Annotated in this window: 38 protein-coding genes, 4 tRNA genes and 2 pseudogenes; 20 read left to right on the top strand and 24 right to left on the bottom strand. The window is 70.4% G+C overall.

Annotated features, from left to right (window positions below):
* Positions 1-886: pseudogene (locus ON26_RS34115) on the top strand (hypothetical protein); the annotation flags it as partial.
* A gap of 133 nt (positions 887-1019) precedes the next feature.
* On the opposite strand, the gene ON26_RS03025 reads toward ON26_RS34115, so the two are convergent.
* Both ON26_RS03025 and ON26_RS03020 read right to left on the bottom strand, forming a co-directional pair.
* Positions 1020-1337, bottom strand: coding sequence for a DUF2537 domain-containing protein (locus ON26_RS03025; protein WP_245545698.1), 318 nt, complete (start codon positions 1335-1337; stop codon positions 1020-1022).
* Positions 1338-1348: 11 nt separating this feature from the next.
* Entirely contained in the window at positions 1349-2152 is an 804-nt protein-coding gene (locus ON26_RS03020) for a TrmH family RNA methyltransferase (RefSeq protein WP_040794405.1), read from the bottom strand.
* A gap of 92 nt (positions 2153-2244) precedes the next feature.
* On the opposite strand from ON26_RS03020, the gene ON26_RS03015 reads away from it, so the two are divergent.
* Positions 2245-2658: a YccF domain-containing protein gene (locus ON26_RS03015; protein ID WP_373280922.1), complete on the top strand. Its 414-nt coding sequence runs from the start codon at positions 2245-2247 to the stop codon at positions 2656-2658.
* 28 nt (positions 2659-2686) lie between these two features.
* Here the strand turns inward: ON26_RS03015 and ON26_RS03010 are convergent, their stop codons facing one another.
* Positions 2687-3124: a MarR family winged helix-turn-helix transcriptional regulator gene (locus ON26_RS03010; protein ID WP_040794404.1), complete on the bottom strand. Its 438-nt coding sequence runs from the start codon at positions 3122-3124 to the stop codon at positions 2687-2689.
* 62 nt (positions 3125-3186) lie between these two features.
* On the opposite strand from ON26_RS03010, the gene ON26_RS03005 reads away from it, so the two are divergent.
* Complete coding sequence (locus tag ON26_RS03005) at positions 3187-3426, top strand: DUF2530 domain-containing protein (protein WP_040794413.1); 240 nt, start codon at positions 3187-3189, stop codon at positions 3424-3426.
* Positions 3427-3439: 13 nt separating this feature from the next.
* Here ON26_RS03005 and ON26_RS03000 read toward each other — a convergent pair whose 3' ends face one another.
* On the bottom strand, positions 3440-5476 hold the full coding sequence (locus ON26_RS03000) for a neutral/alkaline ceramidase (protein WP_040794403.1): 2037 nt from the start codon (positions 5474-5476) through the stop codon (positions 3440-3442).
* Between the two features lie 148 nt (positions 5477-5624).
* On the opposite strand from ON26_RS03000, the gene ON26_RS02995 reads away from it, so the two are divergent.
* A complete protein-coding gene (locus tag ON26_RS02995; protein WP_040794402.1) occupies positions 5625-6275 on the top strand; it encodes a TetR/AcrR family transcriptional regulator in 651 nt (216 codons plus the stop codon).
* A gap of 119 nt (positions 6276-6394) precedes the next feature.
* On the opposite strand, the gene ON26_RS02990 is transcribed toward ON26_RS02995, so the two are convergent.
* A complete protein-coding gene (locus ON26_RS02990) occupies positions 6395-9097 on the bottom strand; it encodes a sacsin N-terminal ATP-binding-like domain-containing protein (protein ID WP_306307234.1) in 2703 nt (900 codons plus the stop codon).
* 650 nt (positions 9098-9747) lie between these two features.
* Positions 9748-10584 (bottom strand): annotated as a pseudogene (locus tag ON26_RS32845) (DUF3027 domain-containing protein); the annotation flags it as partial.
* Between the two features lie 47 nt (positions 10585-10631).
* On the opposite strand from ON26_RS32845, the gene ON26_RS02980 reads away from it, so the two are divergent.
* The 3 genes from ON26_RS02980 (at position 10632) to ON26_RS02970 (ending at position 13941) form a co-directional block, all read left to right on the top strand.
* The gene (locus ON26_RS02980; protein ID WP_040794400.1) at positions 10632-11405 is read left to right on the top strand and encodes a glutaminyl-peptide cyclotransferase; all 774 of its coding nucleotides are present in this window, start codon (positions 10632-10634) and stop codon (positions 11403-11405) included.
* Positions 11406-11473: 68 nt separating this feature from the next.
* A complete protein-coding gene (locus ON26_RS02975) occupies positions 11474-13300 on the top strand; it encodes an MFS transporter (protein WP_083883682.1) in 1827 nt (608 codons plus the stop codon).
* Positions 13301-13380: 80 nt separating this feature from the next.
* Positions 13381-13941 carry a DUF2771 domain-containing protein gene (locus ON26_RS02970; protein ID WP_040794398.1) on the top strand — a complete coding sequence of 187 codons (561 nt, stop codon included), beginning with the start codon at positions 13381-13383 and terminating at the stop codon, positions 13939-13941.
* 111 nt (positions 13942-14052) lie between these two features.
* Here the strand turns inward: ON26_RS02970 and ON26_RS02965 are convergent, their stop codons facing one another.
* On the bottom strand, positions 14053-14475 hold the full coding sequence (locus ON26_RS02965; protein ID WP_174375358.1) for a cold-shock protein: 423 nt from the start codon (positions 14473-14475) through the stop codon (positions 14053-14055).
* A 143-nt stretch (positions 14476-14618) separates the two neighbouring features.
* Here ON26_RS02965 and ON26_RS02960 point away from each other — a divergent pair, with 143 nt between their 5' ends.
* A complete protein-coding gene (locus ON26_RS02960) occupies positions 14619-14846 on the top strand; it encodes a hypothetical protein (protein WP_040794396.1) in 228 nt (75 codons plus the stop codon).
* Positions 14847-15227: 381 nt separating this feature from the next.
* Entirely contained in the window at positions 15228-15854 is a 627-nt protein-coding gene (locus tag ON26_RS02955) for a resuscitation-promoting factor Rpf1 domain-containing protein (protein WP_040794395.1), read from the top strand.
* 81 nt (positions 15855-15935) lie between these two features.
* On the opposite strand, the gene ON26_RS02950 is transcribed toward ON26_RS02955, so the two are convergent.
* A complete protein-coding gene (locus ON26_RS02950) occupies positions 15936-16124 on the bottom strand; it encodes a hypothetical protein (protein ID WP_040794394.1) in 189 nt (62 codons plus the stop codon).
* Positions 16125-16196: 72 nt separating this feature from the next.
* Here ON26_RS02950 and ON26_RS02945 point away from each other — a divergent pair, with 72 nt between their 5' ends.
* Positions 16197-18482 carry a helicase-associated domain-containing protein gene (locus ON26_RS02945; protein WP_040794393.1) on the top strand — a complete coding sequence of 762 codons (2286 nt, stop codon included), beginning with the start codon at positions 16197-16199 and terminating at the stop codon, positions 18480-18482.
* An 83-nt stretch (positions 18483-18565) separates the two neighbouring features.
* Here the strand turns inward: ON26_RS02945 and ON26_RS02940 are convergent, their stop codons facing one another.
* On the bottom strand, positions 18566-19087 hold the full coding sequence (locus ON26_RS02940) for an LppU/SCO3897 family protein (RefSeq protein ID WP_040794392.1): 522 nt from the start codon (positions 19085-19087) through the stop codon (positions 18566-18568).
* Positions 19088-19371: 284 nt separating this feature from the next.
* Here ON26_RS02940 and ON26_RS02935 point away from each other — a divergent pair, with 284 nt between their 5' ends.
* Positions 19372-20358 carry a hypothetical protein gene (locus tag ON26_RS02935; RefSeq protein ID WP_040794391.1) on the top strand — a complete coding sequence of 329 codons (987 nt, stop codon included), beginning with the start codon at positions 19372-19374 and terminating at the stop codon, positions 20356-20358.
* Positions 20359-20368: 10 nt separating this feature from the next.
* Here ON26_RS02935 and ON26_RS02930 read toward each other — a convergent pair whose 3' ends face one another.
* The 3 genes from ON26_RS02930 to ON26_RS02920 form a co-directional block, all read right to left on the bottom strand.
* Positions 20369-21769, bottom strand: coding sequence for a M1 family metallopeptidase (locus ON26_RS02930; protein WP_040794411.1), 1401 nt, complete (start codon positions 21767-21769; stop codon positions 20369-20371).
* Between the two features lie 188 nt (positions 21770-21957).
* A complete protein-coding gene (locus tag ON26_RS02925; RefSeq protein WP_051026584.1) occupies positions 21958-22623 on the bottom strand; it encodes a DUF3239 domain-containing protein in 666 nt (221 codons plus the stop codon).
* A 74-nt stretch (positions 22624-22697) separates the two neighbouring features.
* On the bottom strand, positions 22698-24356 hold the full coding sequence (locus ON26_RS02920) for a DNA repair helicase XPB (protein ID WP_040794389.1): 1659 nt from the start codon (positions 24354-24356) through the stop codon (positions 22698-22700).
* A gap of 239 nt (positions 24357-24595) precedes the next feature.
* Between ON26_RS02920 and ON26_RS02915 the strand changes: the two genes are divergently transcribed.
* Positions 24596-25243 carry a LysE family translocator gene (locus ON26_RS02915; protein WP_040794410.1) on the top strand — a complete coding sequence of 216 codons (648 nt, stop codon included), beginning with the start codon at positions 24596-24598 and terminating at the stop codon, positions 25241-25243.
* A 78-nt stretch (positions 25244-25321) separates the two neighbouring features.
* Here ON26_RS02915 and ON26_RS02910 read toward each other — a convergent pair whose 3' ends face one another.
* Together ON26_RS02910 and ON26_RS02905 are read right to left on the bottom strand one after the other, a co-directional pair.
* The gene (locus ON26_RS02910; RefSeq protein ID WP_040794388.1) at positions 25322-25873 is read right to left on the bottom strand and encodes a dihydrofolate reductase family protein; all 552 of its coding nucleotides are present in this window, start codon (positions 25871-25873) and stop codon (positions 25322-25324) included.
* Positions 25874-25930: 57 nt separating this feature from the next.
* Positions 25931-27109, bottom strand: coding sequence for a pyridoxal phosphate-dependent aminotransferase (locus tag ON26_RS02905; RefSeq protein WP_040794387.1), 1179 nt, complete (start codon positions 27107-27109; stop codon positions 25931-25933).
* A gap of 182 nt (positions 27110-27291) precedes the next feature.
* Between ON26_RS02905 and ON26_RS02900 the strand changes: the two genes are divergently transcribed.
* Complete coding sequence (locus tag ON26_RS02900; protein ID WP_040794386.1) at positions 27292-27510, top strand: hypothetical protein; 219 nt, start codon at positions 27292-27294, stop codon at positions 27508-27510.
* Positions 27511-27661: 151 nt separating this feature from the next.
* On the opposite strand, the gene ON26_RS02895 is transcribed toward ON26_RS02900, so the two are convergent.
* The 3 genes from ON26_RS02895 to ON26_RS02885 form a co-directional block, all read right to left on the bottom strand.
* Positions 27662-28759, bottom strand: coding sequence for a 3-deoxy-7-phosphoheptulonate synthase (locus tag ON26_RS02895; protein ID WP_040794385.1), 1098 nt, complete (start codon positions 28757-28759; stop codon positions 27662-27664).
* Positions 28760-28995: 236 nt separating this feature from the next.
* Positions 28996-29469: a carboxymuconolactone decarboxylase family protein gene (locus tag ON26_RS02890; protein WP_040794384.1), complete on the bottom strand. Its 474-nt coding sequence runs from the start codon at positions 29467-29469 to the stop codon at positions 28996-28998.
* A gap of 111 nt (positions 29470-29580) precedes the next feature.
* Positions 29581-30453 (bottom strand): oxidoreductase, encoded by an 873-nt coding sequence (locus ON26_RS02885; RefSeq protein ID WP_040794383.1) that lies wholly within the window; start codon positions 30451-30453, stop codon positions 29581-29583.
* Positions 30454-30546: 93 nt separating this feature from the next.
* On the opposite strand from ON26_RS02885, the gene ON26_RS02880 reads away from it, so the two are divergent.
* Positions 30547-32157, top strand: a complete 1611-nt coding sequence (locus tag ON26_RS02880) for a (2,3-dihydroxybenzoyl)adenylate synthase (protein WP_040794382.1) — start codon at positions 30547-30549, stop codon at positions 32155-32157.
* A gap of 79 nt (positions 32158-32236) precedes the next feature.
* On the opposite strand, the gene nbtS is transcribed toward ON26_RS02880, so the two are convergent.
* Positions 32237-33550: a nocobactin biosynthesis salicylate synthase NbtS gene (nbtS, locus tag ON26_RS02875; RefSeq protein ID WP_040794381.1), complete on the bottom strand. Its 1314-nt coding sequence runs from the start codon at positions 33548-33550 to the stop codon at positions 32237-32239.
* A 212-nt stretch (positions 33551-33762) separates the two neighbouring features.
* Here nbtS and ON26_RS02870 point away from each other — a divergent pair, with 212 nt between their 5' ends.
* On the top strand, positions 33763-36207 hold the full coding sequence (locus ON26_RS02870; RefSeq protein WP_040794380.1) for a glycerol-3-phosphate 1-O-acyltransferase: 2445 nt from the start codon (positions 33763-33765) through the stop codon (positions 36205-36207).
* Positions 36204-37676: an HAD-IB family hydrolase gene (locus ON26_RS02865; protein WP_051026582.1), complete on the top strand. Its 1473-nt coding sequence runs from the start codon at positions 36204-36206 to the stop codon at positions 37674-37676. Before ON26_RS02870 ends, ON26_RS02865 begins: the two co-directional genes overlap by 4 nt.
* Here ON26_RS02865 and ON26_RS02860 read toward each other — a convergent pair.
* The 6 genes from ON26_RS02860 to ON26_RS02835 form a co-directional block, all read right to left on the bottom strand.
* Positions 37673-38392, bottom strand: a complete 720-nt coding sequence (locus ON26_RS02860; protein WP_281032344.1) for a polyprenol monophosphomannose synthase — start codon at positions 38390-38392, stop codon at positions 37673-37675. The genes ON26_RS02865 and ON26_RS02860 overlap by 4 nt on opposite strands.
* 130 nt (positions 38393-38522) lie before the next feature.
* Complete coding sequence (locus tag ON26_RS02855) at positions 38523-38705, bottom strand: hypothetical protein (protein WP_040794378.1); 183 nt, start codon at positions 38703-38705, stop codon at positions 38523-38525.
* Between the two features lie 200 nt (positions 38706-38905).
* A tRNA-Phe gene (locus ON26_RS02850) sits at positions 38906-38979 on the bottom strand.
* A gap of 58 nt (positions 38980-39037) precedes the next feature.
* A tRNA-Asp gene (locus ON26_RS02845) sits at positions 39038-39111 on the bottom strand.
* Positions 39112-39140: 29 nt separating this feature from the next.
* Positions 39141-39213 (bottom strand) — tRNA-Glu (locus ON26_RS02840).
* Positions 39214-39307: 94 nt separating this feature from the next.
* Positions 39308-39973 (bottom strand): TetR family transcriptional regulator, encoded by a 666-nt coding sequence (locus ON26_RS02835; protein WP_040794377.1) that lies wholly within the window; start codon positions 39971-39973, stop codon positions 39308-39310.
* 848 nt (positions 39974-40821) lie between these two features.
* Here ON26_RS02835 and ON26_RS02830 point away from each other — a divergent pair.
* The 4 genes from ON26_RS02830 to dusB all read left to right on the top strand — a co-directional run bounded on the left by ON26_RS02830 (position 40822) and on the right by dusB (position 44387).
* Positions 40822-40894, top strand: a tRNA-Lys gene (locus ON26_RS02830).
* Positions 40895-41093: 199 nt separating this feature from the next.
* Complete coding sequence (locus ON26_RS02825; RefSeq protein WP_040794376.1) at positions 41094-41699, top strand: DUF937 domain-containing protein; 606 nt, start codon at positions 41094-41096, stop codon at positions 41697-41699.
* Between the two features lie 416 nt (positions 41700-42115).
* A complete protein-coding gene (locus tag ON26_RS02820) occupies positions 42116-43081 on the top strand; it encodes an acyl-ACP desaturase (protein WP_040794375.1) in 966 nt (321 codons plus the stop codon).
* Positions 43082-43244: 163 nt separating this feature from the next.
* Positions 43245-44387 (top strand): tRNA dihydrouridine synthase DusB, encoded by a 1143-nt coding sequence (gene dusB / locus ON26_RS02815; protein ID WP_040794408.1) that lies wholly within the window; start codon positions 43245-43247, stop codon positions 44385-44387.
* The last annotated feature ends 277 nt before the right edge of the window (positions 44388-44664 follow it).

Here is a 44664-nt window from a genome sequence, read left to right as displayed (position 1 = left end):
GGGTCCGCGGAGCCGGCCGGCCGTGCCCCAGAAGGCCGATGTCCGGCCCGGCGGCGAGCCCGCGGCGACTGCCCCGGCCGTCTCCGGCGCCGCGCGGAACCCCGATGCCCGGCCGTGCGATCCGCAGACGGTCGTCTCGGAGACTCAGCCGCTGGAACCGCAGGACCCGGCGCTCGCTTCACACGCTCAGCAGCTCGAAGCGCAAGACCGGGCTCTCGCCGCACAGGAACAACCGGTCCAGCCCCAGCCGTCGGAACCCGACCCGCCAGCTCGGTCGCTCGAACCGCAGGACCAAGCGCTCGCCCGAGCAACTCGACCGCTCGAACCGCAGGAGCAGGCGCTCGCCCGGCAAGGTCAGCCGCTCGAACCACAGGACCGGGGGTCCTCACGAGATCAGGCGCTCGAAGCCGGGGCTCGGGAACTGGACTCGCGAACTCGGGAACTGGGGCCGCGGGAGCACACAGTCGCCCCGCGAGAGCAGCGACCGGATTCGCGCGAGCGGGCGGTCGATGCGGAGGATCGGGAGCTCGGCCCGCGCGGCCGTGTCCTCGATCCGCGCGTCCGGGCGAGCGGACCGCGTGAGCAGACGATCGGCCCGCGCGGCCAGATACCCGCCGCTCAACGCCAGGCTCGCGGCCCGCGCGGTCCGGTATCCGGGCCGCAGGCCCCGCTGGCGGGCGAGCAGGGGACGAGTGAAGCGGAACCGGTGATCGGGCCGCAGCAGCGCGTCTTCGGCCAGCGCGGGCCGACGACGGCCGCCGGGCAGACTCCCGCAGCGGACGCACACGGGCAGGAACCGGCGGACGACGCGGGCGCGACGGCGCCGCAGGAGAAGGAGCGGCGCGGCCTGCTCGGCTGGTTCCGCGACGCGACCCGGACCACCTGAGCCGATTCCGGTCCGGTTCGCCCGGGAACACCCGGCCGTGGGATCAGTACCGACACGCCCGGTCGGGCGGATTCCGACACGCAGACCGAATCGGCGTGGCCTGTTCAGCCCACTGGACGCCCGGCCGAAGGCTTCACAATGCGGCGAGTCCGGCGAGGACGAGCCCGATCCAGCCCAGCGCCACGCCCGACGTACAGCCGAGCAGCACCCAGCGGGTGACCGGAGTATGCCGCCAGCGCCAGGCCGTCGGCGCCGCGCCGCCCACCGCCACCACATTGATGAGCACCGCGAGCAACGGGTGCACCTCGGCCAGTGCGGAGCCGAACGCGTAGACGGCCACGGCCGTCAGGACGGCGACCAGCACGGCGACGGTGATCCCCGCCGACCACGGCGTGGGGTCGCGCACCGGTGGCACGGCGCGATACGGGTCGGTGCTCGGATGATCGGCCACGTTCTCACCCCTCACGAGTTGCGGACCCGTTCATAGAAGGCCATCGCGGCGGCGGTGGCGACATTGAGCGAATCGACGCCGGGCGTCATCGGGATGCGGGCTCGGACGTCGCAGGCGCGCATGGTCTCCTCGGTGAGGCCGGGGCCTTCCGCGCCGAGCAGCAGGGCCACCCGCTCGCCGGTCATGGCGGTCGCCAGGTTCGCCGCGGCCGGGTCCGGGGTCAGGGCGACGAGTTGGAACCCCTCGGCGCGCAGGGTGTCCAGATCCTGCGGCCAGACGGGCATGCGCGCGAACGGCACCCGCAACACATGCCCCATCGATACCCGCACCGAGCGCCGGTAGAGCGGGTCCGAGCAGCGCTCGCCGAACAGGACGGCGTCGACGCCGAGCCCGGCGGCATTGCGGAACATGGAGCCCAGATTCTCGTGATCGTTGACGCCCTCGAGCACCGCGACGGTGCGCGCCCCGGCGAGTACCTCGGCCACGCCGAGTTCCGCCGGGCGCGGCGCGACGGCGAGCACGCCCCGGTTCAGGTGGAAGCCGACGATCTCGGCCATGACGTGCGCGTCGGCCCGGTAGCAGGGCACGTCGACATCGGCGAGGTCGTCGGCGAGGTCGTCGAGCCGGCGTCCGACGCCGAGCAGGGCGCTCGGGACGAACCGCGAATCCAGCATGCGGCGCACGACGACCACGCCCTCGGCGATCACCAGGCCCTTGCGACCGGGCAGGTCGGGGCGGCGATCGGCGTTCGACAGGTCGCGGAAATCGTCCACTCGGGGGTCGGCAGGGTCGTCCACGTCGATCACTTCGGCCACGCAGCCATCCTGCCGGACCGCCGCCGGCGTCTCGGCGGCGGCCGCACGGCCCCCGCGACCTGCGCCGGGAGCGCACCCCGCCGGAAGCTGGCATGCTGGTGTGCGTGAAGCCGATTCAGCTGGTGCTCAACATCCTGTGGTTGATCTTCGCGGGATTCTGGATGGCGCTGGGCTACATCCTGGCCGGCATCATCTGCTGCATCCTGATCATCACCATCCCGTTCGGGATCGCCTCGTTCCGCATCGCCGTGTACGTGCTGTGGCCGTTCGGTCGCACGACGGTGGAGAAGCCCGGCGCAGGCGCGGGGTCGCTGATCGGCAACATCATCTGGTTCGTCGTCGCCGGCTGGTGGCTGGCGATCGGACACCTGATCACCAGTATCCCGCTGTTCGTCTCGATCATCGGCATCCCGTTCGGGTGGGCCAATCTGAAGTTCATCCCGCTGTCGCTGTTCCCGCTCGGGCGCGAAATCGTCGACAGCGACCGGGCTTTCGGCGCGCGCTGAATCCCGCGGCTCGACGGCCCCGGCTCAGCTACTCCGATTCCGCGACGATCTGCTTCATGATCGCGACGGCCTCGGTGAGCACTTCGAGTTGCGACTCCGAGAGCGTGGACAGCCGCTCGGTCATCCAGGCCTCCCTGGCGCTGGCCTCGTCGGCCAGCACGGCCAGGCCCGCCTCGGAGAGCGAGACGATGATCTGACGCCCGTCGGTCGGATGCGGCTGCCGCTCCACCAGCTTCATATCCGACAGCGAGGCGATCACCCTGGTCATCGAGGGCGGCTGGACACGTTCCCGGGCGGCGAGCATGCCCGGCGTCATCGCCCCGTCGCGGCGCAGGGCCGCGAGCGCGGACAGCTGGGTCAGCGAAACCGGTGAATCGGCGCGGCGGCCGCGCAGATGTCGCGTGAGCCGGACCACGGCCAGCGACAACTCGCCGGCCAGGGCTCTCACATCCGATGGCGTCGTCACCCGCCAAACGATACGGGAAGCGCCCTGGACGCTGCGCGCCTTCGCCCCGCTACCCTGGGGTGGTGACCCCCGAAGTACCAGAGATCCCGGCGCGACTGACCGATCCCCGGCCCGTGCTCGCCGTCGGCATCGCGTTGTGGGTGCTCGCCACGATCGTCGTGTGGGCGAGCGGGGAACGCTGGGAGTCGGTCCGCCCCGTCTGCCTCATGGGGATACTCGTCGGCGGGCTGGCCCTGCTGATCTTCCTGGTCCAGCGGCGCGGGGCCCGGCGCGGCGACAAGGGCGCGCAGACCGGGCTCTGAATGCCCTTGCGGCTCAGCCGATCGTGAACTCCGCGCTGGTACCGGTGAACGGACGCAGCGAGCCGTCGGCGGTGAGCTGGTCGGCGAAGTGCACGAAGCGGTACGAGCCCGAGCCGGCCTCGGCGGGGATGTCCCAGGTGAAGCGGGCCACCGATTCGGCCGTGCCGCGCTTGCTCCAGTGGAATCGCACCGCCCACTCCCCCTCGTTGGCCACCCGGACCCAGCGGTCGCCGGCGCGGCGCTGGATCTCCAGGAAGGTGCCGTTGCGGCGCGGATTGTGTTTGGGGTGGGCCGAGACGAATTCGACCGCGGCCTGCTCGCCCCGTGCGTAGGCCGCGGCGGGCTGGGTGAGCACGTCGCCGAACGCGCGGCCCGCGGGTGCGGCGTCCGGGCCGGGGGCGGGCACGAAGTTCGGTTGCGGCCCGGAGAGCTCACGCGGGGCGGGGCCGCGCCCGATCGGCGCGCCCGCCGCGAATGCCGTTGCCAGCCGGGTGAATTCCTGCAGGTAGGCGGGCAGCGTGTAGCGGCCGTAGAGGGTCGAGCCGCCTTCGTACTGCTGGGCGTCGTATTCCTCCGGCGTGGTCACGTACTGGTGGTAGGCGTTGGCGTAGCCCTGCATGAGCACCTGTTCGGGGGCCACGCCGAGGGCGGCGGCGACGGCCCGGCGCACGCGCAGCCCGGCGACGATGGTGAACTCCCCGCCCGCCGCCGCCAGATACAGCTCCCCGATCCGCACGAGCTGGATCGGCACCACGCTGGGCACCCACGGCACCGGCGGCAGCAATCCCAGCGGCGCGGCGATCACCTTGGGCGCCTGCGCGTCGGCCAGCCAGGACGGCGCGGGCCGCGCCGGATCGCCGAGGGCGTCGATCATCGGATTGCGCACACCCTCCGGCACGGGACTGCCGGGCAGGCCGGGGCCGTCCTCGACGCTGCCCGCGATCAGCGAGACGCCCGCGGCCGCGGTCGCGGTGCGGCGGGGCTGCCCGTCGGGGGTGAAGCACCCGTCCACGGCGATGTCGGAGAGGTCGATGTAGCACAGCAGCGCGCCGACCGGCCCGTCGATCGGCCGCGCGGCCGCCAGCGCGGATTTCGAAGCGGCGTACTGGCGTTCGCCGATGACGCGGGTGTTGTCGAACTCGTCGTCGGTCGGTCCCGAGCCCGGGGCCAGATTCAGGTTGGGCGACATGTCGCCCGCGTTGGTCTGGGCGAAGGCGGCGATGAAGTCCGGCTGTCCGTCGAGGTAGCGGACGCCGTGGTCGAGGTACTCGTGCGCGAACGAGGCGTAGCCCTTGTTGTCCGAGCTGATCAGCCGGTTCTCGTTGGTCATCGAGGTGTTGTGGGTGGCGAACCAGGTGATCGCGCCGACCCGCCTGCCGCCCCTGTCGATCGCCAGCGCGGTGACGGCCGGATCGATGGCGCCGGGGAACTGCGCCTTGTCGGCGTCGGGATTGCGCTCGAAGGCGACGCGGGACCGGTTCACACTCGCGTCGTGCAACTCCGCGCGCCCGAGCGCCAGCGTGGCCGGGGCCAGATCGTCGTGCGCGGCGGCGATGGCCTCGACGATGCCGTTCACCTCGGCGTCGTAGACCTGCTGCTGGAAGCCCAGGATCGACAGGTTGTAGGCGTAGTCGTGGCTGGACCCGCCGCAGCAGGCGTGCGAGTGGGTGGAAGTGAGCAGCACATTGCGCTCGCTGTAGAGATCGCCGTAGCGACGCCCGAGTTCGAGCAACACGCCGCGGTGCACGGATTGGAAGATCATCCCGTTCTCGGCGACGGCGAACACCACCCGCTCGCCGCCCGCCTCGAACACATAGGCGCGAGCGCGGGGGCGCAGATGGATGCCCGCGGTGTCCTGGCCGAGCTGGGAGTAGCCCATCATGCCGCACTCGGCAGCCGGGCCGGTGATGTCGGAGATACCGGCGCCGACCCGATATCCGGCCGTGGGGGCGGCCGATGCGGGCGCCAGGCCGCCGGGGGAAACCGTCGCGGCGGCCGCGATCGCGGCCGTCGCGGCCCCGGTGCGGGCGAACAGAGTACGGCGATCCATTCGTGCCGGGCGAGTTCCACCGACAGCTCTGCGCATCGATCCTCCCTTTCTCCAGGTCGCAGCGAACCACACAACTGGACAAACGTCCAGTGACGCCCCCGGTAACCGTGAATTGACTGGGCGAGTTCGGACGGCTTAACTCGCTGGAGTGTCCTCCCGATTGAGCGTCGAAGAACGACGGGCCCACCTTATCGAGGCGGCTATCGGCTTGGCCGAGAAGAAGGGCGTCGCGGGCGTGACCACGCGCGATGTCGCTCAGGCAGCCGGTGTTTCGCTCGGAGTGGTGCACTACTGTTTCGAAAACAAAGACGCGCTGATGACCGAACTGGCCAAAGCGCTGTCCATGGAATTACGCGATTCCGTGGACGCCGACGAAACGGTATGGCAAGACGCCGGAAGCGGAATAGAAGCGCTTCAAAAATTGGTGCGCGCCGGCCTGGAACTGATGTGGCTCAACGTCGAGGCGACCCCCGAACGTCAGCTGCTCACTTACGAGACCACGACCTACGCTCTACGCGAAGGCGAGTCGACGCCGGCGAAACTCGCGATCGCCCGCGAGCAGTACACCTTCAACGATTCCACCGTCGCCGACATCCTCGATCACGCCCGCGAGGCGACCGGCACCGAATGGTCGGTCCCGGTACAGACACTGAGCCGGTTCACGCTCAACATGATCGACGGGCTGGTGCTGCGCTGGCTGGTGGACAACGACAGCGCGGCGGTGCGTACCCAGCTCGACCTGACCACCGAGATGGTCACCCGGTACGCCGTCCATCATCCCGGCGACGCGTCCGCCTGAGTCCCCGAGCCGGTCGCCTCCTCGCCACGGGCGCGTACGCCCCGGCGCGACACAGGTTCCCGAGGCGGGACGATCGGCCGGCACACCGGCCCGATCTGGTGGCGCGCACGCTGGCCGGATCAGCCGAGCGGTTCGGGGGCGAGCACGTGGGTGGCCGTGCCCTCGCGCCACCACGGCACCGCGACGGTCCCGCGCACCGCGCCGTCGAGCCGGACCCGGAGATCGCTGTGCAGCACCAGTTCCCCGTCGGCTTGCGGCGCGGCGAACAGTTCGGCCAGCACCACGGCCAGCGGTTCCGCCGACCAGGTGGTGTGCCTGCCGTCGCCGAGGACTTCGGCCGTCACCGCCTCGGAGACCAGCGGCAGGTCGAGCAGGCTCGCCAGCGCCTCGGCGTGCTCGGCGGATCCGGCGACCAGCCGCTGCGGCGAGACGACCAGACCGAACCAGGGCAGATCGAGCACCATCGCCTCGCGCGCGTCCACCGCCGCGCCCGACAGCACGCGCACCCGTTCGGGCAGGTCCAGATCGGCCACATCGAGCTTGCCCGCGGCGACGGCGGCCGCCAGGCGGTGATGCGTGCCCGCGATCGCGGCGGGCCCGGGGCTGCGCCGCGGGTCGGCCAGGGCGTCGAGCAGGGCGTGCGCGAGGTCCGCGTCGATGACGGCGGGATCGGCCAGCACGGTGCGCAGCAGGGACAGCCGGGCGGGGTCGAGGTCACCGGCCGGGAATTCCGGTAGCAGACCGGCGAACTCCGGGTCACCGGGAAAGCGATGGTGGCCGAGCGGGATCCCGTCGTAACGCGCATGCTCACGCAGCCACCACGGGGTGTAGCCGTGCGGGTCGGCGAACAGCCCGGCGGTACGCGGATCGGTGAGCAGCAGACGCAGCGCCCGTGGCCAGGCGGCGTCGTCGACGAGGTCGAGATCGCGCACCGCGACGAACTGCTCGGGATCGGATTCCAGGCCGGACCACCAGCGGTCCTCGTCGTCGAGATGGTGATCGGGCCCGGTCGGATCGGTTTCGCCGACGATCCCGAAATTCCAGCCGACGCCGATGGCGCGCAATGCCTCCGCGCCGTACTCGTCCACCGTCTCGCCGGCGACCACACCGAACGGCGAATCGGCCACCAGCAGTTCGCCCAGCGGGGCACCCGGCAGCAGTAGTTCGTCGGCGGGCCGCAGTTCGCCTGTGTCGTCGGGCAATTCGAGCAACCCCAGCCAGTCGGGCAGGGATTGCGGCGCGGCATGCGGGACCAGCCGCAGGACCGCGTCGACGATGTCCTGATCACCGGGGTCGTCGTCGAGGTGGGCTCGCAACGCCGGGTCCGCGAGCAGATCACCGGCCGTCGCCGTGCGCGCACCCAGCCGCGCCAGCAACGGGTGCGCGGCCTCCGGATGGACCAGCCGGGCCCACGGCAGCGCGACCGCCACCCCCAGCCCGTCGTCGAGCACCACCGTGCGCGGGCCCGTCACCACCCGGTCGTCGGACAGCGGAACGGCCAGCGCGCCCAGCGCCTCCGCCGCGACCGGATCCACCACGAACGGTTCCAGTGCCGTGTACAGGGCGCGCCACCACGTCGGCGGCCGGTGCAGGCCCGAGGTCGATTCCGCGATGCGCGCCAGTCCCAGCCGGTGCACGTCGAGCACGGCCAGCGCCTCCGTGTGCGCGGGTCCCGAGAGTTCCGGGAGCACGAGCGGGCCGATCAGCTCGTCGAGCAGGACCGCCAGTTCCGGGGTGAGGCCGGGGAAGACGCTCGCCCGCGTCGGGAGGGCCACGGCTGCGCGGCGGTCGTCGGGCAGGCCACCTCCGGCGCCGGGGCCGTCCTGTTCCGCCGGGCCGAGGACCGGCAGCCAGGGGTGGGTACGTAGTTCCCGCAGCACGGCTTCGCGCAACAGGCCGTCGATCTCGCCGCGGGCGAATCCGGGGGCGGGGACCAGGGCCAGGCGGGCGTGTTCGGGCAGGGCGCGGGCGAAATCGGCGTAGCCGTCGGCGAGTTCGGAGACCCGCGCGCCGGGCAGGGCGCGGCGGCGGTCGGGCTGCATCGGGAGATCGGCGACGAGGAGGGCCGGTAGCGAGAGCTCTTCGTCGGAGCGGGTGGGTGCGCGCAGCACGTCCTCGACGACCGGAACCGGCCGGCCGTCGCGCACCGGCAGCAGCCAGCGCGACCTGGCGGTGCGGTACTGCCACCAGGTGTGTGAGCCGTCCGGGGTGTCCACCCGGACCACCTCGAGACCCGAGCCGCCCGCGTCGGCGGGGCACGGCTTCACCTCCGCGGTGAACACCTCTTCGCCGATGCGGATCTCGTGCAGGGCGGGCAGTTCCAGCAGCAGGTCCACGGCCTCGGCGCGCATCGCCGCGCAGAGGGCGGTCGCGTCCACCTCCGGGCGCAGCCGCAGCACGATCTCGGTGTCCCAGTCGTCGGCGGGGGCGTGCGCGGCGGGCCAGGCCAGGCGAAGGACCGGCGGGGCCGTGACGGTTTCGGGCACGGCCGCCTCGGTGAGCGCGATGCGCGTGTCCGCCAGGGAGAAGCGCAATCCGCCCGAGCGGGAGCGGAGTTCGATCTCGTCGCCGACCGAACGCACGGCGGTGAAGCCGACGCCGAACCGGCCGACGCTCGCCCCGGTATCCGCCTTGCCGGACGCACGCAGCGCGGTCAGCGCGTGCACGCCGGGAAGGTCCAGCGGCGCACCGGTATTGGCGATGTGCAGGGCGTTCCCGGCGAGGTGGACGGCGAGCCTGCCGGATACACCGGCCTTGCTCGCGGCGTCGGCGGCGTTCTGCGCCAGCTCGGTCAGCAGCCGGTCCCGGTACCCGGCGCGCACCAGGTCGGCTTCGGTGGCGGCGTCCTCACGCAGGCGCGTCGGCGAATCCCGCCACGCCGCGAGAATCCCCGCGCGGAGCGCCGCCGTCCCGAATGGATCGGCCGGATCGCTCAGTTCAGCGCCGATGACGACTCCGGCGACTCCGCGCCGGGCTCACCGGCCTGCGCACCCTCGGCCACCACGGACCCGGCCCGCTCGGCGCCTGCCTCGTCGGTCACGGGCGCATCCGAATCCGCGGCATCGACCGGTGGCTCGACGACCGCCTGCGCAGCGGACGCTCCGCCCGTCTCGGCCTCGGCGGCATCGGCTTCAGCGGCATGCGTCGCGGCGGTCTCGACCTCGGCCGTCTCGACCTGGGTGGTCTCAGCCCCGGTGGCATCGGCACCGGTGGCATCGGCACCGGCGGTGCCAGCCTCAGCGGTATCGACCTCGGCGGTCCCAGCCTCAGCGGTATCGACCTCGGGGGTTTCCGCCGCCGGCGCACCGCTCTCGTCGTCGCGGTCCGCCGACTGCCCGACGCTCACGCCCGCCGCATCGGCGACCTCGACAGCCTCGGACCGAACCGACTCCGTGCTCGCCGCCGGATCGGACAGCTCGTCCGACTCCTGCGTGGCCGACTCGGCGCTCAGCTCCGTACCGGACGCCTCCGCCGACGCACCGTCGTCGACCTCGGTGGACTCGACGGCACTCCCGGACTCGCCGTCGGACGGCGCACGGTCCGGCGCGGACTCGACGGACGACGAGGAGTCCACGGCCTCGGGCTTGCGCAGTTCCTCGGCGGGAACGAGATCCACCGCGGCGTCGTCGTAGGCCTCGTAGCGGGGCGAACCGCTGCCGGTGGGCAGTTCGACATCGGAGTGCGCGCCGCAGCCGTAATCGACATGCACGACCCTGCCGTCGGCGCCCATCGCATTGCCGCAGACGCCGAAGGCGACGCGCAGGGCGCCGGCCAGTGGAACGTAGAAGCCGCAGGTGCCGCAGGTGCCGGGGGCGGCCCTGGCCATGTCGGTGTCGGGGCCGTACTCGGCGTACCAGCGTTCGGCGGCCTCGGCGCGGCCTTCCGGGCTCAGCACCTTGGTGCGGCCGAGGCCGACCTCCCTGGCCAGCTCGTCGATCTCCGGGTCGCCGTTGGCGACGTAGCCGGGGACCAGGCGCGGATCGTCGGCGGGCGGGGCCAGCAGGTCGCCGGGAGCGAGGTCGCCCGGGCGGATGCGCTGCTCCCACGGGACGAAGTCGGGGGCGACCAGGGCCTCGGGGCCGGGCAGCAGCGCGGACTCACTGACCGTGGCGTGCTCGGCGCCCGGCGGCGCGGCCACCACCACAGCCCACTGCCAGCCGCGATAGCCGGGAAGAGTGGACTCGAAGCGGTGCGTGGCGGCGGAGTCCCCCTCGGCCGTGACGCCGAGATGGGTGCCGACACCGTTCGGTTCCAACTCCACGAGCGCACGCCGAGCCAGGTCGGCGGCATCGACCAGGACGGGACGCACGTCGGGCTCCGAAACAGAAACAGCGCTCACGGCCTACATTTTGCCGTATGGAACGCACTCTGCGTGCGTCGGCCGCCGGTGTGCTGGTCGGCGCGCTGGTCGCGGCCGGATGCGGTCAGCCGGAGGACCCCGCGCCGCGGCTGCGTGTCGAGGTCGTCGGCACCCGCCCGCACGACCGCGACGCCTTCACCCAGGGCCTGGAAGTCGTCGGCGACGTGCTGTACGAGAGCACCGGTCTCACCGGTCGCTCGGGGGTGCGCGCCACCGATCTGTCCACCGGCGCCGAACTCGCCCGGGCCGAGCTGCCCGACAGCTATTTCGGGGAGGGCATCACACACACCGGAGCGATTCTGTGGCAACTCACCTGGCGCGAGGGCGTGGCCTTCGCCCGCGACCCCGACACGCTGCGCGTCCTGCGTGAGGTCCGGTACGAGGGCGAGGGCTGGGGCCTGTGCGCGCGGGGCGACACGCTGGTGATGAGCGACGGCAGCGACACGCTGACCTTCCGCGATCCGGCCACCTTCGAGGCGACCGGAACGCTGCGCCTGCGCGACCGGAAAGGCACCCATCTCAACGAATTGGATTGCGCGCCCGATGGTTTCGTATACGCCAACGACTACCCGAGCAGCCGGGTGCTGCGCATCGCGCCGGACACCGGCGAGGTGCTCGGGGTGGCCGACCTCGGCGGGTTGCTGACCCGTGCCGAACGCGCCGAGGCCGAGGTCGCCAACGGCATCGCCGCGTTGCCGGGCACCGACCGATTCCTGGTCACCGGCAAATACTGGCCGACCGTTTTCGAGGTCCGTTTCGTCCCGGAATGACCGGCCCCGCGGGCCTCGGGAAAGAGCGCGAGTGAACCGCCCGCGACGGAGTGCGCCAGAATTGGGGGGTGACTACCTCCCGCGATCCGCACGGTCCCGAGCGTGGTCCGTGGGACGGCGGTCCGCGGAACGGTGACGAACCACCACCGATCGAACGGCATCCCGGGTACGACCGGTACCCGCCGCCGGTCTCCCCCGCGCGACGGCGCACCCCGCTGCCCCCGCTCGATCCCGAACGCTACGCACCCAGCCGCCCGCCGCTCGGCCCGCTCGAAAAGCGCGGCCCGCAGGGCAATTCCACGCCACCGACCACACCGTTGGGCCAGTCCACCGCACCAGGACGTGACCAGCCGCCGCGCACCGCGCAGTCTCCGGCCACACCCGCCCCGCCGACCAGGCCACCGGGCGGCCGGGACTCCGCCGAGGAGCAGGCCCGTCCGCTCGGTGAGCCGCAGGTGCCGCGCAAGCTGACCGTGACCAGGGTGGCCGCCATGCGCGGCAGGCAGCTGACCGAGAAGGGCATCGCCACCTTCCAGCGCGCGGCCAAGGCCGACGGCGCCGACAAGTCCGGCTTGACCGCCCTCACCTACGCCACCATGGCGAACTTCGCCCTGGACGCCGCCATCGCGGTCTCGCTGGCCAACACCCTGTTCTTCGCCAGCGCGACGGCTGAGAGCAAGTCCAAGGTCGCCCTGTACCTGCTGATCACCATCGCGCCGTTCGCGGTGATCGCCCCGCTCATCGGCCCGTTGCTGGACCGGTTGCAGCGCGGGCGCAGGCTGGCGCTGGCCACCTCGTTCGGGGTGCGCGCGGTGCTGGCGGTGATCCTGGTACTGGAGTTCGACTCCTGGGCACTGTATCCGCTGGCGCTGGGCATGATGATCGGCTCCAAATCGTTCGCCGTGCTGAAGAGCGCGGTGACGCCCCGCGTGCTGCCGCCGGAGATAGACCTGGTCCGCACCAATTCCCGGCTGACGGTCTTCGGCCTGGTCGGCGGCACCATCGGCGCCGGCGCGGTGGCCGGGTTGGTCGCCGCCGTCGCCGGCTCCACCGGATCGCTGATCCTGGCGACCCTCATCGCGATCGGCGGCGCCTATCTGAGCCTGCGCATCCCGCGCTGGGTCGAGGCCACCGAGGGCGAGGTGCCCGCCACCTTCGGCTATCACGGCGACGACGTGCGCACCGAGGTGCTGCGGCCGGGCACCGAATCCGCCGTGCCCGCCCGTAAGCGCAGGCAGCCGCTGGGCCGCGCGGTGGTCTCCGGGCTGTGGGGCAACAGCTCCATCCGGGTGCTGACCGGCTTCCTCACCTTCTACATCGCCTTCGTCGCCAAGGCCACCGAGCACCGGCCCCTCCAGCAGGCGCTGATGCTCGGCGCGGTGGGCGCCGCCGCGGGCATCGGCAACTTCGCGGGCAACGCCACCGGCGCGCGGCTCGCACTGGGCCGGCCCTCGGTGATCGTGGTCAGCTGCACCGCCGCCTGCGCGGGCGTGGCGCTGTTCGCGGTGTTCGCCGACAACCTGCTCGGCGCGGTGGTGGCCGCGCTGGTGGCCTCGGCGGCCAGCGCGCTGGCCAAGGTGTCGCTGGACGCCTCCATCCAGGACGATCTGCCGCCGGAGTCGATCGCGTCCGGCTTCGGGCGGTCGGAGACGGCGCTACAGCTGAGCTGGGTGATCGGCGGTGCGGCGGGCGTGCTGCTGCCGACCGAGTACTGGATCGGCTTCGCCGTGGTATCGGGAATACTCGTGCTCGGGCTGGCCCAGACCTTCCTGAGCTACCGGGGTCATAACCTGCTGCCCGGCCTCGGCGGCAACCGGCCCCAGCACGCGGAGCAGGAAGTGCACGCCACCGTCGCCCCACCGCGACGGCAATCCGGGAAGAGCCGAGACGAGTAGTGACGGGAGAACGCCGAGTTGAGTGATCCAGCGGTGAGTGGTCCAGTGGTGAGTGACCGGCGTGCAGAGCGGGCGGCACGATGAGCGGGACAGGGCGCGGACGTGTGATCGCGGCGCTGGTCGGTGTGGGACTGCTGGTGCTGGTCGCGGTCACCGCGGGTGTGGTGGCGATCGCGGTGCGCAACGCACCCCACCACGATCCGGAGATCACCGCGTACGCGCACGGCACCGCCGTCACCGTCGCCCCGTACCAGTACTGCGATCTGCGCCTGGTCGGCGAGGACCGGCTGGAGATGTCGGACTGCAGGCAGAACCCGGTCGTCGATCTGGAGACCCCACCCGGCTATCCGCTGCAACTGTCCCTGCCCCCGGCGATCGCCGACGCGCCGTGGCAGGGCCTGCTCGTCTACGCGTTGCCCGGCGACAACCAGATCCTCACCAGGGAGATCTACCACTCCGACTACGAGCCGGGCACGGTGGCGCTGACCATCGACTCCCGGCCCACACCGGACCTGCGCCTGATCGGCGTCGAGATCCAGCTCCCGGTCCCCGCGATCGACGAGACCGGCCGGGAGACGACCGTGCCGCACGCCTCCTGGTCCATCCGGACGGGCACGCTCGGCGGCGACGTCGAGCAGTGAGGCAGGCGCCCGCTCGGCCGTGACCGTCTGCCTGCGGCCGTGATCGCTTACGAACGAGGCCCCGCCGGTCGGCGGGGCCTCGTTCGTAAGCAGGTCGCGGCGATCAGGGTCTCAGTGATCGAGCTCGCGGGCGACCGCGCGGACGACATCGGAGATGGTGCGGGCGGTCTTGCGATCGGGATAGCGCCCCTTGCGCAGGTCCGGCTGCACCTTGGTCTCGAGCAGCGTGATCATGTCCTCGACCAGGCCGTGCAGCTCGTCGGGCGCGCGCCGCGGACCCGCGGGCTCCTTGCGACCGCGCTCGGAGCCCTGGCTCTGGCGCAGGGACGGCGGGGCGTCGATGAGCTTGAGGCTCAGCGCCTGCGGGCCGCGGCGGCCGGCCGCCATGCCGAATTCGACGCGCTGCCCCGGCTTGAGCCCTTCGACCCCTTCGGGCAGCGCCGAGGAGCGGACGTAGACGTCCTCCCCCTCGTCCTGGGACAGGAAGCCGAAGCCCTTTTCGACGTCGTACCACTTCACCCGGCCGGTCGGCACTGCGCTCACCCGTTCATCGTTTCGACACCCGGACCCCGCTGGTCCGAGCACAAGAACGCGCCCCACATATGGTGCAGGACGCGATTACCCCCGAGTCTACCCCGGTGACGATACGCCGAGCACATCAGTTTTACGGTGCAGCGGTGACCAACTCCCCCCGCTCCGGCTCGCCCCGCTCCGGCAACTGGCTGCTGAAACTGGCGCTCACGCTGTTCACCGCGGGCCTGCTGGCGATCATCGCCATCTTCGTCTTCTCGATCGTCTCCGACAGCGACCCGGCACTGTGGCTGTACCTGACCGCCATGCTCGCGCCGGTCGGCTTCCTGCTCGCACTGGCCTTCGCGCTGTGGTCGGGCAGGCGGTCGCGCTGACGCGCGAGACCGGTTACCCCGGTCGGCATCCGTTACGAACCATAGTGTGATCCTCATCACATAACGGTGAGATCACGGCCGGGTCTCGGCGACGCAGCCGCGCGCGTACCCGGCTTCTAGCTGCGCGTACGCCTGCACGTGCAGTCGAGACCGCCACGAGACCGGTGCGCACACACCGGTTACCAAATAGTGATTTTTCTCCGGAACCGTCGTACGGTCTATCCCAGCCGGGCATTCCCGGCACCACCGGCCCGCCGCACCGAACCTCGCCCCGCGGGTACCGGACACCCGACGGCCTCAGGGGTGAGGGCGGGACGGACGACCTCTCAGTCCGAACCCGAGCGAATCCTCGCAGGTGCGTACGAGAGGAAGACACCCGATATGAGTGGACGCCATCGCAAGCCGACCTCCACCGGGCGCACTGTTGCCAAGGTCGCCGTCACCGGCGCGATCTTCGGTACCGCTGGTGCCGCCCTCGCCGGAAACGCCAGCGCGGCTCCCGACTCCGACTGGGATCGCCTCGCGCAGTGCGAGGCCGGCGGCAACTGGGGCATCAATACCGGCAACGGTTACCAAGGCGGCCTGCAGTTCTCGCCCAGCACCTGGAAGGCGCACGGCGGCGGCGAGTTCGCTGCCACCGCGAACCAAGCCTCCCGCGAAGAGCAGATCGTGGTCGCCGAGAAGGTGCTCGCCTCGCAGGGCTGGGGCGCCTGGCCCTCCTGCTCCGCCAAGCTCGGCCTGAGCAGCGCGCCGACCCTGCGCGAAGCCCCGACCGCCCCCGAATCGTTCGGCTGGAACCCCTCGCAGCCGGCTCCGCAGGCCCAGGCCGATCCCAACCAGGACCTGTTCCAGGCCGTCGATCGCGCGATCGCGACCGTCCAGCAGCAGGGCGTACAGATCCCGCAGCCCGCGCTCGACTTCTTCAACGCCGCCAAGTCCAGCAATGTGCAGCTGGATCCGCACGTGGTCAACTTCTTCGAGGCGAACCAGGGCCTGCTGCCCTCCTGAGTTCCCCGGAACGGCTACAACGAACAAGGCCCCCGCCTCATCGAGGCGGGGGCCTTGTCGTACTCTGCGGCGTGTCCCGGATCAGCGGTTGACCACCGTGTGCGGGTGCCGGTACGGCAGGCTCTCGGCGGGCAGCGGGAATTCGGTGTCCTCCCCGTAGGGCGAGAGATTGCCGGCCCGGTTCGCAGCGAGTTCGGTGACCGCATGGTCTCCGTGCGCCACTTCGGGCCATCCATTGTCCACATAGGGCTTCTTCGATTTGTTCACCACACGGTCATTCTGGCACGAACCGATTCCGGCGTGCCTCCGGTGCGGCACCGGAGGCGTCGTAGGGTGGTCAGGATGAGCACGACCGATTCCCTGGCGGGGTGGCTGGCCGCCCGCAGCGATGCCCAGTTGGTCGCGCTGTTGCAGGCCCGCCCGGATCTGGCCGTGCCGCTGCCCTCGTCGATGACGGTGCTGGCGGCGCGAGCCGAGCAGCGGGCCTCGGTGCTGCGAGCCACCGAGGATCTGGACACCCTGGAATTCGCGATCATCGACCTGCTGGCCACCCGCGCTCGCGCCGACGCCGAGCCGCTGACCCGGAAAGCCCTGCACGCGTTGTGGAAGGGCCGCGCGACCAAGACCGCGATGGACACCGCGCTGGAGCGGCTGACCGGACGGGCGCTGGTCTGGCTCGACGCCGATACCCTTCGCCTGGTCCCGGCGGCCGCCGAGGCGTTGCCCTGGCCGCAGGGCGCGGCGGTGGAGCTCTCCGACGCGCTCACCGAACCCGAGATCGAGGCCGCGCTGGCCGAACTCGGCGGGCCCGAGCGCGCGCTGCTGGACAAACTGGCCACCACGGGCCCGCGCGGCCGCACCAGGGACGCCGCCCCGGACGCGCCGGCCGACCGGCCGGTCCCCCGGCTGATCGCCCGGCGCCTGCTCGACCGGATCGACGAGGAGACCGTGGAGTTGCCGGTGACCGTCGCGCAGATGCTGCGCCGGGAACCGGTGACCGCCCCGAACGTGTTGACCCCGCCGCGCACCGCGCCGACCAAGCACGCGCCGTCCGAGGTCGCCGCCGTCGCCGCCGGCGAAGTCGGTGAGCTGCTGCGCCATTGCGCCGATATCCTCGCGGCGCTGAGCCGGTCGCCCGCCCCGGCGCTGCGGGCGGGCGGGCTCGGAGTGCGGGAGCTGCGCCGCATCGCCAAGCAGACCGGTATCGATGAGAACCGGGCCGCGCTGCTGACCGAGGTGCTCGCCGCCGCCAAGCTCATCGAGAAGGGTTTGCCCGAGCCCGAGCCCGATTCCGATTCGGTGGACGACTACTGGGCGCCCACCCCGGCCTCGGACGCCTGGCTGGACGGTCCGCCCGCGCGTCGCTGGACGGTGCTGGCGATGGTCTGGCTGGACCTGGACCGGATGCCGTGGATGATCGGGATGCGCGACAGCACCGACAAGCCGCTGGCCGCGCTCTCGGCCGAGTTGCGCGCCCCGCACGCCCCGCGCGACCGCCGCGCGATCCTCGGCCTGCTCGCCGAGCAACCCTCCGGCACCGCACTGGATCCGGCCGACCTGGGGCGGGTGCTGGCCTGGCGGCAACCGCGGCGGCGCAGGCACTTCCGCCGCGAGGCGGTGGAGCACACGCTCGCCGAGGCTTCGGCGCTCGGCCTGCTCGGGCGCGGCGCGGTGGCCCCGGCCGCCAGGGCGCTGCTGCACGAGGCGGTCACCTCGGCCGCCGACGCCGAGGCCGAGATGGACGCCGCGCTGCCCGCGCCGGTGGATCACGTGCTGGTACAGGCGGACCTGACGGTGATCGCGCCCGGACCGCTGGTCGGGGAACTGGCCCAGCGGATGGCCCTGGTCGCCGACATCGAGTCGGCCGGCGCGGCCACGGTGTACCGGATCGGGGAGGGCTCGGTGCGCCGCGCGCTCGACGCCGGCCTGACCGCCGCCGAGCTGCACAGCCTGTTCGCCACCCGCTCGCGCACCCCGGTGCCGCAGGCACTGACCTACCTCATCGACGACGTGGCGCGCAGGCACGGGCAACTCAGGGCGGGCATGGCGCAGTCGTTCGTGCGCAGTGACGATCCGGCACTGCTGGCCCAGGTGCTGGCCGCGCCGGTGGCCGGTCTGCTCGCGCTGCGGGCGGTCGCGCCGACGGTGGCCATCTCCCAGGCGCCGCTGGGCGAGGTGCTCGAGCAATTGCGCGCGGCGGGTTTCGCGCCGGCCGGAGAGGATTCCTCCGGCGGCATCGTGGACCTGCGCCCGCGCGGGGCGCGCATCCCGACCCGGCCCAACGCCAGGCAGGCCTACCGGCCCATGCCGCCGAACAGCGAGCAACTCGCCCTGCTGGTCGCCGAGCTGCGAGCGGGCGAGCGGGCGGCCGGGGCGCGCTCGGGACAGGCGGTGCGCTCGGACGGCACCAGGACGACAACGGCCGCGACACTCGCGCTGCTGCAACTGGCGGCGCGAGCGCGGCGGCCGGTGAACATCGGCTACGTGGATGCCCAGGGTATGGCCTTGCAGCGGGTCGTCGAGCCGCTGAAGATCGGCAACGGCCAGCTCGACGCGCTCGACCCGGTGACCGGCGCGGTGCGGCACTTCACCCTGCATCGCATCGCCTCCGTGGCGCTGCTGGAGTGAGCGAACCGGCCCCCGCTCGACGAGCGGAGGCCGGATGCACGCCGAGCCCCGGTATGCGGCGCTCGAGGGGGGTACCGAGGGCTCTAGGGAGCGCTCAGGCAGAACAGCGTCTTGGGATCGGAGACGACGATGAACTCTTTGCCGCTGTCGCAGAGCAGTTCGTCGGTCTCGCCGTCGATGCGTTGCACGACCTTGAAGGTCGCGTCGGCGGAGGAGCAGTCCACCCACTTGTAGGGGGAGGTGCCGACGTCGTTGTAGCAGGCGTCCTGCGCGAAGTTCGGCGCCAGGCACAGGAACGTGGTGCCGCCGGTCGGCAACTGCTCGGTGTAGCTGGTGTACTCGTTGGAGGCGCACTCGGCCTGCTCGTCGGAACTCGAGTACACCTTGTAGACCGCCTGCGGCGCGGAGCAGTCGGCGGGTTCGCCTTCGGTGGCGGTCGGCGAATTGTCGGTGATGTTGATGCAGTCGCCGACCTTGGTCTTGGCCACATCGGACTTCGTCGCGTCGTCGATGGCCGAACAGCCACTCATCACGACCGCGAGCGCAGCCGCCGCAAGGAGGGCGAGCACAATGCGCGCCAGCAGCCTCGGTCCCCGGAACTTCACGTGAAAACCTCTCTCACCGAATGTCGTTCACGGTGATTTTCGTGAACGACGAGGAGAATACCCGCGCGTGCGCCGGAGACGTCAGCGCCGACCCGGCCTCAGCCGTTGAGACCCTGCAGACCCAGCAGAGACAGGCCGATGATGCGCGGAAGAAGCTGGCCGATGAGGAGGTAACCGGAAAGTTCCACTGGGAAAAGCCTTTCAGAGATCGCCCACGAGGTGGACGTTTGTCCAATTCATGGACAGTGTCGCGCGCCGGGGCCGGGTCGTTACGCTTGGGAAGTATGCCGCTGGAAGAGGTCGCCGTCGACTTGTACGGCCGGGTACCGGCCGATTTCGTCGCGGCCCGCAACGAGCATGCCGCCGCCGCGAATCGCGCCGGCGACAAGGAACTCGCCGCCGCCATCGGCGCCCTGCGCAAACCCACCCTCACCGCCTGGGCGGTGAATCTGCTGGCCAGGCAAGCGCCCGAGGAGGTATCGGCGCTGCTCTCGCTCGGCGATGCGCTGCGCCGGGCCCAGCGCGAACTGTCCGGCGACCAGTTGCGCACGCTGACCACGCAACGTCGGCAGGTCGTCTCCGCGCTCGCCCGCCGAGCCGGTGAACTCGCCGCCGACCAGGGAAAACGATTGTCGGAGAATGCGCTCCGCGAGGTGATCGGGACCCTCAATGCCGCGCTGGCCGACTCCGAGATCGGCGAGCGGGTGCGCACCGGGACACTCGCCACCGCCGAGACCTACTCGGGCTTCGGCCCCGCGGGCCCCGACCTGGTCGCGGTGGACGGCACGGACGACCGCCCCGCGCCCCGCGCGCACGACGCCGACAGGCGCCCCGCCGAGCAGCACGACACCGCGCGGACACGCCCGGATACGAAAACAGAACCCGAGAAGAAGCCGCGCGCGAAAAAGGCCGGGACCACCGCACGGACCGACCGGCAGACCCGCGCCCGGCGCGAACTCGACCGCGCCCGCGGGGAACTCGACGACCTGCTGGAAGCGCTCGAATCCGATCGCGAGGCACTGGAATCCGCCCACGCCCGGGCCGAGCGCGCAGATCAGGCCCTGCTGCACGGTGAGGCCGAGATCGAACGGCTGCGCGCGGAACTGGACCACGCCGAGCAGCAACGCCGGTTCGCCCGCACCGCGCAACGCTCCGCCCAGGACGAGCTGGATTCGGCGCAGCGGCGGACCGAACTGGCCGAGCGCCGGGTACAGCGGGCACGCGATCGGGTGCGGAAGCTGTCCGACGCGGCGGACTCCGCCCGCGACTGACCGCGTTCGGCTATCCCCGCGGGCGCAGATCCGCGGGGTAGAGATATTCCGTCGGCGGCGGGGTGGTCCCGTCGAGCCAGGCGGAGAAGAATCCGGTCAGATCCGTTCCTGTCTTCGATTGCACGAACGCGCGGAGGTCGGCCATGGTGGCGTTCCCGTACGCGTGGCGAGCCTGGAATTCCGGCAGCGCGGCGAAGAACACGTCGTCGCCGATCAGCCTGCGCAGGGCGTGCAGGAACAGTGGTCCACGGGAGTAGACCGACTTGAATTCCCGTCCAGCGCCGGGATTCTGCAGCGGGATTTCCCAGAATTCCGGCGAGCTGCTGTGATCGGCGAGAGTCGCGCGGTAGTGCGCGTCCACATCGAGCCCCTCGACGCGTTCCGGCCAGAGGTAGTCCGCGGTGTAGCTGGCGAAGCATTCGTGCAGGCAGATGTCGGACCAGTTCCGGATCGTCACCGAATCGCCCCACCACTGGTGGGCGATCTCGTGCACGACCGTGTTCAGGTCGGTCCACGGCGCGTACAGCGGGCGGGTCTGGGTCTCCAGCGAGAACGGCAGCACGGTGTCGAGGTGGATGCCGCCCGCGGTGTCGAAGGGATACGGACCGTAGAGCTGCTCGATGACGTCGAGGATCTGCGGCAGCCTGCGTTCGAGGGCGATCTTGTCCTCGGCCGCGGGGGCGAAGGCGCTCAGCAGCGGGGTGCCGTCGGCGCGGCGCTGGTCGAGGAAGGTGAACCGGTCGACGGCGACGGTGGTGAGGTAGCCGATCACCGGCTGCCGCGACTCCCAGGTGACGGTGCGCGAGGCACCCGTCACCGCGTCGCCGGTGCGCCTGCCGATGGAGACGACCTGCCACTCGGCGGGGACGGTGGCGCGCAGTGTGAAAGTCGCCTTGTCCAGCGGAGTGTCGTTGAGCGGGTACCAGCTGGTGGCCGAATGTGGCTCACCGGCGACGAAAGCGCCGCCGCTGGGAGAGAACGTCCAGCCCTCCCCTGAGTTCTCGATCACCTCGCCGCTGTAGGCGACCTCCACGATGACCGGCAGGCCCGGCAACAGGGGCAGCAAGGGGGTGACGGTGAGCTCGTGTTCGCCATTGCGGTCGAAGGCGGCCGGGAGCCGGTTGACCGTCACGCCGGTGACCGGCGGGCCGCTGTAGTCGAGGTTGAACGCGCGCAGCGGCTGAGTGGTCACCGCGTCGATGCGGGCGGTGCCGTCCAGCCGCCGGCTCGGCGGATCGTAGGCGATGGTGATGTCGTAGTGGCGCACGTCGTAGCCACCGTTACCGTCGAGCGGGTAGTAGGGGTCGCCGAGCCCCGGCGCGCCGACGAACGGATCCGGTTGCGCCGCTGCCTCGCTCGTGCCCGCGAGCAGCACGCCGACCACCACCGCGCCGAGAATCGCCGATCGCACCGCTGCCACCCCTTTTCCGCGCCGCCGCCCGGCCGGAGAGCCGGGTCCACCGTGCACGCTAGCGCTTCGGGACCACCCGGCCGCCCGACGCGCCGCCGCGCTCCGCCGGACGGCACCGAACCCGCGTGAATGCGCCGCGGCCCGGCGCCGGACTATCGAGCGAGTACCCGCGCTCCGCGTCCGCCGGATCAACCGCCCAGGTCGGGCAGTTGCCGGTGGTCGAGCAGCAGGCGTTTGGCGGTGGTTCGCCGCACTTTCTCGGCGAGCGCGAGATTGTCGGCGAGCAGTCGCCACTCCGCTTCGGTGATGGCCGCGCGGGCCCGCTCGATGACCGCCGCGTCGGTGGTGCCCCAGGCGATCGGCATGGCGTCCACCGACTGCCAGCGCTCCCCCACCGGCCGCGGCGCCGTGTCGATACGCACCGCCACCGCGGGCACCCGCTCGCCGGGACGCTTCTCGTGACCGGGCAGATCGCGGACCCGGCGGGTCACCAGCGCGTAGCGAGGACCGGGCGACTCCGGACCTGCCACATCGACCAGGGCCAGCAGCACCAGGGCGCGGGGCCGGATGTGGGCGACGACCGCGGGCACCAGTTCGCCGGTGGCGTAGAGGTGTTCGATGCTCGACCGGCGCGGCGCGCGCAGCGCCACCCACAGGGCGATGATCGTGCCGAGTGCCGAGGCCACCGCGAGCAGATAGGACCACGGATGGTCCAGGCGGACGAGCAGGGTGGTCACCAGTGCCGAGGCGATCGCGGCGGCGATCGCGAGCAGGCGACGGCGACGCATGTCGGCGAGCACCTCGTTCACCGCGTGTGCATGCCCCCGGTCCACCGCGAATTCGAAGCTTCGCACGTATTCTTCCTAGCACACGTTGTGGAGGTTTTGCCTCCACTTATCCGGCCGCGTCTGTTGCCCGACCGGCGCGCTCACCCGATCGCCGGACCGAGCAGATCGTCGGCGTCGGTGATGCGGTACGCGTAACCCTGCTCGGCGAGGAAGCGCTGCCGGTGCGCGGCGTAGTCGGCGTCGAGGGTGTCGCGGGAGACCACCGAATAGAAGTGCGCCTGGCCGCCGTCGTGTTTGGGACGCAGCAGCCGGCCGAGGCGCTGGGCCTCCTCCTGCCGCGAGCCGAAGGTGCCCGACACCTGCACCGCCACCGAGGCCTCGGGCAGGTCGATGGAGAAGTTGGCGACCTTGCTCACCACCAGCACCGGGATCTCGCCGCGCCGGAAGGCGTCGAAGAGCGCCTCGCGTTCCTTGGTCTTGGTCGAGCCCTGGATCACCGGCGCATCCAGCGCCGCGCCCAGTTCCTCGAGCTGGTCGAGGTAGGCGCCGATCACCAGTTTCTGGGAATCGGGATGCCTGTCGAGGATGGACTCGACCACCGCGACCTTGGTGTGCGCGGTCGAGCACAGCTTGTAGCGTTCCTCCGGCTCGGCGGTGGCGTAGGCCATCCGCTCGGCGTCGGTGAGCGTGACGCGCACCTCGATGCACTCGGCGGGCGCGATCCAGCCCTGCGCCTCGATGTCCTTCCACGGCGCGTCGTAGCGCTTGGGGCCGATGAGGGAGAACACATCGCCCTCGCGGCCGTCCTCGCGCACCAGCGTCGCGGTCAGGCCCAGCCTGCGCCGGGACTGCAGATCGGCGGTCATCCGGAAGACCGGCGCGGGCAGCAGGTGCACCTCGTCGTAGATCACCAGGCCCCAGTCGCGGCTGTCGAACAGCTCCAGGTGCTTGTACTCGCCCTTGGTGCGCCGGGTGATCACCTGATAGGTGGCGATGGTGACCGGGCGGATCTCCTTGCGCTCGCCGGAGTACTCGCCGATCTCGTCCTCGGTGAGCGAGGTGCGCGCCAGCAGTTCGCGCCGCCATTGCCTGCCCGCGACGGTGTTGGTCACCAGGATCAGGGTGGTCGCCTTGGCCTTGGCCATCGCGGCCGCGCCGACCATCGTCTTGCCCGCGCCGCAGGGCAGCACCACCACGCCGGAACCACCCGCCCAGAACGAATCGGCGGCCAGTTCCTGGTAATCGCGCAGCTGCCAGTGCCCGCCCTCGTAGTCGAGGTCGATCGCGTGCGCCTCGCCGTCGACATAACCGGCCAGGTCGTCGGCGGGCCAGCCGATCTTGAGCAGCATCTGCTTGATCCGGCCACGTTCGGAGGGGTGCACGATCACCGTGTCGTCGTCGATGCGCGCGCCCAGCATCGGGGCGATCTTCTTGTGCCGCAACACTTCCTCGAGCACCGCGCGGTCCAGGCTCACCAGGGTGAGCCCGTGCGCGGGATGCTTGACCAGCTGCAGGCGGCCGTAGCGGGCCATGGTGTCGACGATGTCGACCAGCAGCGGCTGGGGCACCGCGTAGCGCGAGAAGCTGACCAGTGCGTCGACGACCTGCTCGGCGTCGTGCCCGGCCGCGCGCGCGTTCCACAGCGCCAGCGGGGTCACCCGGTAGGTGTGCACGTGCTCCGGGGCGCGTTCGAGTTCGGCGAACGGCGCGATGGCCTGCCGGGCGGCGTCGGCCAGTTCGTGGTCGACCTCCAGCAGCAGGGTCTTGTCACTTTGCACGATCAGCGGACCGTCGGTCACAGTCTCTCCTCGTCTCGGCGCACCGGCACGGGTCTGCCCGCACAGCTCGGCGCTGCCCTGTCCCTGGTAGGGGGTTGTGCCCATTGTCCCCGACCCCGCCGACACTCCCCACGGCGCGTTCTCGCCGGTACAGCGTCCGGGGCGGCGGTTTTGTTCCGGACGGGTCCGCTCGGGAGGCCATGCCAGCCGGTGCCGAGTGGACCGAGACACGACAGGCGGGGCAGGTGAGGATCATGAGCATGATCGAGACGGCGGCGGTTCTCGGTGTCGCGGCGGCGGCGGCGCTGGCGATGGTGCTCACCCCGGGACCGAACATGATGTATCTGGTCTCCCGCACGGTCGCGCAGGGCAGACGGGCCGGACTGGTGTCCCTCGGCGGGGTGGCGGCCGGTTTCGCGGTGTACCTGGCGGCGGCGACAGCGGGCATCACGGCGGTGTTCGCGGTGGTGCCCGGCCTGTATCTGGCGGTGAAGCTGGCGGGCGCGGCCTACCTGCTGTGGCTGGCCTGGAACGCGCTGCGTCCCGGCGGGGTCTCGGTGTTCGCCCCGGCCGATCTCCCCACCGACCCGCCGCGCAGGCTGTTCACGATGGGGCTGGTCACCAATCTGCTCAATCCGAAGATCGCCGTCATGTACATGGCGCTGATCCCGCAGTTCGTCCGCCCCGGGCACAGCCCCGTCTGGTTGCAGAGCCTGGCCCTGGGCGCGGTGCAGATCACCGTGGCCCTGGCCGTCAACGCATCGATCGTGCTCGCCGCGGGCGGCCTGGTCGGCTTCCTGACCCGCCGCCCGCTCTGGTTGCGCACCCAGCGCTACGTCATGGGCACCATGCTGGCCGGCGTCGCCGTCTTCCTGGTCGCCGATCGCACCCGGCCTGCCCCCGCCTGACCATCCGGCGCCCGCAGCAGCGCGGCCCCGGGGACGTCGTAGCCCCCGGGGCCGACCGGCGCTGCGGCCGGGACCCGGTCAGGCCGGAGCGCTCACCGCATAGCTGAGCACGGCGAACTGACCCATGGTGGACGAGGAGGTCAGGCGCAGGCGGTCGGAGAGGATGCGGCGGGGCAGCAGGGGCGCGCCGGAGCCGAGGGTGACCGGGGCGATGGACACGATCACCTCGTCGAGCAGGCCGGCGTCGGCGAACTGGCCGGCCAGGTCGCCCCCGCCCACCACCCAGATGTGGCCCTCGCCCGCGACCTCCGCCATCTCCCGGTGCACGGCGGCGACGTCGCCGGAGACGAAACGCAGGTTGGCGCCGGGAATGGCGGGCAGGTCGCGGTGGGTGAAGATCCAGCAGGGCATATCGCCGTAGGTCTTCGTCCAGGTCTCCGGGGGTTCGTTGGCCAGCAGCCACTCGTAGGTGGTCGCGCCCATGCACATGGCGCTCAGGTCGGCGATGAACGCGGCGATCTCCTCGCCGCTGCGGCCGTCGTCGTCCACGGCGAAGAGCCAGGTCAGCGAGTTGTCCTCGTCGGCGAGGAAGCCGTCGAGACTGGAGGCGGTGTAGTACTTCGTCGTCATGCGACGATCGTCGCAGGCAGACCCGTCAGGGAGTGTCAGGTTTGCCTGCGACTTCGGTCAGGACCGGCTCGCTCCCTTGCGCAGTCGCCGGACGCCCTCGTCGAGGGTCTCGTCGCGCTTGCAGAAGGTGAAGCGCACCAGGCTCTGCCACGGCTCCTTGTTGTCGGCGAACACGCTCACCGGCACGGCCGCGACCCCGAGCGAGGCGGGCAGCGCGCGACAGAAGGCCAGACCGTCGGTCTCGCCGAGCGCAGTGATGTCCGCGCAGACGAAATAGCCGCCGTCGCTCGCCTTCACCTCGAAGCCGCTCGCTGCCAGCGCGGCGGAGAGACGGGTGCGCCTGTCCGACAACGAATCCCGCAGCCGGGCGACCCAGTCCATCTCCTCGGTCAGCGCGTGCGCGACGGCGGGCTGGAACGGGCCGCCGCCGACGAAGGTCAGGAACTGCTTGGCCGCGAGCACCGCGTCGAGCAGGTAGGCCGGGGCGCACACCCAGCCGATCTTCCAGCCGGTCACACTGAAGGTCTTGGCGGCGCTGGAGATCACCACGGTGCGCTCGGCCATACCGGGCAGGGTCGAGATGCTGATGTGTTCGGCCCCGTCGTAGACCAGATGCTCGTACACCTCGTCGGTGGCCACGAGAAGGTCGTGCTCGCAGGCGATCTCGGCGATGGCGGCGAGATCGTCGCGGGACAGGACGGCGCCGGTGGGATTGTGCGGTGAGTTCAGCATGATCAGCCGGGTGGCCGGGGTGACGGCGGCGCGCAGGCTGTCCAGGTCGAGGACGAACCGGTCGCCGTCGGCGACGAGCCGGGCGGTGCGGCGCCGCGCACCCGCCAGGGCGACGGCCGCGGAGTAGGAGTCGTAGTAGGGCTCGATGAGCACGACCTCCTGGCCCGGCTCGACCAGGCCGAGCAGGGTCGCGCTGATGGCCTCGGTGGCGCCGACGGTCACCAGGATCTCGGTGCCGGGATCGTATTCGGTGCCGTACCGGCGCAACCGGTCCGCGGCGATCGCATTGCGCAGCACCGGCATTCCGCGCCCCGGCGGATACTGGTTCAGCCCGTCGGCGATGGCCCGGCGGGCGACCTCCAACATCCCCGCTGGTCCGTCGGAATCGGGAAAGCCCTGCCCGAGATTCACCGCGTCGTGCGTGACGGCGAGTTCGGTCATTTCGGCGAAGATCGTGGCGCCGAACGGGCGCAGTCGTTCGACAGTGGCGGGACGTGCTGGCATATGTCGCAGAGTAGCCGAGCGGTCGCCAAAGTTGCGAACAGATAGCGAAAGGCTATATTTCACATTCATTTTCGCCCTTCTACCTGCATGGTTGTGTGGTTCCGGGGCGACGGCTAGCCTCCTCGTGTTCTACCTCACACCACTACCGCCGTCTCGGCGGCGGTGCATGAAAGGGGGCGCAGATGAGCGCCTATCTCGACCTGTTGCTGCATCCGGCCGCGTCGGAGGTGGCCGGAACGGTACTCGGCGCGATCCGCGAAGTGGCACACGATCTGATCGCGGGCACGGGCGACTTCTTCAACGGATCCTCCACCGGCGACGTGGGGCTGGGCTCGTCCACCCCCGATGCCGGCCTCGGCTCCTCGACCGGCGACTTCTTCACCGGCTCGACCTACCCGTGATCATGTGTCGCCGAGGCTGATTCGGCAGCCCGGGCCGATCAGGCGGCTGATGCGGATCCGACACCGAGCCGGACTCGGCAGCTGAGATGAGTTCGGCGCCCCTCGGACCTCCGCACGAAGGTCCGAGGGGCGCCGATCGGTAGGGCGCCGGTCAGTTCGCGGTCGCGCGACGCGCCGCGACGGCCTCGGCCAGCCGGTCGAGCTGAGCGGCGGTGGTATCCCAATCCAGGCACGCGTCGGTGATGGACTGACCGTAGGCCAGTTCGTCGGCGCGGCCCAGCGTCAGATCCTGACGTCCGGCGGCCAGGAAGCTCTCCAGCATGACGCCGACGACTTCGCGCTCACCGGCGGCGATGCGGTTCGCGATATCGGTGACCACGTCGACCTGCTTGTTGTGGTCCTTGTTGGAGTTGCCGTGGCTGGCGTCGACCACCACCCGGCGGGCCAGACCGGCCTTCTCCAGGCGCAGACCGGCATCGGCGACCGAGGCCGCGTCGTAGTTGGTGCCGTTGCTGCCGCCACGCAGGATGACGTGGCAGTCCGGGTTGCCGGAGGTGCGGATCAGCGCGGCCCGGCCGTCGAGATCGGTGCCGGGGAACACGTGGCTGGCCGCGGCCGCGCGCACGCCGTCCACCGCGACCTGCACATCGCCGTCGGTGCCGTTCTTGATCCCGACCGGCATCGACAGCGCGCTGCTGAGCTGGCGGTGCACCTGGCTGGCCGCGGTGCGCGCGCCGATCGCGCCGTAGGACACCAGATCGGCGATGTACTGGGGGGTGATCGGATCGAGGAACTCACAGGCCACCGGCAGCCCGAGCGCGGTGATGTCGACCAGCAGCTTGCGGCCGATACCCAGGCCGGTGTTGACGTCGAACGAGCCGTCCAGGTGCGGATCGTTGATCAGGCCCTTCCAACCCAGGCTGGTGCGCGGCTTCTCGAAGTAGACCCGCATCACGATGTGCAGGTTCTCGCCCAGCTCGTCGGCCTTGGCGGCCAGGCGGCGGGCGTAGTCCAGCGCGGCGGCGGGATCGTGCACCGAGCACGGCCCGACGATCACCATCAGGCGATCGTCGGCGCCTTCGAGCACATCGACGGTGGCCTTGCGGCCCGCACGGACGGTGTCGGCATGGGCATCGGTGATCCGGTGGACCATGCGCACCTCGGCGGGCGAGCGCAACGGGCTCACCGCGAGGGTGCGCTGGTGATCGAGGTCGGCATGGCGTGCGTCGATGTCAACCGCTGTGGTCATCGTGGTCGTTTCCTTTTCTTCAGGCCGACCCACGGAAATCAGGAACACCGTAGAGCCGGTCCATCATCCGGCTCGGGGTGGGATAGTCAGCGCAGGTGGTTGCCGCAGACCGGCCCACCCGGGGCCGGCTTGCTAAACCAGAAATACGCGCGCTGCACGACAGGCACTCTATCAGCAACCCACGCCACGGTGACGCGGGGGCGACGGACATCACCGCCGCGCCCCGCGCGGGCCGGTCAGTGGAACTGGCCGGGAACGTAGCCGCCCGCGGGCGTGCGGCTGATGACGTTCATCCGGTTGTAGGCGTTGATCAGGGCGATCAGCGAGATGAGCGCGGCGATCTGCTCGGCGTCGTAGTGCTTCTCGACCTGCGCCCAGGTCTCGTCGGAGACGCCCTGGTGCGCGTCGGCCAGCCGGGTGCCCTCCTCGGCCAGCGCGAGCGCCGCACGCTCGGACTCGGTGAACACGGTGGCCTCGCGCCAGGCCGAGACCATGTTCAGCCGGACCGGGTCCTCGCCGGCATGGACGGCGTCCTTGAAATGCATGTCGACGCAGAAGCCGCAGCCGTTGATCTGGCTGACCCGCAGCAGCACCAGTTCGCGGGTCGCGGGCGCCAGCGTGGACTCGCCGACGACCATGCCCGCGTTGTTGATCCGCTTGACGAACTTCGCGCCGAGTTCCTGTCCCGCGTAGTCGAACCGCTGTTCCATGATCTGCTCCTCGATGTCCGGCGCCCGGCGTTCCCGAGCGGCTCACACACAGACGACGCCGCGGACCATCGAGGTGTGACAGGCCGGCGAGTGATGCCGGTCACAGGACGCTCAGATCGAGTAGGTGACCCCGGTGAGGCGCTCGGACAGGGCGAACAGCTCGCGCGCCACCGTCTCGTCGCGGGAGGCCTCGGTGGACCCGACGCGAACGGGATGGCCACGCAGGCCGCCGAACTTGTCCGGACCGTAGAACGCGCCCGGCTCCACCGGCATCGTCGCGGCGAAAAGCTCCGGCAGCGCGCCGTTCTCGGCGCTCTGGGCCAGCAGCCGGTTGCCGACGGCCATGATCGAATCCATGAAGGTCTCGGTGTGCGATTGCAGACCGGTCGAGGCATAGCCGGGGTGCGCGGCGACCGAGAGGATCGGCGAACCCGCCGCGGTGAGCCTGCGCTGCAATTCGTAGGCGAACATCAGGTTCGCCAGCTTGGCCTGTCCGTAGGCCCGCCAGGACTGGTACTTCCTGCGCTCCCAGTTCAGGTCGTCCAGATCGATGGCGCCGATGACGTGCGCGCCGCTGGAGACGGTGACCACCCGATCGGTGATCTTGCCGAGCAGCAGCCCGGTGAGCGCGAAGTGGCCGAGATGGTTGGTGCCGATCTGCATTTCGAAGCCGTCGGCGGTCCGGCGCTGCGGCACCGCCATCACCCCGGCGTTGTTGATCAGCACGTCGACCCGCTCGACGCCCGCGGCGAAGGCGCGCACCGAGGAGAGATCGGCCAGATCGAGGGACCGGACGTCGGCGTGCGGGCCCAGCTCGGCGGCAACGCGTTCGGCCTTGGCCAGATCGCGGCAGGCCATGACGACCTGCGCGCCCTTGGCGGCCAGTGCCCGGGCGGCGGCTGCGCCGAGTCCGCCGTTGGCGCCGGTGACGACGAAGGTCCGACCGGTCTGATCAGGGATATCCGTGGCTTCCCAGCGGCTCATGCGAAGAGTCTAGCCCGGATGATCAGCGCCCACCGGGCTTTGAGATAGGGTTACCTAACTCGATCCGACCCGACCGGACCCAGTGAGGGAATCGTGACCACAACCACCGACCACCGGGACGGCTATGTGCCCTTCCCCGCCGAGACGGCCGAGGCCTACCGCGCCGCGGGCTACTGGACGGGCACGCCGCTCGGCGACCTGCTGCGCAGCACCGCGACACAGCACCCCGAGCGCATCGCCCTGCGCACCGACGCGGGCCCCCGCGACTACGCCTGGGTGGACGCCGAGGCCGACCGGATCGCGCACGGCCTGATCGCCCTGGGCATCACCCCCGGCGATCGGGTCGTCGTCCAACTGCCGAATGTGCCGGAATTCCTGACGGTCCTGTTCGGCCTGCTGCGCGCGGGCGCGATCCCGGTACTCACCCTGCCCGCGCACCGCAGGGCCGAGATCGAGCATCTCACCGCGTTGTCGGAAGCGGTGGGCTACATCATCGCCGACACCTTCGGCGACTTCGACTACCGCGAACTGGCGAAGACGGCGCAGCAGCAGGTCCCGAGCCTGCGCCACGTCCTGGTCCTCGGCGACCCCGGCCCCTTCACCGACCTGAACAGCATTGCGCGTGACGGCGATTCGCTGCCCGAGATCGATCCGTCCGATATCGCGCTGATGCTGGTCTCCGGCGGCACCACCGGCCTGCCCAAGCTGATCGCGCGCACCCACGACGACTACGTCTACAACGCCACCCGCAGCGCCCAGATCTGCGAACTCACCGCCGAGGACGTGTATCTGGCGACCCTGCCCGCCGCGCACAACTTCCCGCTGGCCTGCCCGGGCATCCTCGGCAGCGTGAGCGTCGGCGCCGCGGTGAGCTTCGTCAGCGATCCGAGCCCGGAGAACACCTTCGCCGCCATCGAACGCCACGGTGTGACGGTCACCGCCGTGGTGCCGCCGCTGGCCCAGTTGTACTGCGCGGCCGTGGAATGGGAAGAGGCCGACCTGAGTTCGCTGCGGCTGCTGCAAGTCGGCGGCGCCCGGCTGGCCGATGTGAACGCCAGGGAGGTCACCCCCGCGCTCGGCGCGAAGCTCCAGCAGGTGTTCGGCATGGCCGAGGGCCTGCTCAACTACACCCGCCTCGACGACCCCGACGAGCTGATCTGCACCACCCAGGGCAGGCCGATGTCGCCTGCCGACGAGCTGCGTGTCGTCGACGGCGAGGGCAACGACGTGGCGCCGGGCGAGGAGGGCGAGCTGCTGACCCGCGGGCCCTACACGCTGCGCGGCTACTACCGCGCCCCCGAGCACAATGCCCGCGCGTTCACCCCCGACGGCTACTACCGCAGCGGGGATCTGGTGCGCCGCCTGGAATCCGGGCACCTGATCGTCTCCGGCCGGATCAAGGACGTCATCAACCGCGGCGGCGAGAACATCTCCTGCGACGAGCTCGAAGAGCACCTGCTGACCTACCCGGCGGTCCGGCACGCGGCCGCCGTCGGCCTGCCGGACGCGGCGCTGGGCGAGAAGGTGTGCGCGGTGCTGGTGGTCGACGGCGAGATGCCGAGCCTGCCCGAGATCAAGACCTTCCTGAGCGAACGCGGGCTGGCCACCTACAAGCTGCCCGACGTGCTGCGGCAGACCGACGTCCTTCCGGTCACCGCGGTGGGCAAGATCGACAAGAAGGTCCTCGCGGCCACCTACAGCTGATCGACCTCCGCACGGACCCGGAAACGCGCACGGGCGGCACACCGGAAAGGTGTGCCGCCCGTGCGCGTTTCCGCAGGAATCAGGCCTTGACCACGTAAGGGGCGATGCTGCCCAGCTTCTCGCAGGTCTCCTCGAACTCGCGCTCCGGCTTGGACTGCCCGACCACGCCCGCGCCCGCGCGCAGCCACGCGCCCTCCGCGGTCTGGTAGACCGCACGCAGGACCAGGGTGGCCTCCAGCGCGCCGGTCGGCGAAACCGTCACCACCGCACCGGAATACAGCCCGCGGGGCGCACCGTCGAGGCGGAAGACCGAGTCGACGCCCTCGCGCTTCGGGATGCCCGAGGCGGTGACCGACGGGAACAGCACCTCCAGCGCGTCCCAGCCGGAGCGGTCGGCGGCCAGCGTGCCGCGCACCGTGGAGGCCAGGTGCTGCACGCTGCCACGCTCGCGCACCGCCATGAAGTCCGACACCGCCGGGGTGCCCGGATCGGCGACCGAGCTGATCTCGGCGAAGGACAGCTGCACCGAGATGGCGTGCTCCACGATCTCTTTCGGATCGCTGACCAGATCCGCGCGCGCGGCCATGTCCTCGGCGTGACCGCGGCCGAAGGCGCGGGTGCCCGCCAGCGGCTCGGTGGTGACCACCCGGTCGTCGTCGACGGACACGACCAGTTCGGGGCTGAAGCCGGCCGACTCCAGACCGCCCAGGCGCAGCAGGTAGGAGCGCGCGGGAGTGTTGTTGGCGCGGCCGAGGCGGTAGGTCGACGGCACGTCGACGGTGAAGGGCAGATCGACCTTCCGCGACAGGATGACCTTCTGGTACTTGCCCGCGCCGATCTCGGCGACGGCCTCGGCGACCCGGTCCCGGTACCCGGTGGGATCGACGCGGACATCGATCGGATGGGCCTGCGGCAGTTCGGTTTCCTGTGAGGCGGCGACGAGATCGTGGATCTCGGCGGCTTCTTCGGGGGTCGCGCCTTCGATCCGCAGACCGGATTCGTCGACGGTCACCTGGACGCGCGGAATCATCAAGTGGGCCAGGGAGGTCCGCTCGTCGACGTGCGCGATCGCCTCCAGCGCCCAGGCGCAGAACTCGAAGCCGATCCAGCCGTAGGCGCCGGTGGCATGCGCGGGCAGCATGGCCAGGGCGCGATCGATGGCACGGGCGGGCGAGCCCTCCCAGGCCGACACCGTGGTCTCACCCGCCCAGGTGACCCGCAACTCGGTGGCGTCGAGTTCGATGCTGCCGATCGGGTCGGCGGCGAAAACCCATTGCCCGGGGCGCTCGTACATCACGTACTCGCCGAAACGATCCGCGCTTGCCAATCGGGACATCGCTGCCGCCGGATCGGTTACATACTCCACGCGCGAGCGCTCATCCGTCGTCGACAACGATCCTCCAGAATCAAGATGACCTACCTAGTGCGAGGTAAGGTTAGCATTACCTGTCCAAAGCGGAGGTGTGCTCGGGAGCACAGCACCGGGCCGGCCGACTCGGGGTCGCGAACTCACGCCGCAAGATCACCCCGCGCGGGACAATGGAGGGCCGCGACTTCACGTCCCCGCCGCACCGGGCGGCGGGGCGACAGGCAGACGGAGGCCCCATGATCGAGCCCGCCGAATCGCAGCCGCTCCGACCGGCCCCACGGTCGGTCGTCGCGCTGGTGGACGCTTCCTCCGGCGTCGAGCGCGAGCTGATCGGCACCTGGCTCGCCCGAGGCGGCATCGCGAGCGAGTTCGGCACCGACGCGCCCGTCACCCAGCTCGATCTCGACGCCGCCGCGGTCGCCGCCCGGCTGATCGGCCGCCGGGACGATCCGCTGGTGGTCCCGGTGCGGGTGCTGTGGCTGCCACCGGAACGCGACGGTGTGCGGCGCATGAGTTTCGGCGACCTGGCCCTGCTGACCGATCCACGCAAGCCCAACCGGCTCGTGCAGCGCAAGCTCGCGCGCAAGGATCCCGAGCGCCATGTCGTCCTCACCGGCGCGCCCGCCCTGCTCAGCGAACTGCGCGCCAACAATCCCGAGGCCGCCGCCCTGCACGCCGCGGGCAGCGGCGAGCCGTTCGCGCGCGCCGTCGTGCGTGCCGCGGTGGTGGCGCTGGAACGCGCCGAGCGCACCGTCATCGGCGACCGCTACAAGGTGCCCCGGCTGGTAGCCGAGGAGATCCTGGACTCGCCGGAGTTCCTGCGCCGACTGGAGCTGATCGCCGATCAGCTCGGCGCCGACCCGCAGGATGTGTACCGGCGCGCGGAGAAGGGACTCAACGAGCTGGTCGCCGCCCAGTCACGTCTGGTCTCGGACCTGTTCACCCAGGCCATGCGCCCGGTACACGCCTCGACCTGGAAAGTCGACACCGACGCCACCGGCCTGGCCCGCCTGCGCACGCTCAACCGCGACTATCCGCTGGTCTTCCTGCCCTCGCACCGCTCCTACGTGGACCCCTTCGTCCTCGGTGACGTGCTCGCGCGCAACGACTTCCCGCCCAATCACGTCATCGGCGGAGCCAACCTGAGCTTCTGGCCGATGGGTGCCATCGCCCGGCGCACCGGCACGGTGTTCATCCGCCGCAGCTTCGGCGACGACGAGGTCTACAAAGCCGTCGTCGAGGAGTACTTCGCCTATCTGCTGAGCAAGCGCTTCAACCTGGAGTGGTATTTCGAGGGCGGGCGCACCAGGACCGGCAAACTGCGCCCGCCGCGCTACGGGCTGCTGAACTACCTCGCGGCCGCGGTGCGCGGCGAACGCATCGACGACGTGTTGCTGATCCCGGTCTCGATCACCTACGAACGGCTCAACGAGCTCGGCGCCATCGCCACCGAGCAACTGGGCGGGCGCAAGAAGCCCGAGGGCCTGACCTGGCTGGCCCGCTACATCCGCTCGCAACAGCATTCGGCCGGGCACGTCTACGTCCGCTTCGGCGAACCGCTCTCGGCGCGCGATCGTCTGATCGCGCTCGGCGACCCGATGCACAAGCCGCCGGTGAGCATCCCGCTGCACGGGACCGACAGTGCCGACGCCGCGCCGATCGCGACCGCGGCGGAGCAGGAGATCGCCGAGAAGGAGCGACGCGCCGTGCAACGGCTGGCCTTCGAGGTGGCGGTCGGCATCAACAACGTCACCCCGATCACGGTGAACGCACTGGCCACCCTGGCCCTGCTCGGCGTCGAACAGCGCGCGCTCACCCTCGCCGAGGTCCGCACGCTGCTGACCCCGGTGATCGACTACATCGGCCGCCGCGGACTGCCGAGCGGCGAACTCGCCGCGCTGACCGAGGAGCGGTCGCTGGCCGTCGTGCTCGAGCAGCTCTCGCTGGCCAAGGTCGTGACCGTCTACCGCGGCGGCATCGAGCCGGTGTACTCGATCGAGAGCGGCGCGCATCTGGAGGCCGCTTTCTATCGCAACAGCGCGGTGCACTGGTTCATCGACCGCGCCATCATGGAACTGTCGGTGCTCACCGCGATCGAGCCCGCCGAAGATCACCTGCGCGCGGGCTGGCAGGAAGCCTTCCGGTTGCGCGACCTGCTCAAGTTCGAGTTCTTCTTCCCCGACCGCACCGAATTCTCCGAACGGATCACCGCCGAGATGCTGCTGGTCGACCCGGAATGGAACAACCGGGGGCGCGAGACGCGGGGCAGCGAGATCGTCGCGCGATTGCGCGGGTCGGGGTTCATGATGGCCCACCGGGTGCTGCGCTCGTTCTTCGACGCTCAGCTGGTGGTCGCCGAGCGGCTGGCCGACAAGGACGCCGCCGCGCCGATCGACCGCAAGGAGCTGATCGCCGAATGCGTGTCGGTGGGGCGGCAGATGCTGCTGCAGCGACGCCTGCACAGCCCCGAGTCGGTCTCCACCGAGCTGTTCTCCAGCGCGATCAAGCTCGCCGACCACTACCACCTGATCGATCCGGCCGAGGCGGCCGCCGCCGACGAACGCGCCGACCTGAGCAGGCGGCGCTCCGAGTTCGCCGCCGAACTGCGCGCGATCAGCTCGCGCATCTCGCTGGCGGCCACCCTCGATCCGTCCAACACGCTCGGCCCGGTGACGCGATGAGCGCACTGCTCGACCGCATCCGCTCCGGCCCGGCGGGGCCCGAGGTGCTCGCGGTCTTCGACCTGTCCGCCGTGCTGGACGGCTTCGCCGGCCCCTCGGCACTGCGCGCCGCCCTGCCCGGCGGCGTCCGCGACACCACCGCCCGCACCCTGCTCGACGGCTATCGACCCACGCTTTCCGACGGCGGCTACAGCCGCTTACTGCACCGGGCCGCCGCACGACTGGCCGGACGCCGCCGCGACGAAGTCGCCGAACTCGGCGTGCGGCTGTTCCGGCGCGGCGTCTTCGGCCACCTGTTCCCCGAGGCCTGGCAGCTCGTCCGCGCGCATCTCGCGCAGGGGCACACCGTGGTCCTGGTGAGCGCGCTGACCGAGTTCCAGGTGGCGCCGGTGGCCGCCGAACTCGGCATCGAGCACGTGTTGTGCACGGCCATGGACACCGACGCCGACGGCACGCTCACCGGCTACGTGCACGGCAAAACGCTCTGGCGCAACGGCAAAGCCCAGGCGGTGCGGGCCTTCGCGGCCGAACGCGGCCTCGACACCGCGGCCGGTTACGCCTACAGCGGCGCGACCACCGACCAGCCGCTGCTGGCCCAGAGCGCACACCCGGTGGTGATCAACCCCGACCGCATCCTGAGCGCCGCCGCCTGTGATCACGACTGGCCCGTGGTGATTTTCCGGCGCAGACGCGATCCCCGGTTCGTCGACTACGTGCGGACCATCGCCGGATTCGCCGCGCTGCTGCTCGGCGCGGCCGCCGGCGTGCTGGCCAAGTCCTACACCCGCAGACGGCGCGCGATGGCCGACGGGCTGATGTCGTTCGGGACGGCGGCCACCCTGGCCACCCTGGGCGTGCGGGTCCGGGTCAGCGGGGCACACAACGCGCGGTCACCGCGCCCTGCGGTGTTCCTGTTCAACCACCAGAGTCAGTTCGACGTGATCATCGTGCCCCACGTCCTCGGCGGGGGCGTCACCGGAATCGGCAAGAAGGAGCTCACCCGGAATCCGATCTTCGGGCCGCTCATGCGCTTCGTGGGAGTCACCTTCATCGACCGGGCCGATTCCGACAAGGCGAGGGCGGCACTGGCGCCGGTGGTCGGCACCCTGCGCGACGGACTGTCCATCGCCGTCGCTCCCGAGGGCACCCGGTCCTACTCCCCCACGATCGGCCCGTTCAAGAAGGGGGCCTTCCACATCGCCCATCAGGCGGGCGTGCCGGTGATTCCGGTGGTGATCCGCAATGCCGGAGAGATCGCATGGCGCAATTCGATGATCGCGCGCGCGGGCACGGTGGATGTGGCGATCCTGGATCCCGTCGATGTGCGCGACTGGGATCTCGCCGAGCTGGATGCCAGGGCAGAAGAGGTTCGGCAGTTGTTCCTCGACACGCTGCTCGACTGGCCCGACCCCGACGAGCCCGCGCAGTATCAGCTCGGGCACGGTGCCGGTTCGGAGGCGTCCGGCTAGACCGAGCGCCCGAGCAGCAGCTTCCACGGCATCAGGGCCGATTCCAGCTGCACCTTCAGGCTCATCTTGGACGCGCCGAGGGTCCGCTCCTCGAACCGGATCGGCACCTCGGCGATGGTGACGCCCTTGCGCACCGCCCGGTAGTTCATCTCCACCTGGAACGAGTAGCCGTTGCTGCGGATGGAGGCGACGTCGATGGCGCGCAGGGTGTCGGCCTTCCACGCCTTGAAACCGGCGGTGGCGTCCTTGACGCCGAGACGCAGGATGAGATTGACGTAGAAATTGGCCCAGGCCGAGAGCGCCTTGCGGTACCACTTCCACTCCTCGGCGGTGGAACCGCCGGGCACGTACCGCGAGCCGAGCACCACCCCTGCGTCGGATTCGCTCAGCTTCGCCAGCATCGCCGGAATCACCTCGGCGGGATGCGACAGATCGGCGTCCATCTGGATGACCACGTCGGCGCCCTCGTCGAGCGCACGGGTGATGCCCGCGACGTAGGCCCGGCCCAGGCCGTCCTTCTCGGTGCGGTGCAGCACCCCCACCACGTCGGGCAGTTCGATGGCGAGCTTGTCGGCGACCTCGCCCGTGCCGTCCGGGGAGTTGTCGTCCACGACGAGGATGTGCAGGTCGGGTACCGCCAGTGCGGTCAGCCGGTCCACCGCCACCGGCAAGTTCTCCCGCTCGTTGTAGGTCGGCACAACAACGGTAACCCTCAAGGGTCGCCCTCCCTGCTCACCTGTCCAGCCCGTCGGCCCAGGCCGGACCGTACGAGCGATAGTCGATTACCGAGAAACCGTACTCGATCCGCCTGATGAGGAGCTGAGCGGCCGCGCGCGCCGCCGCTGGTCAGTCGCCCTCGCGCCAGGATCGGTCGCGGGCGTCCTCGCGCTCGTTGCGCGCCCGCGCGATCTCCAGCGCCCGTTCAGCCGTGGCCCGATCCGGATACGGGCCCATCCGGTCCTGGAACCAGCACTGCCTGCCCTGCTCGGCTCGCTGGTGCTTCAAGCAGTAGTACCACCGTTCAGCCATGCCTCCAGCATTCCATCTCCCGGCCGGGCCCGACGTAGGTTCTCGGCAGGTGGCGCGCCGATCGGCGGAAGTCGGCGCAAACGCTCACCGCGCCACTCGATTCGGAGAGGAAGTCTCCGAGATGTGCGTCACACCGCAGCAGGGATCGGGCCCGCGATAAAAGAAAAATCCCCCTGGCCGGTGAGCCAGGGGGATGGACGTGGCCAGGGCCGGGATCGAACCGGCGACCTTCCGCTTTTCAGGCGGACGCTCGTACCAACTGAGCTACCTGGCCGCAGGCACCCGTTCCGAATGCCATACGCGAAGCGCCGGATTTCTCCGGCGCTTACTTGCGACCCTGACGGGACTCGAACCCGCGACCTCCGCCGTGACAGGGCGGCGCGCTAACCAACTGCGCCACAGGGCCTTGCTGTGCTACCAACAGTCCGAAGACCGTACCCCCTACGGGATTCGAACCCGCGCTACCGCCTTGAAAGGGCGGCGTCCTAGGCCGCTAGACGAAGGGGGCTCGTCCCGGATTTCTCCGGACCGGCTTTCAACGGTGTTCCGTTGGGAGCTCGCATAGCTTATGACAGCTCTGCCGAGAGTTCCAAATCGGCTGGTCAGACGCCCAAACCGAGCTCTTCCAAGCGTGCTGACGCAGCCCAGCCGTCGACGGCGAACTTTTCCCGCCATTCCGGCGTCGCCATCGACTCGATGACGACCTCGAGCGCTTCCTGGAACCGGGCACGCAGATCGGTCGTGCCGCCGGGGAGCTCGACCAGGTAGCGCTGCCCCGCCAGCGCCGCGATCAGCGTCCGGGTGAAGCGATCCGGATCCGCGTCCTCGCGCAGCTGCCCGTGCTCGACGGCCCGCAGCGCGAGCGAGCGTGTCGCCCGGATGAGGATGCGCCCGGCGCCGGCCCGGACGTCGCGATAGAAGTCGGGCTCGATGATGAGCCGGTACTCCGCCTGCACGATGATGTCGTGCTCGAGCCGGAGGGCCAGCTCGTCGATCATGCCGTGCAGCACGTCGAGCGGCCCGAGATCGGTTCGGGCCAGCCAGCGCTCGGCCGTGGCGCGATAGCGCTCCACGGCCGTCTCCAGCACCGCCCTGGCCAGTTCTTCCTTGGAGTCGAAGTGGAAGTACATCGCCCCCTTGGTCGCGCGCGACCCTTCCAGGATTCTGTTGAGCGATGCCGCGGCATAGCCGCTCTTGCCGAATTCGACGGCCGCGGATCTGATTATCGCCGCCCGTGTCCGGCGGGCCCGCTCTTGCTGCCGTGCCATGCTCGAAACGCCTCCGAAGCTACTCACCGCCACTCGAAGCCCCCCGTAGGAACGGACCCCTGGCGCAATAGTTGATTGAATTGAATACTTCGAGCCGGTTTTTCCGGCCAATTCATACTTTCGGTATGCAAAAGGATGAATTACGAATAACACACCGGCTGGTATAATTTGTCGTGCCCGGGTGCGCCGCAGGGGGTGCACACCCGGGCACATCTACGTCTCGGACCTGCCTCCGATCGGCCTCCTGTGGCAATCGTTGCTGTCTGCGGACTCCACAATGACGGCTCGAATTCCGATCGCCGACCCCCTTTGCGACGGCGACTCGCCGGCATCACACCACCGAGTACCGCGCCGACGGGGGATGTATCACCGAAAGCGGCGATTCGCTCGGAATTCACCGATGCGTCACGGTACCTGCAATCATGTCCCGACACGCGGCAAACCGATGAGTCGGATAGCCCACTCGACACGCATCGCACACAGCTAACATTTCGCAATCGAAAAGGGCTGGGCGGCCGGTATTTACAATTCCGCGCGGCGCCCGCATCGCGTCGGCACGACGCCGGATTCGAGAGCTGAACCGGCCGCGCCGGCCGCGCGGCACGGTCCGTCCCGAGCACCGCGCTCACACTCCCTCCGGGCGACCTACCGAGACGAAACCAAACTGGTTGGTAGGCAACATGATTGGATACTATCCAGCCGACGCCCGAATGAACAAAGCTGACCCCCAACGCTTTCCCGCTCGCCACTTCGGCCGGCCACGCCCGGCCCCGCGCTCCGCACGGCCCGGGATGTCCCCGCTCCCGGTTTTCCGAACGGCGCCCCCGCCCACTACACTTGCCGCACGCGCCCCTATAGCTCAGTTGGTAGAGCTACGGACTTTTAATCCGCAGGTCCCAGGTTCGAGCCCTGGTGGGGGCACGTCCGACAGGCGCCCGGCCCCCGGGCGCCTGTCCTCGTCTCCGGCCGCATCCGGCTGCCACGTCACGCCCCGCGAGCAGCGCGGACGGGCTGTGGCGTAGTCACAGCAACTATGAAACCGGGTATCGCAAACGGGCTTTCCTTTACTGTGAGGCGGTCACGGGCATACTCGTGGCTTACTTCTAGACAGGCGGAGCCGATGACTTCCTTCGACGAACTGCTCTCCAACGTCCCGGTCGCCCAGATCGCCAAGCAGCTGGGCGTGGACGAAGCCACCGCGAACACGGCCGTGCAGGCCGCACTGCCGACCCTGCTCGGCGGGCTGCAGGCCAACGCGACGCAGCCCGAGGGAGCATCGGCACTGCTCGGCGCGCTGACCAAGCACGATCCGAGCCTGGTGGCCGGCGAGGGTTCGGTCGACATCGACAAGGTCGACGCGGCCGACGGCGAGAAGATCGTCGACAAGGTGTTCGGCGGGGAGAAGAACACCGTCATCAGCGCGCTGGGTGCGACCGAGGGCACCGGCGGCAACCAGCTCGTCGCCCAGTTGCTGCCCATTCTGGCGCCGATCGTGCTGGCCTACCTGTCCAAGCAATTGCTGGGCGGCAATGCGGCGCCGCAGGCCCAAGCGCCCGCGCCGGCGCCCGCGCCCTCGGGGGGCGCCCTCGGCGACATCCTCGGCGGGCTGATCGGTGGTAGCACCGGCAACAGCGGCATCGGCGGCGCGATCGGCCAGGCCATCGCCAAGAACGCGGGCGGCGCGATCGGCAACGTGCTGGGCGGATTGCTCGGCGGCAAGCGCTGAACCGAAGCCCGGCCGGGGCGTCGGCCCGGCGGTTCGAGCACAACGGCCTGTCCACCTCGTCGGTGGACAGGCCGTTGTGCTCGAACGGACTGCGCGATACGCGGACCCGGCGCGGATCGGTGCTAACGAACCGGGCGCCGCGGCGATAGAGACCGGAACGAGGACCGCGGTGGGTGGACTCACAGCCCACCCACCGCCTTTCGGCACATACACTCGGGGTGGTCGCATCCTGCGGCAATGCCGCTGTGAGGACCATCGTCGTCCGGCGTGGGGACTTCGGTCCGCACTTCGCATCCGCAGCGCCGATGCGTTTCGCATCACACCTACGGTGCCGTAAGGTATGGCCGCATCGGGCACGGTCCACTCCGATGAAACGAACCTGCAAAGCGTGCACGCAGACTATGAAGGGCTGATACATGGCAAGGGATCTGACTCAACTCGAGCTGCTCACGGAGTTGGAGCCGGTTGCCGAGGAAAACGTCAACCGTCACCTTTCCTTGGCCAAGGAATGGCATCCGCACGACTACGTCCCGTGGGACGAGGGCCGCAACTTCGCGGCGCTCGGCGGCGTGGACTGGGATCCGGAGCAGTCGAAGCTGAGCGAGGTCGCCAAGGCGGCCATGATCACCAACCTGCTCACCGAGGACAATCTGCCGTCCTACCACCGTGAGATCGCGGAGAATTTCTCCCAGGACGGCGCCTGGGGCACCTGGGTCGGTCGCTGGACCGCCGAGGAGAACCGCCACGGCATCGTCATGCGTGACTACCTGGTGGTCACCCGCGGCGTCGACCCGGTCGCCCTCGAAGAGGCCCGGATGATCCACATGACCAACGGCTTCGCCTCCCCGGCCGAGGCCGACGCGGGCTTCCTGCACTCGGTCGCCTACGTCACCTTCCAGGAACTCGCCACCCGGGTGAGCCACCGCAACACCGGCAAGGTCTGCGACGATCCCATCGCCGATCGCATGCTCCAGCGCGTGGCCGCGGACGAGAACCTGCACATGATCTTCTACCGCAACATGTGCGGCGCGGCCCTGGACCTGGTCCCCGACCAGGCCCTCGAGGCGATCACGCTGATCCTGGAGAACTTCCAGATGCCGGGCGCGGGCATGCCCAACTTCCGCCGCAACGGCGTGCTGATGGCCAAGCACGGCATCTACGACCTGCGCCAGCACCTCGAAGAGGTCGTGCAGCCGGTGCTCAAGAAGTGGAATGTCTTCGAGCGCACCGACTTCACCGCACGCGGCGAGCAGACCCGCGAGCGGCTGGCCGCCTTCCTGGAGAAGCTGTCCCAGGACGTCGTCAAGTTCGAGGAGCAGCGCGACCGGATGCTGGCGCGCGAAGCCAAGAAGCGCGAACTCACGGGCGCGGCCGCGAGCTGACCCACCCCACAGCACAGCGCACTACGAACACCGCCGCCGGACTTCCGGCGGCGGTGTTCGCGTTCCGGCGTCTCCCGCCCTCCGCGGCGTGTGGCGCGTGCGACAGCGGAACGGGCGTCCGACCGGCCGGGAGCGCGTGGATGAGAGACTGGACCTCGTGACGATGACTACCGAGGCGAAGACCACGCTGCGGATCGGCCCGTATCCGGTCGACCCGCCGGTCGTGCTCGCGCCGATGGCGGGCATCACCAATCTGGCGTTCCGCAAGCTCTGCCGGGAGTTCGGCAGCCCGACGTCGATCTACGTCTGCGAGATGATCACCGCCCGCGCGGTGGTGGAGCGCAACGAGAAGACGCTGCACATGATGTCCTTCGACGCCGACGAGCATCCGCGCTCGATGCAGCTCTACGGCGTCGACCCGGAGACGCTCGGCGAGGCCGTGCGCATCATCGTCGGCGAGGGCTGGGCCGACCACATCGACATGAACCTCGGCTGCCCGGTGCCCAAGGTGACCCGGCTCGGCGGCGGCGCGGCGCTGCCCTACAAGCGGGCGCTGTTCGGCCGCATCGTGCGCGCCATGGTCGCCGCGGCCGAACCGGCGGGCGTTCCGGTGACGGTGAAGTTCCGGATCGGCATCGACGACGACCACCTGACCTACCTGGACACCGGCCGGATCGCCGAGGCCGAGGGCGCGCAGGCGGTCGCCCTGCACGCCCGTACCGCTGCCCAGCGCTACTCCGGGCAGGCGGATTGGTCGGCCATCGCCCGGCTCAAGGAGGCGGTCACCACCATCCCGGTGCTCGGCAACGGCGACATCTTCGCCGCCGAGGACGCGGTGCGGATGATGGACGAGACCGGCTGCGACGGCGTCGTGGTCGGGCGCGGCTGCCTGGGCAGGCCGTGGCTGTTCGCCGAACTGCAGGCCGCGCTGCGCGGTGAGCCGCTGCCCGCGCCGCCGAACCTGGGCCGGGTGGGCGAGATCCTGTACCGGCACGGTGCGCTGCTGTCGGAGCATCTCGGCGAGGACAAGGCGATGCGCGATCTGCGCAAGCACATGGCCTGGTATCTGATGGGCTTCCCGGTCGGGGCCGACCTGCGCCGCTCGTTCGCGACGGTGTCGAGCCTGAACCAACTCGGCGATCTGATCGGGCAGCTGGATCCCGACGCGCCGTTCCCACGCGACGCCGAGGGGCCGCGCGGACGTCAGGGCTCGCCGGGCAAGGTGGCGCTGCCGCACGGCTGGCTCGACGATCCCGACGATCCGGCGGTCCCGACTGCGGCCGATGTCATGCACAGCGGCGGCTGATCTGCGGAAACGCTGTTGTGGCGTAGCCGAATTCGGACCGGACTGCCTGACCGTGGCGGAATCGTTATCATTGGCGAAATCGTTCCGTGCTGGTCGAGCTCGGCCCAAGCGACAGCAAAGATGTGAAGCGAGGTTCGTTGGTGGGTGACGATCGGCACGGGCATGCCCAGCGGCCCGGAGGTCGTGCCCCGTGGGAGCGCGCTCCCGCGGCGGAGAACGAACGCGAGGGCGCGTGGACCTCGCGGCGTTCCAGGCACGGTGAGCCCGACGACGACGC

This window comes from Nocardia higoensis NBRC 100133, assembly GCF_000308595.1.
Lineage (GTDB): Bacteria > Actinomycetota > Actinomycetes > Mycobacteriales > Mycobacteriaceae > Nocardia > Nocardia higoensis.
This window is presented reverse-complemented; position numbering and strand designations above follow the sequence as displayed.

Excerpts from the sequence above, each read along its gene's own strand:
- ON26_RS02890 (WP_040794384.1), bottom strand. The coding sequence starts at position 29,469 with ATGGAACAGCGGTTCGACTACGCGGGACAGGAACTCGGCGCGAAGTTC.
- ON26_RS03015 (WP_373280922.1), top strand. The coding sequence starts at position 2,245 with ATGCTGGTGTGCGTGAAGCCGATTCAGCTGGTGCTCAACATCCTGTGG.
- ON26_RS02825 (WP_040794376.1), top strand. The coding sequence starts at position 41,094 with ATGACTTCCTTCGACGAACTGCTCTCCAACGTCCCGGTCGCCCAGATC.
- ON26_RS02970 (WP_040794398.1), top strand. The coding sequence starts at position 13,381 with ATGAGCGGGACAGGGCGCGGACGTGTGATCGCGGCGCTGGTCGGTGTG.
- ON26_RS02900 (WP_040794386.1), top strand. The coding sequence starts at position 27,292 with ATGAGCGCCTATCTCGACCTGTTGCTGCATCCGGCCGCGTCGGAGGTG.
- ON26_RS02905 (WP_040794387.1), bottom strand. The coding sequence starts at position 27,109 with ATGCCAGCACGTCCCGCCACTGTCGAACGACTGCGCCCGTTCGGCGCC.
- ON26_RS02980 (WP_040794400.1), top strand. The coding sequence starts at position 10,632 with ATGGAACGCACTCTGCGTGCGTCGGCCGCCGGTGTGCTGGTCGGCGCG.
- ON26_RS02955 (WP_040794395.1), top strand. The coding sequence starts at position 15,228 with ATGAGTGGACGCCATCGCAAGCCGACCTCCACCGGGCGCACTGTTGCC.
- ON26_RS02945 (WP_040794393.1), top strand. The coding sequence starts at position 16,197 with ATGAGCACGACCGATTCCCTGGCGGGGTGGCTGGCCGCCCGCAGCGAT.
- ON26_RS03000 (WP_040794403.1), bottom strand. The coding sequence starts at position 5,476 with ATGGATCGCCGTACTCTGTTCGCCCGCACCGGGGCCGCGACGGCCGCG.
- ON26_RS02935 (WP_040794391.1), top strand. The coding sequence starts at position 19,372 with ATGCCGCTGGAAGAGGTCGCCGTCGACTTGTACGGCCGGGTACCGGCC.
- ON26_RS02915 (WP_040794410.1), top strand. The coding sequence starts at position 24,596 with ATGATCGAGACGGCGGCGGTTCTCGGTGTCGCGGCGGCGGCGGCGCTG.
- ON26_RS02895 (WP_040794385.1), bottom strand. The coding sequence starts at position 28,759 with ATGACCACAGCGGTTGACATCGACGCACGCCATGCCGACCTCGATCAC.
- ON26_RS02865 (WP_051026582.1), top strand. The coding sequence starts at position 36,204 with ATGAGCGCACTGCTCGACCGCATCCGCTCCGGCCCGGCGGGGCCCGAG.
- ON26_RS02885 (WP_040794383.1), bottom strand. The coding sequence starts at position 30,453 with ATGAGCCGCTGGGAAGCCACGGATATCCCTGATCAGACCGGTCGGACC.
- ON26_RS02870 (WP_040794380.1), top strand. The coding sequence starts at position 33,763 with ATGATCGAGCCCGCCGAATCGCAGCCGCTCCGACCGGCCCCACGGTCG.
- dusB (WP_040794408.1), top strand. The coding sequence starts at position 43,245 with ATGACTACCGAGGCGAAGACCACGCTGCGGATCGGCCCGTATCCGGTC.
- ON26_RS02855 (WP_040794378.1), bottom strand. The coding sequence starts at position 38,705 with ATGGCTGAACGGTGGTACTACTGCTTGAAGCACCAGCGAGCCGAGCAG.
- ON26_RS02910 (WP_040794388.1), bottom strand. The coding sequence starts at position 25,873 with ATGACGACGAAGTACTACACCGCCTCCAGTCTCGACGGCTTCCTCGCC.
- ON26_RS02835 (WP_040794377.1), bottom strand. The coding sequence starts at position 39,973 with ATGGCACGGCAGCAAGAGCGGGCCCGCCGGACACGGGCGGCGATAATC.
- ON26_RS02820 (WP_040794375.1), top strand. The coding sequence starts at position 42,116 with ATGGCAAGGGATCTGACTCAACTCGAGCTGCTCACGGAGTTGGAGCCG.